Origin of the sequence: Celeribacter sp. (assembly GCF_048270365.1) — a bacterium.
Lineage (GTDB): Bacteria > Pseudomonadota > Alphaproteobacteria > Rhodobacterales > Rhodobacteraceae > Celeribacter.
Genome location: NZ_JBLWTA010000023.1, coordinates 1 through 42,646 on the forward strand (window position 1 = coordinate 1; position 42,646 = coordinate 42,646).

27 protein-coding genes and 1 pseudogene are annotated in these 42,646 nt (G+C 58.1%); 15 read left to right on the forward strand and 13 right to left on the reverse strand.

Annotated elements, in window-relative coordinates:
• Positions 1-460: 460 nt before the first annotated feature.
• Positions 461-1,036: a response regulator transcription factor gene (locus ACN0X0_RS19415; protein WP_417280533.1), complete on the reverse strand. Its 576-nt coding sequence runs from the start codon at positions 1,034-1,036 to the stop codon at positions 461-463.
• A 204-nt stretch (positions 1,037-1,240) separates the two neighbouring features.
• Between ACN0X0_RS19415 and ACN0X0_RS19420 the strand changes: the two genes are divergently transcribed.
• Complete coding sequence (locus tag ACN0X0_RS19420) at positions 1,241-2,848, forward strand: alpha/beta fold hydrolase (RefSeq protein WP_417280534.1); 1,608 nt, start codon at positions 1,241-1,243, stop codon at positions 2,846-2,848.
• Positions 2,849-2,852: 4 nt separating this feature from the next.
• On the opposite strand, the gene ACN0X0_RS19425 is transcribed toward ACN0X0_RS19420, so the two are convergent.
• The 8 genes from ACN0X0_RS19425 to ACN0X0_RS19460 form a co-directional block, all read right to left on the reverse strand.
• A complete protein-coding gene (locus ACN0X0_RS19425) occupies positions 2,853-4,112 on the reverse strand; it encodes a surface lipoprotein assembly modifier (RefSeq protein ID WP_417280535.1) in 1,260 nt (419 codons plus the stop codon).
• An 86-nt stretch (positions 4,113-4,198) separates the two neighbouring features.
• On the reverse strand, positions 4,199-4,768 hold the full coding sequence (locus tag ACN0X0_RS19430) for a hypothetical protein (RefSeq protein WP_417280536.1): 570 nt from the start codon (positions 4,766-4,768) through the stop codon (positions 4,199-4,201).
• A 228-nt stretch (positions 4,769-4,996) separates the two neighbouring features.
• Positions 4,997-5,647, reverse strand: coding sequence for an IS6 family transposase (locus ACN0X0_RS19435; RefSeq protein ID WP_417280537.1), 651 nt, complete (start codon positions 5,645-5,647; stop codon positions 4,997-4,999).
• A 219-nt stretch (positions 5,648-5,866) separates the two neighbouring features.
• The gene (locus tag ACN0X0_RS19440) at positions 5,867-6,979 is read right to left on the reverse strand and encodes a sensor histidine kinase (RefSeq protein WP_417280538.1); all 1,113 of its coding nucleotides are present in this window, start codon (positions 6,977-6,979) and stop codon (positions 5,867-5,869) included.
• 150 nt (positions 6,980-7,129) lie between these two features.
• Positions 7,130-9,997: an ATP-binding protein gene (locus tag ACN0X0_RS19445; protein WP_417280539.1), complete on the reverse strand. Its 2,868-nt coding sequence runs from the start codon at positions 9,995-9,997 to the stop codon at positions 7,130-7,132.
• Between the two features lie 155 nt (positions 9,998-10,152).
• A complete protein-coding gene (locus tag ACN0X0_RS19450; protein WP_417280540.1) occupies positions 10,153-16,047 on the reverse strand; it encodes a GEVED domain-containing protein in 5,895 nt (1,964 codons plus the stop codon).
• Positions 16,048-16,364: 317 nt separating this feature from the next.
• Positions 16,365-16,718, reverse strand: a complete 354-nt coding sequence (locus tag ACN0X0_RS19455) for an Hpt domain-containing protein (RefSeq protein ID WP_417264196.1) — start codon at positions 16,716-16,718, stop codon at positions 16,365-16,367.
• 56 nt (positions 16,719-16,774) lie between these two features.
• Positions 16,775-17,746 (reverse strand): response regulator, encoded by a 972-nt coding sequence (locus tag ACN0X0_RS19460; RefSeq protein WP_417264197.1) that lies wholly within the window; start codon positions 17,744-17,746, stop codon positions 16,775-16,777.
• 247 nt (positions 17,747-17,993) lie between these two features.
• Between ACN0X0_RS19460 and ACN0X0_RS19465 the strand changes: the two genes are divergently transcribed.
• A complete protein-coding gene (locus ACN0X0_RS19465) occupies positions 17,994-18,383 on the forward strand; it encodes a response regulator (protein ID WP_417280541.1) in 390 nt (129 codons plus the stop codon).
• A 179-nt stretch (positions 18,384-18,562) separates the two neighbouring features.
• Here the strand turns inward: ACN0X0_RS19465 and ACN0X0_RS19470 are convergent, their stop codons facing one another.
• Positions 18,563-21,154, reverse strand: a complete 2,592-nt coding sequence (locus tag ACN0X0_RS19470) for an ATP-binding protein (RefSeq protein WP_417280542.1) — start codon at positions 21,152-21,154, stop codon at positions 18,563-18,565.
• Between the two features lie 20 nt (positions 21,155-21,174).
• A complete protein-coding gene (locus ACN0X0_RS19475; RefSeq protein ID WP_417280543.1) occupies positions 21,175-21,642 on the reverse strand; it encodes a molybdopterin-dependent oxidoreductase in 468 nt (155 codons plus the stop codon).
• Between the two features lie 237 nt (positions 21,643-21,879).
• Here ACN0X0_RS19475 and ACN0X0_RS19480 point away from each other — a divergent pair, with 237 nt between their 5' ends.
• From ACN0X0_RS19480 to ACN0X0_RS19530, 11 genes and pseudogenes are all read left to right on the forward strand, one after another.
• Entirely contained in the window at positions 21,880-22,500 is a 621-nt protein-coding gene (locus tag ACN0X0_RS19480; protein ID WP_417280544.1) for a response regulator transcription factor, read from the forward strand.
• 279 nt (positions 22,501-22,779) lie between these two features.
• A complete protein-coding gene (locus ACN0X0_RS19485) occupies positions 22,780-23,286 on the forward strand; it encodes a hypothetical protein (RefSeq protein WP_417280545.1) in 507 nt (168 codons plus the stop codon).
• Between the two features lie 58 nt (positions 23,287-23,344).
• Entirely contained in the window at positions 23,345-25,951 is a 2,607-nt protein-coding gene (locus tag ACN0X0_RS19490; RefSeq protein ID WP_417280546.1) for a hypothetical protein, read from the forward strand.
• A gap of 183 nt (positions 25,952-26,134) precedes the next feature.
• On the forward strand, positions 26,135-31,750 hold the full coding sequence (locus tag ACN0X0_RS19495) for a hypothetical protein (protein ID WP_417280547.1): 5,616 nt from the start codon (positions 26,135-26,137) through the stop codon (positions 31,748-31,750).
• Positions 31,751-31,953: 203 nt separating this feature from the next.
• Positions 31,954-32,691, forward strand: coding sequence for a hypothetical protein (locus ACN0X0_RS19500; RefSeq protein WP_417280548.1), 738 nt, complete (start codon positions 31,954-31,956; stop codon positions 32,689-32,691).
• A 399-nt stretch (positions 32,692-33,090) separates the two neighbouring features.
• The gene (locus ACN0X0_RS19505; RefSeq protein ID WP_417280549.1) at positions 33,091-34,251 is read left to right on the forward strand and encodes a calcium-binding protein; all 1,161 of its coding nucleotides are present in this window, start codon (positions 33,091-33,093) and stop codon (positions 34,249-34,251) included.
• Positions 34,197-34,421 (forward strand): annotated as a pseudogene (locus ACN0X0_RS19510) (calcium-binding protein); the annotation flags it as partial. The gene ACN0X0_RS19505 and the pseudogene ACN0X0_RS19510, both read left to right, overlap by 55 nt.
• Positions 34,422-34,439: 18 nt before the next feature.
• Positions 34,440-34,874, forward strand: coding sequence for a hypothetical protein (locus ACN0X0_RS19515; RefSeq protein ID WP_417280550.1), 435 nt, complete (start codon positions 34,440-34,442; stop codon positions 34,872-34,874).
• 395 nt (positions 34,875-35,269) lie between these two features.
• A complete protein-coding gene (locus tag ACN0X0_RS19520) occupies positions 35,270-36,568 on the forward strand; it encodes a cytochrome c (RefSeq protein ID WP_417280551.1) in 1,299 nt (432 codons plus the stop codon).
• 19 nt (positions 36,569-36,587) lie between these two features.
• On the forward strand, positions 36,588-37,061 hold the full coding sequence (locus ACN0X0_RS19525) for a (2Fe-2S)-binding protein (protein WP_417280552.1): 474 nt from the start codon (positions 36,588-36,590) through the stop codon (positions 37,059-37,061).
• Positions 37,054-39,351: a molybdopterin cofactor-binding domain-containing protein gene (locus tag ACN0X0_RS19530; RefSeq protein ID WP_417280553.1), complete on the forward strand. Its 2,298-nt coding sequence runs from the start codon at positions 37,054-37,056 to the stop codon at positions 39,349-39,351. The genes ACN0X0_RS19525 and ACN0X0_RS19530 overlap by 8 nt, the downstream gene beginning before the upstream one ends.
• A gap of 53 nt (positions 39,352-39,404) precedes the next feature.
• Here ACN0X0_RS19530 and ACN0X0_RS19535 read toward each other — a convergent pair whose 3' ends face one another.
• Positions 39,405-39,977, reverse strand: coding sequence for a nucleotidyltransferase family protein (locus ACN0X0_RS19535; RefSeq protein WP_417280554.1), 573 nt, complete (start codon positions 39,975-39,977; stop codon positions 39,405-39,407).
• Positions 39,974-40,942 (reverse strand): XdhC family protein, encoded by a 969-nt coding sequence (locus ACN0X0_RS19540; RefSeq protein WP_417280555.1) that lies wholly within the window; start codon positions 40,940-40,942, stop codon positions 39,974-39,976. The genes ACN0X0_RS19535 and ACN0X0_RS19540 overlap by 4 nt, the downstream gene beginning before the upstream one ends.
• 33 nt (positions 40,943-40,975) lie before the next feature.
• On the opposite strand from ACN0X0_RS19540, the gene ACN0X0_RS19545 reads away from it, so the two are divergent.
• Entirely contained in the window at positions 40,976-41,104 is a 129-nt protein-coding gene (locus ACN0X0_RS19545; RefSeq protein ID WP_417280556.1) for a hypothetical protein, read from the forward strand.
• A gap of 3 nt (positions 41,105-41,107) precedes the next feature.
• Entirely contained in the window at positions 41,108-41,512 is a 405-nt protein-coding gene (locus ACN0X0_RS19550) for a DUF6915 family protein (protein WP_417280557.1), read from the forward strand.
• The last annotated feature ends 1,134 nt before the right edge of the window (positions 41,513-42,646 follow it).

Here is a 42,646-nt window from a genome sequence, read left to right on the forward strand (position 1 = left end):
CGTCGGCTACGCACTCTACATGCGCGATAACCGCCTTGAGATGCCCGATGTCAGCGATCTTCTGATTGAGTGACCCGACGAGCAATCAAGATGACGGTTGGGTCTCTTCCAGACATCCGTGCTACGCGCATCAGATGACCGGTTTCAGCCCCAAACCGGACATGGTCTCGGGCGCTTCGAGCGGGAATCTGGCATTTATAGCGAAACATGAATGCCCATCCGACGGGTGACGCCAGCAAGCTCTTTGACTGGCCGAAACCAGTTCCCCAAGTCACTCCAAAATTGGAAGGATATCTCATATACCGGACACCGGTTTCAAAAGGCAGTTAACCTGAAGACACCGTGAGAACTATCACACAACCCAAAATGAGACATGGAAGGCCAAAGCCGACCGCAGGAATGTCAACTTATTTGAAAGAACACGTATCTCCCGAACAAAGTTGGTGGGTAGTGCGTCTGGCTATAGCGACAGGATATTGCGACGTGTGGCCACGGCGACGGCCTCGGACATTGTAAGCGCCGAGAGCTTGCGCCGGAGATTGCGACAATGCAGATCGACCGTCGGCAGCGAGATATTAAGCTGATAGCCGATCCGGTCGCGTCGCAGCCCTGCGGCGGCCAGTTCCAGGACAGCGCGTTCACGTGCTGTCAGAGAGGGGAGCTGTTCGTCGACAAAGGCAGCATCGGGCGTATGCCAAAATATCACAATGCGCACCCGCTCAGGCTGAAATGGCAGGACATTGATCTGCACCGGCTCATTCGACGCAGGAGCTTCGGACATAAGGACTGTCGAATCGGGCGCTGCCTCGCGGCTTGCGACCCGGAGCGCCGCATCGAAGGCAACATCCGGGGCGATATGGAGCCGCTCCACCTCATCGCGATGGCGATAGCCCGGATGAAGTTCAAGAAACCGGTGCGCCATCGCATCACAAGAGAGAATCCTCGCCTCGAGATCGACATCGAGACACGCCATTGCGATCGTTTCAGGCGAAAAAGTTATCTCATCCGAGACAGGCAATGTTGAGGTTTGCGTCATGATATTGAATCCAAAGCAACAGGCAGAAAATAGGTCGGCAATTGATCCGACGTTAATCTGCCCACGCATTGGGCCGCTCCCCCCTCAAGGGGGGTAAGAGCACGAAAAACACAACAAACAATCACAGTTTTCCTTGTTTTTCCAAATGTTTTAGGAAAGCCTCGGCACGTCCTCACCCCGGGGTCGTCGCACAAGAAAATCAGGATGCGACAATCAAAAAAATATTATCCAGAGCTCATGGCACGTCCATCGCAATTCATTCAAATTCTCGCGACAGCGCTCAAGAAGGCTCCTATCGCGCTTCCTTCTGAAGACGCACTCCTGCTTAATCCAAAAAACGAGGCCCAGAGCGAGCGTTTTTTCTTTCGGCATTTTGCCCAATGCCGCCTCCCGATCAACCTCTATGATGCCTCTGGCACACGGCAGATCAACAGCTATGCCCCCGATAGCGAGATGGTCTTTCCCACCCAGCTGCGGATGGCCCGCCAGTCAGTTTCGGGCTGTGCCTTTGTTGTCATCGAAGGAAAACTCTTCTTTCTCTATGACCGTGTCGAACGCTGGCCCGATGTCCCCGATCATATCGCCTTTTTCGCAGTGCATCTCGATAGCCCCCGTCTCGCTGCCCTCTCGGTGGAATTCCCCACAATGGCGCTCACACCTTCGGAATATGTGCTTCTGGCACATCTTTTGAGCGGCAAGGATTTGCAAACAGCAGCCGAGGCGACGGGCGCCTCTTACGACACCAAACGCAAACAGATCCGTACAGTACTCGACAAATTCAGAGCCAAAACACAGACCGCTTTGCTAAGGGCCCTCTCGCTCGACATCACCGCCGCAGTGCTCGACGAAATTTTGCCGCTGCAGGACCGCCGCCCCGAGACCGCCCAGGTCAAACGTCAGTTTGGCCGCGCCGTGGTTGTGAATCACCTCTCAATCGGAGAGGGTGATGAAATTCCGATCTGGGAATTCGGCGCCCGGCGCGGTCAACTGGTGCTCTACTTCCACAGCATGCTCTCGCCCGTGCTTTTCGACGAAGACATGATCCGGGCTCTGAAGGCACAGAACCTGCGCATATTGCTCGTCCCACGGCATTTCCTGAGCTTCACCCGCGAGGCAGAACCAGAGGTCCGCATGGCCCGGTTTTCCCAGGCAATGGCCGAGATCGTTGACTATCTGACCGACGAGCCGATTTTGTGTCTCGCGGAAAGCGCCGGCGTGCCATGGGCTGCGCATTTCGTGCGCCATCATCCGGATCATGTCTCGAAGCTCATTCTTTGCGGCACGCCGCAGTTGTTCAAGGCCGTAAAAGATAGCGCCTCTCCGACCATCTTTGTCGATATGTCGCATCGGCTGCGCTCGGATACCCGCGTCCTCATTGGGCTCACACAGGTTTATAATACGCTGAGCCGCGTGCCCGCCTTTGCACAAAAAGGACTTGGTCACATGTTCCGGAAATCCGAGGCCGATATGGCCTGTCTGCGCACATTGTTCGAGCGCGCGCATCTCTCCGACTGGCTGCGCTTGATCGCCAATCACGCAACCCTCGCCTCGATTGACGAGATGATCAGCCTGCAACGTGACTGGCATGCCGATCTTCTGGCCACACGCTGTCCAATGGTTATGCTCCACGGGCGCGAAGATCCGATCAGCCCGATCGAGGATGCCGCAGCCATCGCCAAAAATCTTCCCAAAGCCTTGTTCGAACCTGTCGAAAACGCCGGACATCTCGTCTTCAGCGAGGCCATTGATCATGTACTTTCACACCTGATCTGCGATCCGCTCCAGACAGAAGCAGCCCCCCTGTCGCCATAGGCCCTCAGAACCGGTAGCTCCAACCAATCCGGCAGTCCGTCGTCTCCGAAGAATAAAGCGCGATATTGGACGTCTGGACCTTGTAGCCGCAGGACAGTTTCGGCGTGCTGCCCATAATCTTGATCCGGCTACTAGAGAGTGACACCCCGATGCGGTAAATTTCGTCGCGGCGCGCAAAATCGACCGAAGCGAAATCCGTATCATATTGGCGCAGCGTCGCACCGAAATCGACCCCCGCGCGCAAAGTCTCGGACAGATCAAAATTGTACCCCGCCTGCAGGCTCCCCCCCCAATAGCGATGATACGCGAGCGAAGGCGTGCTGCGCTCTAGCGTCCCGCCCAGGGTCAGAACCCCGGAGGAATTGATCCGTTTGCTCCAGCTGAGACCAAGCGACCCATAGCGCCCCGATAACGTGTCTTTGTCGAAATAGTCGCGATATTCGATCACCCCGCTTGCACTCAGTGTCTCGTTCTCCGACAGGCGGTGAGACCATGCCCCGTGCAGACCGGTCGAGACGCGATCCGGACTGGCCCCTTCTACGTCGGAGAAATAAGTTCGATCGGCATGCAGCCCTGCACGAAAACTGCGCGCCTGCCCCTCGGATTTAAGATCCGCCGAAAGACGCCCGCGCCAGTAGCGCAGCTCCGGCTCCCCATACCAGACGCGACGCAGAACCGATCCGAGCTCAAGGCTCAACCCGTTTCGCAACGGGCGTCGATAGAGCAGCTGCGCCCCCACTTCTACGCCAATGCCGGAGGCCTCTTCGCCACCATCCTCAATCGAAAATCGACCCAACAGCGTATCGAAATAAGACTCGGAGGAAGCATTCCTGATATTCGTGCTCGGCAAAAGCGCAAAAGAGCTAGAAAACTGGACCGGATAACGTCGCGCAAGCTCAGCCAATGCCGCAATATAGAGATCGGCATTCGCCCGTTGTGCGCTGTCTCTTAGGAGATGCCTGAGAAAGGCCTCGGCGCGTCGCAGCTGCCCATCCTGCGCCCACGCCTCGGCCATCGCGAGTTGGGCACGCGGATCGGTTGGAGCCAGCCGCCAGGCTTTGGAAAAATACGCGAGGGATTTTTCAGGATTGCCCTCAGCCAGAGACAAACGCCCCTTTTGCATCAGGACCCCATGCGCCTCGGGAAGGCCCAAGGTCGCTTCGGCGGAAACGCTCTGCGCAAAAGTGAAGAACATCAAAAGCAGGGCGGCGCCAAGCACCACCTGTCGGATCGTATGTCGCTGTCGGGACGCAAAACGTGTCATATTATCCAACCTGTGAAGGCCGTGCCGCAGAGCCCTGCGGCACGGTAATTTTAAACATTTTACTGGTTAAAACAGACGCAGAGGGCTCAGTCCTCGACGGCAGCAAAGCCACCTTCGTGATATTCACCGTCGATCGTCCCTGTGACATCACCGTAGAGCGCAAGCTCACCTTCGTAATCGTAGAAAGTGCCGATCATATCCAGATCAAGGTTATGAGCTTCGTCGTCTGTCAGCGTTCCGGTCGCATCGGCGGTCAAGGAAGTGCCTGTGATTCCACCGGAAATTGCGAGCGAGCCAGTCAGCTCATCTTCGATATCCTGCGTATCTTGGTCATAGAGAGCAAAGTTGTTGGCCGTTCCGGTCACCGTCCCGCCGGTGAAATCTGCGGTCAGGGTCATGTCGCCGATGGCTTCCAGGTTTTCATCTTCGCCGATGTCACCGATGGCCAAAGCGCCGGACATGGTGGCAGTGCTGCTCATCATGCTTTCTGATGCTTCTTCGAGCTGACCGCTTTCCGCCGCTGAGACGAGCCCTTCCAGGCTGTCATATTTTTCCGGAAGATCGACCTCGGACATATCCCCATCGACAGAGGACCCCCCACAAGCCGCCAAAGTGAGCGAGGCGGCCGAGAGGGCCGCCATTGCAAAAAACCGCATTAAATTTCTCCTAAGTCTGTGCGCGTCGTTTTACTCAGATCCCTCGAGATCCGATTGAAATTGATCCAAGATTTGAGGAGACGGACAACCTATGAGAAACTATAGGTTCATTGATTTCATTGAGGAATTCGGCAAAAATTCCTCAATATTCTTCAGAAAACGCGCAGTGTGCCAGGTTCTGTCGCAAACTTTAGCAGGGAGTGCAGAACAGCCTTTCAGCGGACACACTTATGCTGCGAGGGAGGCGAATTGCTGGAAGCCCGTTTTCCCATTCGCGGCGATTTGACCTTTACGGATCATGTGCGCGGTTTCGATCCCAGCCAGCGTTGGGCGCGTGATCCGCTTGATGAAACGATGGTCCTGTTCGACCATGTTGTTCAAATACTTGCTCTGCATGATCCGGATCAACCCTCCGCTGCCCGTAAATTTGCGGATCACGTTCACGGCCTGAAGCCCCGCCAGATTGGCGCCGCTCGTGTCGATAGCAACGCGATCAGGCGTGCCATTCGTTGAAATCGCACGTTTGAAGAAACGGCGTGCGGCAGCCTTGTCCCGCTTTGCAGAGAGCATGAAATCAAGGGTTCGGCCGTCCCGATCAACGGCACGATAAAGATAGGCCCACTGGCCTTTGACCTGGACATAGGTTTCATCCATCCGCCACGAGTTGGCTGTCTGACGCTTTCGCTTTTGTGCCTCGGCTGCGAGGTCTGTCGAAAATTTCACCACCCACCTGTTCAGTGTCGCATGGTCAACATCGACACCACGCTCTGCCATGATCTCCTCCAGATCCCGGTAAGAAACCGCGTATCTGACATAGAAGTACACCGCGTAAAGGATCACGCTCTCGGGGTAATGCACCCCTTTGAAACTCGTCGCCATTCTGCCCGCCTGTTTTTTTACGCAACGGCATATCGGCCATCACGCAGAAACCGATATACAAAGTTTGCGACAGAACCGTCTCCGGGTGTCAAGGAGCGGCAAGAGCAATTGTTACGACCACGCGGCCGTCGAAATGTTTTCAGCAAGATATGCAATTTGTCGCAATCCAGTTTAAAATGTGCCCTGACAGGTCCAGAACATCTGATACTTATCAAATGCTCAGCCGTGCACAGCGGGCAGCCTGACGCAGAAAGTTGTCCCCTCGCCACTTTGGGTGTCGAAGGAGATTGTCCCTTTCATCTGCTCGACGAGCGTACGCACAATGTTAAGACCCAAGCCGGAGCTGCTGGTGCGATGTCCATTTCTCCAGCTCCCCTTGGTGTAACGATCGAAGAGCGTGTTGCGTAATTCTTCGGGGATGCCATCCCCATGGTCACGGATGTAAATCGAAAGATGTGCGCCTGTTTTCTGGGCCCATATTTCAACGGATTGATTGCGTTTCGAGGCTTTTACCGCGTTTGAAAGCAGATTGGACAGGATTTTCATCAACTGGTCTTGCACAACATGAACCTGAAGAGCGGCATATGTCGGCAACATGCAGACATTGACACCGTGATATGAGCCATACCCCTGATGCGTGGTCACAAGTCCCTCAAGGAGACTTGCGACATTTATGTTTTCGCTCTTTGGTTTCGGCCCTGCCTGCGCGCTTTCGTTGAGATCGAGGATTTCCTGAATAAGCGACAGCATCCGGTCACTGTTTGCCCCGGCAATGTTCAAAAGCGATTCGGCTTTTTCCGACAGCGGACCGACCAACCCGGATTTCAGAAGGTCCAATGCGCCCTTGATGCTTGTCAGCGGGGTCCGCAATTCGTGGGTGATGACGGAATTCACTTCTCGGCGCAGGTATTCCGCGCTTTCCTGTTCCGTTTCGAGGTGGAACATAGCGATGAAATAACGATTTTCATGTTGATCTTTTGTTGACATAACCTGCCCGTTCAGGCGCTTGCCGTCAAAGGTTGGATGGGTGCGGAACCCAGCGCTTCCGTTGCGCTCAGCCTGATCCAACGGACCGTCTTCGGCCATGAGATCATGGAAAAACCCACCTTCTCTGAGATTTTCTGCGGCACAAACGGCAGAGCCCGCACCGAGTAAATCACGGGCCGCGAGGTTCATGTAATAAGCGCCCTTCATGGATCGCTCAAACACGAGTACGGCGTCAGCCATACCATCCCAGAGTGCTCTGTTCAGGCCGGATGCAGCCTCTGCAAAGCAGGCGACTTCTTCTCCGAATGCATATCCTGTTGTGCCGTCTTTGAACTTACTTGCCATACGCATACACCTGAACTGTTCAAAAACGTCGGCCCTGGCCTACCCATCACCTTTTGCTTTTGAGGTTTCTCCCCACGACTCGGAGAGTGCACGCCAAACATAGCTTAGGTGTGATTGATTTGTGTTGAAAATATGTTTTTACTGAACACCTTACACGCCTAGCGTGTAGGCCTCCTGATTTCCTTCCTCCCAGCGCGGTAGTGCAAAGATCATCGTGGACCCTACCCCGAGTTCACTTTCGGCTTTGATCCAGCCATCCTGTAGGGCAATAAGGTCCTTGCAGATGGCAAGACCCAAGCCGACGCCGGGATTTTTTCGGTTTGTGCCAGAGGCGGCTTGCGCGAAGCGATCAAAGATGATGTCGATGCGATCTTCCGCGATGCCGATGCCGCTGTCCTTGATTTCGAAAATCGCCATGTCGCCGCGGACGTAGCTGCGCAGCTGAATTGTACCGTTGTCAGTGAATTTGACAGCATTGCCGAGCAAATTTGTCAAAATTTGCCGGAAACGGATTTCGTCAGCGTGTATCGCAGCGTCGGTCAATTCAAGCTCGATTGAAAGACCTTTTTCTTCTGCCAGGCTTTGCATTTGTTCCACCACGGATTCGATGACCTCAGTGCTCTGCACTTTGTTGGGGCTGATCCGCAGGGTGTTGGACTCGATCCGGGCGATATCGAGCATATCATCAATCAAGGCTTTCAGTTGCGTGCCTGAGGCCTGAATGCGTGTGGTGAAACGACTAATATCGGCTTCGAAACTCTTCATGGCCTCTGTGATCTTGTTGTCTCCTCCGTCCTCAAGCGCGACACGAAGGGCGGCATAGCTCGGAAGTTTTTCGAAATTGGCGACAAAACTGTTAAAGCCCAGAACCGCAGTGAGTGGGGTCCTCAATTCATGGCTGATCACATTGAGAAATTGCGTTTTGGCCTCATCCGCCTGTTCCGCCTCACGTAGCGCGGCATAGAACTTCGTCACATCTTCGGCGATACCGATGTATCCGGTAAAGGCGCCCTCGGCGTCAAAAAGTGGCTTGCCGCTAATGCGAATCCAGCTGAGTTGATCCGGGTGGAAATGGTAGCTGTAAACAATATCCCGGAACGGTTCATGTGCCTGCATCTTATCATGCAACTTCCAAAGCGTCTCTGCATCACCATGCTCGCTTTCGGCAAAATAGCTTCTATGTTTGCCGATGTACTCTGCGGGATCGACGCCGATCGTCCGGGCAAAGCCTTCGGAGACATGGGTCAAACGCATCTCTGCGTCTTGTTCCCAAAACCATTCGGAGCTCAGATCGGACACATCCTGAAGTCGGGCCTCTGCCTCGTCGCGTTTGCACAGTGCTGCGCGCAATTCTCTGTTCGAGGCTTCAAGCTCCTGCTGATGGCGCCTTAGATCCGTGATTTCCACACGGAACATGACCAAGCCACCTTCCGATGTGCGGCGCGTGAAATATTTGAACCAGCGATCTCCACTATACCGCACTTCAAGCTCAGAGGTCTCCCCCGTCATGGCGTTGAGGATGAGAGTCTGATCGTGGACGGGGACACCGTTCAGGCGGACCTCATCAGAAATTTCAAACCGCCGCTGAATCAGATCGGTCAGAGCCCGCCCAATCATCAGATTGCGTCTCACACCGTCCAGCTTTTCGCCTGCGACGATGTTGAACATGATCAGCTTGTCATCGCTGTCAAACAACCAGAAGCCAACAGGAAGCGCATTGATTGCATCGTTGAGACGTTGCTCGGCGAGTTTTGCACGATTGCGGCTGCTCTGCACCTCGGTGATGTCATTCAAAATAGCGACACGTCCACCTTCGGGTGTCTCATGCTCCAGGAGTTGCATCCATGTATCGTTGTTGAGCGCCAGTGTGACGCCGGATTCTTTTTGTGCCGTTCGCATGAGTTGACGGGACAGCCATTCGTCCTCTTGTCCGATGGCGTCGGGGTAGAGACCAACTCTCAGACCCGCCCGCAAAATGTCTTCGAGAGAAGCCCCTGTGACGATGGCATTTGAGGCCGCACCATGCAGATCCCGATACCTTACGTTGCAAAGTTCCAGCTTGTCATCCTTGTCGAACATGACAAAACCTGAAGGCGCAACATTGAGGGCGGTGCGCAATTGTGTCGCTGTGCGCCAATTCTTGCGTCTAAGCACATGCAGGTATCTTGTGAAAATCAGAGCCAGAGCTGCGCCTGTCAAAATACTCAGTCGGATGAGAAAGAGGGTTTTCGGCGCGATCTGAGCCGCGTGTATCGGAGCGATGGAGAGCGTCCAGGAGCTGCCGGGAAACGGAAGCTCGTAATTGGTTTTGGCCAGTAAGGGTGATGTCTCATCTCCAAAAATGACCGGATCCTTGCCGAGGGTCGTCTTGACCCTGATCGCAATGTTATATCGACTGTCGAATTCGCTCAGGCCGATGTCTTGTAAGAACGGATCTACGGCAAAAACGATGGAGGCGACGCCAATCATCTCGCTCTCGCCCTGATCTCCGCCGCTGCGAATGAATACCGGCTCGCGGATAATGAACCCTTGATAGCCCTGAAAAAGACGTGTCGGTCCTTCCAGATATGTTTCACCCCTGCGCTCGACCAGCTGAAGAACCTTTTTCTGCTCTGGTAGATTGGCCAAATCTTTGCCGACGAGGGAATGATTTTCCTCATACGGGTGAACATGTGTGATGATGGTGCCTTGGACCAAGGCCATGTTCACGACCGAAGCATCCTCTGTCTTGATGAAAGAGCACAGATCCGTGAATTCCGCCTCCGTGATATCCGGTGACAGAGACAATGCACCTGCAAGACCGCGTGCAAAAAGCAGCTTTTTATTGATCGATTGCTGGATGCGTGTCGCGATCACCGATTGGTCACGATACATCCGATCGAACTGTTCCTCTCCGGCCACGATGGACGCGGTGCGCGTGGCGCCGAGATAGATCAGAAAACAAAGGCCAAGTATCGCAACGTAGGATGCGCTTTCTATCAGGCGATTCATGGATTGAACGCGGTTCTTATCGGGCATTTCCCGCCCTTTTGCATTTTGGATGCATTTTACTGCTCTTCTCGGGTCTTTTTTCTAGGTTTTAGGTGCTTGTTTCTCATTATTTTCTTATTATAGGAAGAGAAACTCGCGTATAACGTGCATTCCTGAGCGTAAACTACAGGAATGCACGTTTTTTATGGTGCGATTGTGACCTGAAAGACAACATGGCCCCGTGCACCCGGTCGGAAGATGCCGTTACAATCCCATCGCAGGTTGCCCGCATAGCCCGCTGTGTTGCCGAGAGGCTCTGCGATTGTGCAGGTCATATCGCCAAGTGTTACAGGTGAGGCAATTGGTGCGGCGAGCACGGTGTAGGGGGGCGTGCGGTCATAAATCTTGACCTCGCTGGCCGGAAGCGCGGTCGGGTTGTAAACCGAAATCCGGTATTCCAGAACGTCCCCCGGTGCGCCGCCATTGCGAATGCCTTCGGCCCCACCCTGTGTCACGTTGCGAACGGTTTTGGACAGGTCAAGCGCCCCTGTGCGGGCCTCTGTGGTCAGGCGATCCACATTGCTGTCGATTTCGCTGACACCTGTCGCACCATAGCTGGTCGTGGCATCGAGTTTCACCACATAGCTGGCGTTCGGCCCCAAGGACGAGGAGGCAGAGACCCGCAGCACAAGGCAGATCGTCGTATCCGCAGCGGTCGCAAGCGGCCCGGTGATCGTCACATCCGGCGTGCCGTCGCAGCCGATGTCCTCGAACAAGGCGGCGGAATACCCTCCGCTGGGTGTCTCGGAAATCGTCGTGAGCGCAAAGGAAACCAGCCCAGGCGCATCTGCCGTATATTCATGGCGCAGCGTCGCGATCTGGCCGGCAGAGATCGAGCCGGCCTGATCTTCGCGCAGGACCGCCTGACGCAGCACGCCCATGTCGATACCTGCGTAATCCGTATCAGCTGCGGGCGTAAAGGTGAGACTTCCGTCACGCAGATCGGCATTGACCAAGGACGGCAGTGCGGCAGGGGTTTCGGAGATCACGAGGTGACCCGCATCCGCCGTTCCCGTCACTGTGACCGCGCCCGAGTAACCCGTCGGCAAAGTCAGGGACCATGTGCCATCTGCGGCGACTTCGGGGCTGTCGATCAATGTGCCGGTGCCGTCATAAATCGCCACTGTCGCAGCGGCTGTTCCAATCTCCGTGCCGTTGATCAGACCGTCATAGGCCGTACCGCCTCCCGCGCCTGTATCACGAAACACAGTGCCAGAGAGTACAGAACCCGCCCCGGTGAGCGCGACGGTGGCCGTCGCTTCGTCATCGTCCGCGATCCCGTCCGAAAGGTCATCGGTCAACGGCCCCGTCGCCGGCTCGCTGTCCGGGTCGGCTTGGTCTGCGGCGACGATTTCGGCGGTATTTGTGTGCTCGCCCGTGGCATTCATCGTGACACGGATCGTCAGCGTTACGGTTTCGCCATTGGCCACAGCACCGATATCCCAGATGCCGGACGCGGGGTCATAGGTATCCCCCAAAGCCGCGGCATCATCCGAGACATAGCTATAGCCATCCGGGATCAGATCACGCAGTTTGACGCCTGTGGCCGCCGCAGGTCCGGCATTGCTCACGGACAGAACCATATCGAGCGCTGCGCCCTCGACCGCTTCTGTCACCGGCGTGCCTGCCGTGTCTCGCGCCTCTTTGGTCAGGGACAAGTCTGCGGCAAGAGCGCCTTCGACATAGCCAAAATCCTGCCCGGGGGTGTCCGCCCCCTGGGTCACGACGACACCAGTGATCGGATTGGAGGTTGCGATGACATAGCCCGCCGGGGTGTCGGCATCCGCGCCGTCCACCTCGATCCTGTAGGTCAGGGTCGCATCGACGGCGGCAAAGCCATAGCTGCCATCGGTCGTGCTTTCGGTTGTGGCGACAAACGTATCGTCAGCCGTATCGGCAGGGGTGCCATTGTCATTGTAGAGTGTGACAGAGATCGCGCCCACGCCCGTCTCGCCCGAGTCGAACGCGCTGTTGCCATTTGCGTCCTGATAAAGTGTGCCGGAGATAGAGCCCTCGGAAAAAAGCGTTGAAGCAAACGGACCCGGCGCACGGCAGGAGGCGCCGTCATTGCCCTGATAGGTGAGATCCGCGACCGTACCCTCCACTTCGATGAAGGAAAAACTAACCGGACGGTTACCCTCAACACCTACTTCCACGGCAAAGACCTGACGCGACTGGTTGTCGAAGAGGTAGAGAAAGCCAGAACCGTCGAACCATACGGAATCCGGGTCCATCGCGAAAATACCGTTCGGCAAAGGCACATTGCCCACCAACGTGATGGTCGTTGCCCCGGGGGTGCCACCGAGCGGATCGAACGCATAAATGTCGCGGTTCGAGTCAATGAAGTATAAGAGGCCATCGCGCGGGTTATAAGCGATATCACGGCCATAAAGGCTACTTTGCCCGGTGTCGAGCACACCAAGCGCCACAGGGTTTAGCGGGTCGGAGATGTCCAAAAGCTGATAGTGGCCAAAGTTGGTGCCTGACATATAGACCATGACGCCATTCGGTAGGATGTCAGAGGAGGTATCGGGGCTTTCAATCGTCAGCCCGGAGATATCGGCCACCTCCTGTACCGCGCCGGAGGACACGATCCGCATCAGTGTGCGCGGGCTTTGGCGCACGCCATAGATGTAGCCGTCAAGCTCGTTATAGCCCCAGCCGGTCACGAGATAGTTGCCGGTGTAGTCCGGCGACAAGAGCCTTTGGGACAGATTATAAATACCGCCCGCTTCGCTCACGCGCAGCTCACTGAGCGCGGGAAGGTTCTGTGCCGTTTCCGTGGCGACCATGTAGAACGTGTCCGAACAGGTGAACGGTCCGTTCGGGTTCGACAGTGTAACCAGATAATCTTCCACCTCGCCGTCAAAGTTCAGCCCGTCGAACGGATCTGATGCTAAGGCGCTTGAGGTCGACCAGCGCACCCGGGCAAAGCTTGTGCCGTTGCCGATATCGGAAGGCACAGGAACGTCGAATGTGATCTGGTTGTTGAACACACCGTCCGTGTCGCCAGTGCCGCCATCGCGGTAGTCTACGGCAAACTGTTCGTTGGCATCAAAAACGCCATTCTGATTGAAATCGACCCAGAATTGCAGATTGGTGATGCCCTCACTGACCGGTAGGCCGAGATCAAGCTGGAGGCTGAGCGTTTCATGCGTTTGCACCGTAATTTGCACCGTGTCCCCGGCTGTAAAGGTCGGCAAAACCGCAATTGAATCTTCATCATCGACCCCGGTGAGATCATCGCCGTCGGCAGTCGCTGTGTTTTGCGGCACGACCTCCGTATCCGGCAAACCAGCCCCAAGATAAATCTCAGGCACAACGATATGACGCGGATCGCCATAGGAGGCGGGCGCATCGCCCCGGTCGACCAGATCGGCGGCGGCAATGACCAAGGAATAATCCTCGACCTCGCCATCGACGGCAAAGGACTGTGGCGACAGGCCTTGCTCGGAACTGTAGCGGAACCGCGCAAATGTCGTGTTTGTTGTGGCATCTGTCGGAACGGACACATCGATCTGGATCACGCCATCGCCCGCCACATTGTCAAACACAGTGCCATCATCGCGCAGATCGGTGGCAATGCGTTCGCCAAGCGTTTCTTCGAAAAGTCCGTCGCCGTTAAAGTCGATCCAGGCCTGAAGGTAACCGTCGCCGGTGACATCGACATCAAGCGTGGAAATCATCCCTTGCGTGAGGACAGGAAAGATCACCCCATCTTCATCGTCAGTGTCCAACAGATCGTCGGCGGTGGCTGTTCCATCCGATTGGGCCAGCACTTCGGTGTCCGGCGCGATATCGCCCAAAAAGACGGTCGGAGAGGCACTCACACCATGTGAGGCTGTCAGGTAACTGAGCGGCGCATCGCCAAAATCTACACCATTACCGCTAAACACCGCCACGGTCACTTTGGCGCGGTCACAATCGCTCAGGTTAAGGGCGTCGCACATCTCATATTCGATCTCATACACCCCCGAAGGCACCCCGGCAGGCACCACGACGCGCCCTTCGTCGAGGCCAGAAGCTTCCAGAAACGGGACCGGATCACCGGTGTTTTGCGGCGTCGCCGGGGTCAGCACGCTCAACTCAGCGGTCGTCACATTCGCCGCGATGCCATTGATCGTGTCATTGGCATAGACTTCACCTGCCGTGCCCCCCAAGAGGTTGTTCACAGGGGTCGCCGTATAGTCGTCATCTTCGGCCACCACATTTACAGAGGTGTCCGCGATGGCGCACAACAAGATCGCGGAGCCCCGTGTCGCGGCATTCAGCGAGGTGCCCGTATAGCCGTGGATGAACTCCGCTTCGACGAAAGTGTCGAATTCAAAGGTCACATAGTTGTCGAACGCGGTTTCATTCGGCTCCTCGATCCAGTTCGTCGGATCACCCACCTTCGCCGGGTCCATCGCAATCGCTGTCCCGCCTGTCGGAAAGCTGGCAAGGGGGGCGGTGTTGAAGTGGATGATATTCGTCGGTGTGACCAAGCTGCCCACCACATCGGAACTGTCATCTGCCGTATCGCGGCTGTCGACATCCGTCTGTTGCACGATCAAGCCGTTATAGGCGCTCTGACCTACGGTCGTGCCCAACGGATTGGACGTGGTCGCTGACCCATCCTCGACCAGACGCAAGCGGTAGGTCAAAAAGCCATTGTCGGCAGGCACCATACGCGCCTGAATGCCCGTGCTGACGGAGGGGTTGATTGCATTGCTGATCTGGGTGAGCTGAAACACGATATCGATCGGATTGCCGCGGCTGTCGGTGGTCACATCATCGAACAGGAAAATGTCATCGAGACCCGGAGCGGCAGCCGAACCAGAACCCGCAAGTTGCGTGCGCGGCGACCCAAAGATCGACTGCGGAGTGCAGGTCAACGGCGCGGTTCCGCCCCCCAGTGCAAGCACTGTGACGCTTTCGCTTGTCGATTGCAGGCGGTTCACGAATGCCGTGCCTGTGCGTGCGATCCCGGCGGTGGCGGTGCTATCGACGCTGCCGGACACGACATCGGCGGCGGTGACCGGATAGTCTGTGCTACATGTCACGGTGCCGCCCGAGGCGATGGGAGCCGTGATGGCGGGGCAAGTCACGGTGCCCAGTTGAGAATCCTCAATGACAATATCCTGCCCGGTGTTGAAGGGCAGCGTGCCGGTGTTCGTCACCGTGTAGCTATACGTCAGCGTGGCGCCTTCCGTCGCCGATGCGGGCGTCACAGTGCGGTCCAGACTGATGCTCTGGCCTACGGTGAAATTTGCTTCCGCAAACATCCCTATGCCGCGGGCACCTGGGTTGTAATTTTGGAACGCGGGATAATTGCGTACGTTTTGAATGCTTTCGTCATACCAGAACGTGACGGAGGAGGTGCCATTGGGGAAGGTCGCGCGGACCGTACCGTTATTGTCATTGGGGGAGCTGGGCGAGCCCGCAGAGCCTTCATTATAGATACATTGTGCCTGATTTGGGGCTAGAACACCGGTGAAACCAGAGCCGGGACCGGGCCCTACAACAACTGAGGGGCTGACGCCTAGGGTCAAGAGTGTCGGATTTCCATTGTCCCCGAATGCGGTCAAGAAATCGCAGCGGTCCGAGGTGGCGTTGTTGTCGGTTGTGTCAATGTCCAGAACATCGATCCGCAGATTGTCCACCTGCACCGCGATGCCACCGGAACTGGCCGAAACCGTATTGACCACCCGGTTGTCGCCGATGGCGCCGGCGTTGAACGGTGCATCTGCCACCAAAATAAGGGATTCGATGTTGCCGCCGAAAATCGTGTCGTCGTCCGGTGTTTGAACGGTTTGGCCCGTGCCATTCACATAGCTGGCCAAAGCGCCGCTGACCTCCACCGTCACATCCACGGCGAACCCGTATTGATCGTAAAGCGTCCGATCAAGTGGTCCACCAAAGCCTGCGGGCCAATCAAACGCGCCCCAGTCAATGGTAAAATCCCCGGCCTTTGCGGAGGAAGGCACCAAACACGTGCCGCCCAGAGCGACGGAAAAAGAGACAGCTGACAGCAGCGACCGCGACACAGGTTTGAACACAGGAAAGTACCTTATCTGGCCCTGCTGTAGGTCCTCGGGGCCATGGGACCGGCAGGGAGGCGGAACCCATGCGCATCTCGCCCGAGGCTTGCGACATAGGGTTCATCTTGGCGTATTCAGAGAGGAATCTCTTGCGCGCCTTGGGCTACCTTCATGGGCATTTGATCTACCGCGCTATACGTTCGGATAGGGCGTCGGTGCGATCGAGATGTGGGAGGCGCGCAGGGTGTTTGGCGCAGCACTATGTGCCACACTGAATTGATATTGCTCCGTTTCTCAAAGATTGAGTGCCTCAAGTTTTTGAGAAACGCTTTAGATCATATCTCGTCGAGAATGGCGTCTTCCATCAGGTCGAGCAGATCGTCTATTTGGAATGACAGGCTTTCGGATTGGCTGGGTGTGAATTTTGTAATGTCATGATGGATTTTGCCAGCACACTCACCGATTTCAGGATAGCCTACGGTCGCGGAAATGCCGCTTAGGCGATGGGTCACAAATGCAAGATCACCCAAGGCGTCTTTGTCTACATCGCCGTTCTTGATCAGGGTTTGAATCGCCTCGATTGTTGTAATCTTTTCCGGCAATTCCAAGAGGAACCGCTGTCTTGTACGACCGATGGCATCCGCCAGTTTTGACGGCATGGAAGCGTCCGAAGGAAATTTGTTCACCATATACGCCTCCAAAAACAGAAATGCAGGATCAGTACTGATACCAATCCTGCGCAAAGTCACGCGATAAGGAAAGGGAGGTCGAACTTCTTCGATACGCTTTTGATTGTGGTGACCTGAGCAAGTGCACGCGAAATCATGCGTTGAGGCGAGGTGTCGAATATCGACATTTTCGTTGCTTTGCCGACTTTAACATTGACGTCTTTTGGCGTCGTGTCACCTTCCGTCAGGCCAAATTCCTGCAACTTCATGGCGAGCGACAACTCAAGATCCGTCTCGTCGACCTGCAAGGCGCGCGGGAGAAGGGCAACGTATTGGCCGTTCCCAAGATATGAAATAATCGCCTCATAGCCTCGCAAGGTTTCAAAGAGCGCCTCTGCAACATCGGTCAGAATACCATGAAACTCAAGCGGTGTCGTAAGTGAGAAAAGGGTCTCAGGTGTTTCGATCTGAAACGCGATAGCTCCGAACATGAAGCGTTTGATCCGGGACAAACGATGCAGATAGTTTTCCAACTGGAGATTGCCGATGACCCGAGGCACATCGTAGATGGCAATCGGGTCGGCCAACTCAAAGCGCATGTCGTGCTCTTGATGATTCAGCCCGAGGCGCAACTCCTGTTCGCGCCGGGTGGCGTCCGTGGATCGTTTCTGTTCCGTGAACAATATCTGAGCGACGCGCAGTCTCGCGGCCAACTCGGTGGTGTCGATCGGCTTGGTGAGATAATCGGTCGCGCCGCGTAGAAATGCCGCATCGATATGCTCTTTATCTTTCATCGAGGTGAGCATGAGGATCGGCGTGTCCCGATAGGCCGGGAATGCGCGGAGATGGCCACACAGTTCAATCCCATCCATGCCCGGCATCTGGATGTCGAGCAGGATTGTCGAGAATGTGCGCCCAGAAAGCTGAACGAGGCTCAGGGCTTCCCGGCCACTCTGTGCGCATACAAAATCTTCGTATCCGAGAGAGGGCAGGATAGCACGCATCAGCTCCAAAATATTGTGATCATCATCTACCACCAAGAGAGTCATGCGTGTCTCCAGCTCGTCTTATTCTGAGGTGTCGTCGCTTTTGTTTCTTAAATCGCAACGCAATTCGGTCTTCCATCAACCTTAAGAAGAGAATTGTCTTCAAATTGGGTTAAATTGTGTCCAAAATGTGAAATTAATTTTTCCATTTCTGTGACTGAAAGACGACGATGGAATTGCTGTGGATATGTGGCGGTCAAAGCGAGGAAGTCTCTTGTGAGATGTGCCCCGAAAGATATAGTTCTATCCTATGAGAGAATTAAATCGCATCATGCATGTCGAAGACGATCCGGATATTCGGGAGATTACCCGGATGTCCCTTGAGCTCGTGGGTGGTTTCGATGTGGTTCAGTTTAAATGTGGCAAAGATGCTATCGACAGCCTGCCCTCTGAAGTACCTGATTTGATTCTCTTGGACGTTATGATGCCCATCATGGATGGGATGGAAACACTCAAGCGGCTCCGTCAGGTCGAGGCCTATGTCGATGTGCCGATCATTTTTGTGACAGCCAAAACATCGCGCGCCGATTTCGGGCATCTCAGAGCGATTGGTGCTCAGGACATCATCCTGAAGCCCTTTGAGCCGATGGAATTGCCGGAGCAATTGCGTGAAATCTGGAAGAATTGTGGCACTGCATAAACTGCGGCACGCTTCCCCGTTAAAAGACCGGCCACTCCTCCGGGGGGATAGGAGGAGTGGCCGGGGTTCGGACGAAACTCAAAGTTGGGAAATCGTCGTCCGAAGTCTGACGAGGGTGATTTCACCATATAGGATCATCCAGCTTGGTGTAGAGTTGCAAAAGCACAATGGCGCTATTCTTAAGTATAATTGGATGGCCCGGTGCGAAAAAAATCGTCAAACGCCGGGGCAAGCTCTGCATGTGCGTCCGGCAAAGCATCGACAAGATGCCTCGCCCCCTCGTCGTCCAGCGCATCGCATGCGATCTGTAGGTTCCGACACAATCGACTCAGTTTTGCAGCCCCGATCATACCGCTTGAGCCGGCCAGAGCATGCGCAAGTGCGCGCAAATCGGCCAGATCTTCGGCCTTGGCCATGTCGTCGATTTGCTCTGAGGCTTGAACCAGAAATTTTTCAACTCGCTCTCTGGTCTTTTCCAACCCAAGGATGTCGCATATCTCACCGATCTGATCGGTGTCGAGGATGGCATCCGATTCCGACGCAGTGTCGTTGGATTGTAGTTCTGCGCCCTCGCTGGACGATATGTCCTGTCGCGGTGTCGCGTATTGAGCCAGAACGTCACTGAGTATCGCCCGACGGATGGGTTTCTCGACAAAGCCTTCCATGCCGGCCGCCTTAAACTCCGCACGCTCTGCTGGCATGGCGTGGGCCGTCGCGGCGATGATCGGAGTCTGTCGGTTGATGCCGCCACTCGCTCGGATCATCCGCGTGGCCTGAATGCCATTGATGCTGGGCATGGAAATGTCCATCAGGATGGCATCGAAAGCCTCCTCTTCCGACAACGCAACCGCCTCTTGCCCGTTCTGGCCAATCACAACGCTATGACCCATCTTCTCCAGCATCGCCTTGAGAAGATCGCGGTTGAGAACATTGTCGTCCACGACAAGCAAATGCAGAGGCACCTGGTGCATCTCAGCGGGCTGGGGTGTGAAATCGTCCGCGTAATCCGTCTTGGTCTGGTGCATGGGCAGGCTGACGTGAAACACCGTTCCCTGCCCCAATTCGGACTCACAGGTGATGTCGCCATGCAGTCGTTTGACCTGGCGTTTGACGATCCCAAGACCCAGACCCGTCCCGCCCGTGCGTCGTTCATAGCGGCTATCGAGAGACACGAAATCCTCGAAAATGCGGTTGATGTCGTCTTTGGCGATGCCCGTGCCGGTGTCGCTGACTTCCAGGATCAGTTGCATGTCCGGCTCATTTGCCGCCGCATCCACCTTTTCGTAATGCGCGCTCAAGGTCACATCGCCGCCCGGAGAAAATTTGATCGCATTGCTCAGAAGATTGGCCATGATCTGTTGCAACGCGCGCGGGTCGGTCAAAACGCTTCGGTCATCAAGCCCGCTTTGGTCGAGATGAAGGTGCACGTTTGCACTGTCGGCAAAGGGTTGCATGGCGCCGATCATGGTCGCCGTCATCGCCGCAAGATCGACCGGCTCGAGCGTGATCCCCTCTTCCGTTTCGGCCTTTTCAATGGCCAAGACGTCGTTGATGTGCCCCATCAGAATATCGCCAGACGCCATGGCTGCCTTGAGATACTTTTGCTGATCCGCGTTCAGATCGCCAGAATCCAAAAGCTCGAGCGCCGCGATAATGCCATTCAAAGGCGTGCGCATTTCATGACTCATCATGGCAAAGAAACGCGATTTCTCGCGGTAGGCCGACAGAGCCTCGTCGCGCATCTGGAGGATTTCGGCTTCCCTTTCTTTGCGCTCCGTGATGTCACGAATATATGCAACAAAGAGATTTCGATCACCGCCCTGAACAAGAGACGCCGCGATTTCGACTGGGAATTCACGTCCCGTGCCATCGACCATCTCATATTCCAGAACGCCTTTGTCGGCGATGCTGGTCACGCCGGTTTCGCGAAAGTTCTTAAGATAAAATCGAAACTGCTCTCTGAGACGATGCGACACAAGGATGTCGGGCAAGGATGCGCCAAGCAAACTCTGCCGAGGAATGCCGAAAACGGTTTCCGCGGAGCCGTTCAGATCGACGACTCGACCGTGGTCGTCCACCAATAGCACCGCGTCAATGGCAGAACGCAGCATGGTTTCCAGCCGCGCCTCGTTCTCCGTGGCTTTTTGCGTCGCGATCCGCAGAGATTTGGAGCGTTGCGAAAGCACGTAAATCGCGCTGATCAGGAAAAAAGCGACGAGCCCCAGCACGTAAATCAGGGTCTTGATATAAAAGCTGACCTGTTCGCGCTGCGCTTCCGAGCGTTCCGCATGTATCTTGATCGAGGCGATGGCCACCTCGCGCGGCACATTGCTCATGTCATGCAAGGTTTCCGACAGATCGCCCAATGCATTACGCAATTCTGCGTCGCTGCCGTCGATCGCGGGGATGAACCGGTCGAGCGTCGTGAGCAGTTCCGAGACGCCGTTGACATCATCTGCGGCATTGAGATGCATCGTATTGGCCAGTTTCACCCGGCTGTAGAATACATCAAAGCGCGCGCGCAGGGCGGCGTAATCCGCACTTTCGCCAAATTCGACCCGATGTAGTTCGGACATCAGCTTGAGATATTCTACCTCAAGTTGCGAATAGGCCCAGCCTCGCTGGTCCTGACGCGCGGTTTCGATCTCGTCCAGTTTGGACCAGATGGAGAAGGCGAGAAATCCGCCGATGGCCAGAGCCAGCACAAGGCATAGCAACCAGCCCCGGTAAATCCAGGTGTTTTTCATGGCATGATCGAAGCTCTGCTGCATGTCCCCCGCGTAGCGGAGAGTTACTCGAAAGTCACGCGGTCAAGTTGCCAGATCGCGCGGCTGTAGTAGGTTTCCGATTGGTATTCCGGGGTGTCGTCAAACGGGTAAATGACCCAAAGCGGTCCTTTGTCGCGGCGCGACATCTCCTCGCCGTTCATTTCATAGGCGATGATCGGGCCACCCTCGACCGCGTCGGACACTGGGATTTCGACCTTGTAATCATTGATCGCGATGGCGCCCATGGTGCCTTCGCTCACCTCGAAATGTGCAGTGAAATCGGCGAGAGACACACCGGTAAAGGTGACGGCGCCACCTTCGGTCCATTGAGTCACGGTCTCAAAGCTGGTCGCGGGCATCGCTTTGAGTTCTGCCATGGTCAGGGCGGTCTCCTGCCCGTCTTTGGTGACGGTCAGAACGGTGTCTTCGGCAAAGGCCCCCGAGGCGATCAGCGTGGCGGCGGTCAGAGCAGAGGCGAAAAGATGTTTCATGTGGGTCTCTCTCGTTAAACGGGTGTGAACTGTCTGAGAGGATACTGCCCGGTCCCTTTCTGTCTTTCCAGAAGGCAGAAGAACAGGCAGACTATGCTTTAGGATATAAGAAAAACGCATTCGCCTAATACGTGTAAATTAGCGTTGTCAGAAACTGGTCTTCATGGAAGGAAGACTTGACCGACTGGTAAGCATCGCACTGCGGATGTGTAGAGTTATGAATAAAGAGGGTAGGAGATGACTTTAAGGATATTGATTGCCGACGATCACGATCTGGTCCGGGAAACACTTGCGATGTTTCTCGATGCGGATGGATCGACCGCAACCATCGCCGCAAAGGATTTGCCCGAGGCGTTGGACAAAATGAAAAGCGAAGGGCCCTATGACCTTGTGCTTCTGGATTACTCCATGCCGGGGATGAAGGGGCTTGAGGGTCTCGAAAAAGCGCTTGCCGCCAATGAGGGCAAACCCGTCGGGCTGATTTCCGGCACGGCGACGCGGCTCATTGCCGAACAGGCGCTTGAGGCCGGGGCTGCGGGGTTTTTGCCGAAAACCCTGCCCGCGAAATCGCTGATCAACGCGGTGCGCTTTATGGCGGCGGGCGAGGTCTACGCTCCGGTGAGTTTCATGTCTGGCAAGGACGACCCCGAGGAAACCGATTTCGAACGCGATCTCTCGGAGCGCGAGAAACAGGTGCTGCGGGGCCTGATGGCGGCCAAGTCGAACAAGGAGATCGCCCGCGATCTCGACCTTCAGGAAGTGACGATCAAGCTGCATGTCAAAACGCTGTGTCGCAAGCTCGACGCGAAAAACCGTACGGATGCGGCCATGATTGCCCGCGACGCGGGATTCGTCTGACCGCCTCCTGACACATCCGAGATTTCTGAAAACGCACACGCCACACCGGCGGGTGCGTTTTCTTTGGGGTCAAGGGCTTATGAAACGGAATAGTCTCCCCTATCCGCCCTGACTGACCCGCCTATCCCTACGGATAGTCCCCTGCCCTCCCGACAGTTTTCTTAGCCCTGTGCGCCAATGCATGGGCTGCTGCCTCCCGCAATGATGGCTGCATCACCGTCCGCAGATCGCGGGCCGATGCGCAATCGCCGGGAGACCGGCCACAAGGGAATGTCGCTCATGACCCTCACATCCTATCTCAGCCCGCTTGTCGCGGGGCTCACCCTGAGCCTGTCGGCCGCGCCTCTGGCCGCCGACGCGGTCGAAAGTCACCTGTCCTTTCTCGTGGTCGAAACCGCCCAGGACGGCACGGAGGCGCTCACCGAGCGCGCCGAGGTCAAGCCGGGCGAAGTGATCCACTACGCCCTGTCGCACGAGAACACCACGGACACCGAAATGCAGGGGCTCATCATTGCCGCCCCTGTGCCCGAGGGTCTGACCCTCACAACCGACGGCGCAAGCACCTCCGTGCCCGCCGTCTTCGAGGTCCAGGCCGATCTCGATCCCGAACTGGAAGGGCTGGAATGGTCCACCCTCCCGGCGATGCGCAAAGTTGTCGATCCAGATGGCACCCTGCGCGAAGAAGAGCTCCCCTTTGAGGAGGTCCGCGCCGTGCGCTGGTCTCTGAGCGAGGGGCTCGAAGCGGGCGAAATCGCCCTCAATACCTATCGCGTTCGCGTCAACTGATCCGTCTTTTCGGGTCATTTCCACCACAACTGAAACCCCTCGAATAAGGTAACTCAACGTGTCCTATCACTCTAAATTCATGCGTACGGCCAGTGCCGCGGCGGTGGTCTCCGTCCTCGGAACCGCCGCCTTCGCCGCCGCTCCCGAAGCGGGCGCGGTCATCGGCAACCAAGCCGTGGCCACCTATCAAAACTCTGCCGGTGACACGATCACCGTGACCTCGAACACGGTCGAAACCGTGGTCCAGCAGGTCGCGGGTGTCACCCTGACCTCCGACAACTCGGAAACCATCGCGCCGGGTGGCAAAGCCTTCCTGCCGCATGTCATCACCAATGACGGCAACGGCACCGACAGCTTTACGCTCTCCGTCATCGAGACCGACAGCGGCACCCTCGACACCACCAACCTCGTGTTCTACCCGGACGCCGATATGGATGGTGTGGCCGACAGCTCGACCCCGATCACCTCCACCCCGGTTCTGGCCGGTGGCGAACAGTTCGGTGTCGTGATCGAGGCGAGCGTGGCCTCCACCGCCACGGGCTCCGACACGCTGACCGTGACCGCGACCTCCGCACTTGACGGCACTGTGACCTCGGTCAACACCGACACGCTCACCATCTCCACCGACGCCATCGTCGAGCTGGTCAAAAAGATGACCGTTGATCCGGGCATCAACGGCATCGTGGATGCGGGCGATGAAGTGACCATCACCCTCACTTACTCCTCCACCGGTCTGACGGCGGCGAACAACTACTCCGTTCAGGATATCCTCGATGGCGATCTGACCTTTGTGCCGGGCTCCGCTGTCTGGTCCGACGCCTCTGGTGCACTGGATGATAACAACACCCCGACCACCGTGGATGCGACCAACGGCGTAGGCGAGACCATCGCCTGGGATTACGACGACGCGCAAACCGTCGGCTTTACAATCTCGTCGGTCGGTTCGGGCCGTTCGGGCAGCGTGACGTTCAAGGCCACCGTGGCCGCGACCGCGCAGGCCGGGATCATCGCCAACACCGCCACGCAAGACGTGAACGGCACCGCCTTCCCGAACTCCAACACTGCGCAGATCACGGTTGACGAACAATATGCCGTCGCCGTGGCCGATACCGCGATCAACCCGGACCTCACCGCCAACACCGCGACCGTCTCCTCCACCGACGATGACGCAGCCAACAACGACGTGGTGACGGAAAGCGCCGATGTCTATCAGGGTGGCGTGATCAAGCATGAGTTCGTGCTGACCAACAACTCCAACGTCGCTGATAGCCTCACGGTCGATGTGTCCAACGTCGATTACCCGGCGGGCACCACCTTCCGCTTTGTCGGCTCTGACGGCGTGACGCCCATCGTCGGCCCGATCGGCCCGCTGGCTATTGGCGAAAGCACCACGGTGACCTTGATCGCTCAACTGCCTTCAGACGTAGCCCCGACCGCGACGACGGATTACACCGCCACCGTGACGACCACCTCCGAGGGCTCCGGCGTCTCCGACACCTCCACCGCCGAGTTCACCGGCGCGGTTCTGGCCGCCGCTGTCGATCTCGAAAACGCGGTTGTCGGCTCCGAGGGTGACGGCGCGGCGCCGACCAACGGCGGTCTGCCCTGGGTCACCACCGCGACCGATCCGGGCGCACCGGTCAGCTTTGAGATGCTGGTCGAAAACAATGGCCCTGTGTCCGACACCTACACGCTGTCTCTCGGCACGCCGTTGCCCGATGGCTGGACGGTTGAGTTCCAACTGGCGGATGGCACGGTCGTCTCCAACACCGGCACCATTCCGGCGGGCGGCTCCGAGACGATCTTTGTGATTGTCACCCCGCCTGAGGACGCGCTTCCGGGTGATACGCTGATCGACATCAACGTCGCCTCCGCGGTCTCCGGCCAGTCCGACAGCATCACCAACCAGGTGGCGGTGAATGAGATCTACAACGTCGAGATCATCGAAGATCAGACGGTTCAGGCCTCTCCGGGCGGTGTCGTCGACATCCTCCACACCGTGACCAACACCGGCAACGTCACCATCACCGATGGTGGGATCTCCGAGAGCGGTCTCTCCGGTTTCTCCGGCGCGATCTTCTATGACGCCAACGACAACGGTGTGCTCGATGCGACCGATCCGGTTGTCGACAACTTCAACGACATCGTGGGCGGTCTCGCCCCGGGTGACAGCCTCTCGCTGATCTACCGTGTTCAGACGCCGTCGACCGCAACGGTCGGTGTGTCCGAGATCGGCACGATCACGCTCGATGCGACGCTCAACGGCACTGAGACGGATGCGGACGCCACCGACAACGCGGCCTCCGACACGATCCAGATCATCTCCGGTGACGTGACGCTGACCAAGTATCAGTACATCGATGCGAATTGTGACGGCACGGTCGGCACCTTTACCAAGACCCGTCTCGACGTCGAACCGGGCCAGTGTATCCGCTACCTCGTCGAAGCCGAAAACACCGGCTCCTCGCCTGCGGACAATGTGCTGATCAACGATGCGGCGCCTGCCTACACCTCGATCACCAACTGTGGTGGTGCGTGTGGTGAGACGCTCGTCCCCGGCACTGCCACGGCGACGATCAGCCCGACGGGTGTGAGTTCCTCGCACGGGACCGTGCTTCCGGGCTCCATCGCCTCCATCGAGTTCACCGTTCAGGTGGATCAGTAACCCCAGCATGCGCCCCCGCTTGTCTCTCGCTCTCTCCTCGGCGGGGGCGCATTTTCCCTCACTCTCATTCGACGGACGGACCAGATGCGCGGTTTTTCTCAGACGTTGAATGTATGCGCTCCCCGGATTGCCGCTGTTGTCGCATGCGCTCTCTCTTTCTCCTCTCCTGCCGACGCAGGATCCGTGCCCGCCGGCACCATGATCCGCAATGTCGCGGAAGCCACATTCTTCAACCCCGCCCTCGGGATTGAGGAGACCATTTATTCCAACGCTGTTGAGGCTCTTGTCGCGGCCGTTCCGGCGCTTGAGATCTCCGGCACCTCCGAACTTGCCCTGTCACGGGGCGCGATCGGTCAGTATTATTTCGACGTGGAAAACACAGGCAATGTCGCGCTTGAGGCCACCGTGTCGATCTCTGACGTGTCCTACGCGGATATGACCCGCAACGGGCGTCTCTATCTCGACGTGAACGCCAATGGCGTGATCGACAGCGCCGATCTTCCGATCACGGCCCCTCTGGCTCTTGCTCCCGGCGAACAGGCCCAGTTGATCTATGAATTCAATGTTGCGACCGAGGCCCCGACCGGCACGGTCCTGACCTCTGAACTGTCGGCCACCGCGGTCAGCGATCAGGTCGCCGATGTGCCGGTGAGCGGATCGGGCAAAGGCATCACGCATCTGATGTCCGCCACGCTGGAACTTGAAAAGACCCAGGCCGTCGCGCCGGGCCCCGAGGCCGACCGCCTCACCTACACCCTGCATCTGCGCAACAATTCCGACGCGGATCTCGCACCCTATGGCGCGATCGACGGCGCGGCGCTCCGTATCGACGGGACAGAGGTCTCAGGCGTGCTTTTGCGCGATGAGATCCCGCTCAACACCCAATTCGCGGCCCCTGTCAGTGCGGGCGGCATGGTGGCGCTCTATCACCTGCGGGGGGCGGAGCTGCACGACTATGTCACCGCCCTTCCTGCCGATCTGAGCCAGATCGACGCGGTCGCCTTTTTCCACGACGGCAGTTACCCGGCGGGATACGCCAGCGATCCGTCCTTTTCCGTGTCCTCCGAAGTGGCGCTTGGCGCGATTTCCATCGAGAACACCGCCCATGTCGGCCTGACCGAGACGCTCGATCTGGCCTCGAACACCACCGTTTACGCCCGCGACGCGGAAGCACTCATGGGATTTGTCGATCCGGACACAGGCGCGGAGATGAGCTTTGGCGAGATGGGCACGGATACCTCGCTCACGCTTTGGGCCGGGGCCTGTAATGCCTCCACTGGGATCGACACGGTCGAGATCACCCTGACCTCCCTGCGCACGGGCGATGTGGAAACCGTCACCGCGCGGGAGACCGGCGCGAACACCGGCGTGTTCACCACCACGGATATTCCTCTGGTGCAGATGGACCTGCCGCAGCCACAGGATGGGGTCATGGCCACCAGCAATGGCGACCAGATCATCGCTCTGGCGGACTGTGGCACGGGACGGCTTGAGGATACGCTTTGGGTGAACCCCGGCAACTTCCTGTTCAACTCCGTCACCAATGCACCGATTGCCGGGGCGATGATCACGCTGATCGATGCCAACACGGGCATGATGATGGGCTCCTCTGTCACCGATGCTCAGGGCTTTTTCGCCTTCGATCCCGAGGCAGAGGGCATGATGGCCTATCGTCTCGTCGGCGCGGAGGCCTGGGTCTACCCCTCTGAGCGGGTCGATTTTCCGGGCTATGGCCGGATCGTGACGGAGGCGGGTTATGGCGAGGCGTTCGCTCACACCGGCGGCTATCCGATGGTCTCTGACATTCCGGTCGATCCCTATTACGGCACGCCTCTGGCGCTGGACAAATCCGTGAGCCGGACCGAGGTCGGCATCGGGGAATTCGTGACCTATACGCTCGATGTGACCAACAATATGTATCAGGCGCTCATGCACACCGTGCTGATCGACAGCCCGGCGCAGGGTCTGGTTCTGGTCAAAGGCTCTGTGCGCTTTGACGGCGCGCCGCTGGCTGATCCCGTGCGCGACGCGGCGGGGGATCTGAGCTTTGCTCTCGGCACGCTTGCGCCGCTTACCAGCTATGAGTTGAGCTACACGATGCAGGTCACGGCCGCGACAGGCGAGGGCGACAAGGTCAACAGCGCGCTCTATTCTGGCTATCAGGCGGGCACAGGCACGCCGCGCACCTCGCCTCTGGCGCGGGCCGTGCTGCGTGTCGACAATTCGGGCGGCGTGTTCTCGCGTGAGGGGACCGTGATTGGCTCCGTCTTTATGGATTGCGATGGCGACGGGCTGCGCGAAGGCGCGGATGAGCCGGGCATTCCGGGCGTGCGCATCGTCACCGATCAGGGCCTCACCGTGGTCACCGATGCCGATGGCAAATATTCGCTCTACGGCCTCTCCCCCGTGACCCATGCTTTCCTCGTGCAGCCCGAAACCCTGCCCGTGGGCACCTCTGTCGCGATCACGCGCACCAACGATCTGGGGCGTGGTGGCTCCCGCCTCATCCCGCTCAAAAAGGGTGAACTGCGGGCCGAACATTTCGCCGTAGAGGCCTGTACCCCCGAGGCGATGACAGAGATCGACGCCCGCCGCGCCTGGTTTGCCGAAAACGCCACCACCGAGGCACTCACCGCCGCCGATCTGCCGCTGGTCGGCAGCCGTCCGGCAACGCGCTCGGCCCGCACAGAGGCCGGGATTGCCACCAAAACCCAACTCTCGCCCGAGAAACTCGCGCGTCAGGCGGAGGCGCAAGAGGAGGCGGTTCTCACGCAGAAAGCCCAACGTGCGCAGGCCGCCGTGCCTTTGGCCGAGCTGATGAAAAGCCTCGATAACACGGCCGGGTTCATCGGGATTGAGGACGGCCAAGTGATGGATCGCCGCACTCTGTCCTTGCGCGTCAAAGCCAATATGGCGCTGAGCCTCACCCTGTCGGTGAACGGGCGCGAGATTGGCGCGGACCGGATCGGTGAACGCGGCACGCTCGAGTCCCGTGACCTTCAGGCGCTCGAATATGTCGCCGTGTCTTTGCGCGCGGGGCTGAACACCCTGACGCTGGTCGGGCGCGATCCCTTTCGCATTGAGCGCGAGCGCGTTGAGATAACCTTGATCGCCCCCGGCGACCCGGTGCGGATCGAGATCCTCGCACCCGACACCGCAGGAGCCGATCCGACGACCCCCTTCCCCGTGGTGCTGCGTCTGCTGGACGCGCGCGGCCAACTGGTCCCCGCCTCTGCTGTGGTCACTTTGGACGCCCGCCGCGCACTCTGGGATGTTGAGGACATTCGCCCCGACACCCCCGGCCTTCAGGCTTTCATCGACAATGGCGAGGCGACCTTTGACGTCATCCCGCCGCAGGTTTCCGGGCCGGACACGCTCACCGTACGCGCAGGTTTTGACAGCGACAGCGTGAGCGTGACCTTCACCCCCAATCTCGATGAGCGCATTCTCATCGGGGTGATCGAGGGCGCAGTCTCTCTGGGTGGCTCTGGCAAGGGTACGCTTCTACCCGCCGATAAGTTTTCAGACTTTGAGGACACCACCACCGGCCTGCGCGGCTCGCTCTATCTCAAGGGCGTGATCCGAGGCGATGCGCTTTTGACCCTGCGCTACAATTCCGACCGCGACACCGAAGCGCGCCTGTTCCGCGATGTCCGTGGCGATGAATATTACCCGGTCTATGGTGACAATTCCGAGCGCGGCTATGATGCGCAATCCTCCTCGAACCTCTATGTGAAGGTCGAGAAAGGCCGCTCTTATGTGCTCTATGGCGATATCGACATTTCGCCCGAGGCCGAGGCGTTCAAGCTTGGCAAAATGGGCCGCGTGGTCACGGGGGCCAAGGCGCATTGGAGCGACGAGCGCACCTCTGTCACGCTCTTTGCCGCACGTACCTCCGCCACGCAAAAGATCGTCGAGATCGCCGGGCGCGGTGTTTCCGGCCCCTACACGATCGACCTCGATGGCTATGTCGAAGGGTCTGAGCGGGTGGAGATTCTCGTGCGCGATGAGGACGGCGGCGACATCCTGTCGACCGAGACCCTGCGCCGCGGCACCGACTATTTGTTGGATTTCTTTGCCAACACCATCACCTTCGATGCGCCGTTGCGTCAATTCGATGCCGATGGCAATCCGGTCTCCATCCGCGTGACCTATGAGGTTGAGGCGGAGGATGGGGAGCGCTACTGGCTCTATGGCGGCGAAGTGAACCACGCGCTATCTGAGCGCACCATGGTGGGCGCGCGTGTGGTCCATGCCGATGCCGAAAAAGGCACCGAGGCGCGGAGCCGTCTGGCCTCTGCCTATCTCACCCATGAGGCCCCGAATGGCGGCGAATGGGAGGCGGAGATCGCCCGCTCAGAGGACGCTCGCGGCGACACTGGCATGGGCGCGCGCCTGTCCTATGCCCGCGTGACCGAGGACAGCCGCTTTAGCGCTGAGGCGATCTACACCGACAACGGGTTCTATGCGCCCTCTGCGCTGACCGGCGCAGGCAAAACCCAGCTGCGGTTCTCTTATAGCAAAACGCTCGACAGCCGCTCTGACATCACCGTCTCCGGCGAGTACGATCACGACCGGATCAACGACAGCAGGCTGATGCGTCTCAACGCGCTCTATGCCCATCAGCTCAAGCCGCATCTCGGGATAGAGATCGGCGCGGAGATCGAACGCCGCGAGAGCGCGGGGGAGAGCGAAACGGAAACCGCCCTGCTTCTGGGGGCGCATTGGGTGCCGCAGGACCGCGACCACACCACGGTGAATGCCCGGCTGCGCTATCCGGTGACCGGCTCCGGCGCGCCGAAACTGACGCTGGCGCTGGCTTCCGAGCCGGAAAAGGGCTGGCAGGTCTATAGCGAAACCGAGCTGAGCTTTGACAAAGGCGCTGCGATCACCCGGTTCGCGCTTGGCTTCGACTATCGTCTGAACGACTGGCTGACCGGCACGTTCGATCTGAGCCAGGGTGCAGGCGCCGAGGCAACCACCTATACGCAGGGCCTCAACGCCGTGTGGAACCGCGACGAGTTCACGACCTTTACTTTCGACATCGAGCATTCGCGCGATCTTGAGACATCAAAGGCGAAACTGACCTCTGTCGCGCTTGGGGCGAAATGGCAGGCGCCGGACGAGAGCTGGGTCGGGGATGCCGATCTGGAGGCCACGTTCGAGCCCACCGGCCAGACCTATTACGCCAGCCTCGGCGTGGCAGGAAAACTCAGCGACGATCTCACCTTGTTGGGGCGCTCGCGTATCGCGCTTGATCAGCGGAATGGCGAAGATCACACCCGGATGCGCACCCGCATCGGCATGGCCTATCGCCCGCTCACCGATCCACGGCTTGAGGTACTGGCCTGGTACGAACATCGCCTCGACAAGAAATACGACCGCACCGAAACCCATATGTGGTCCGTCGATGCGGCCTATGAGGTCAGTGCCGATCTGCGTCTCAACGGCAAATATGCCGGGCAATATCAGAGCTACGCGCTCGATGATGTCGCCGCATCCAAGGCGCTCACGCAACTGGCGCAGGCGGGGCTGAACTGGGAATTCGGCGGGGATCGGTTCCAGATCGGGCTGAACGCAAGCCATCTTTGGGATGATGCGGGCAACACCGCCACGGGGCTGGGCGCGGAGATCGGCTATGTGATCTCGAAGGGAATGCAGATCGCCCTTGGCTACAACCACACGCGCGGGCGGGTCGCAAACCAGTCCGATCTTTATCAGGACGGGATCTACCTGCGCTTCAACATGCTTCTGGACAATTCCCTTTGGGATCGTCTGGACGGATTTCTCGGCAATTGAGCGACACGATTACCGGGAAAAGGCCGCCCCCCTCTGCGCATCCGGGGGGCGGCCGTTTTTATGAGATTTCGCAGAGCGATCAATACGAAGGGGCGCGGTGTCCTATCCTTTCGGACCTTCTCCCTGCCCCGACGCGCGCCCCAGTCTGATCGTGGAATCAGCCACACTTGGTCCAGTTCTCAATGTCGCAATGGAGACCAAGGATGTCGCTTTTTAAAACCGCTTTTACGGCCACGATATGCTGTAGCCTGTTGGGCTCGGCACTCTCTGCCGAGCCTGTGATGAATTTTTCCTACGAGGCGCTTCGGCCCATGCCGATGCTGTCCTATGAGCCGAAGGAGGATCAGACGTTTTATCTGTCAAAAGCCAGTGCCTCAACGGATGATCTGTCAACCGTCCGCACCTTCGTGCCCAAATTCGAGGGCAGCGCGACGGACAATCTCAAAACCCTGATCGCCAGTGTCGAGGCCGCGGCGGGCGGCTATGATGCGGTTGTTCACAGCGCCTGGAAAAAGCCTGCGAAACCCGCAAGTCAAATGACCATCGCGGAGATCTATGACTGGATCGAAGCCACGCCGCACCAGAACCACGCCATCGGACGCTATCAGATTATTCCGAAGACGCTGAGGCGTCTGGTGAGAAAAAGTGGATTGTCATTAACCACACGTTATTCGAAAACGACGCAGGATTTTCTGGCTGACATATTGCTCGAAGAGGCCGGATATTCGAATTTTCTCCGTGGCGGTCTGAGCCAACGCGGGTTTATGAACAATCTGGCGCGCATTTGGGCCGGGCTTCCGATGCCGTCCGGGCGGTCCTATTATCACGGCGTTGCGGGCAATCGCGCGGGGATGTCCTGGACCAGCTACAACCGCGCGATGACAGAAATTTTCAACGGAGCACCCAAGGAAGTGGCGCTGGCGGAAATTTTCCCCTTCTAACTCGTTCCCTGATGATTGCTTCTGACAACGCGCCAATTTTGGCGCGTTTTCTTTTGGCGATTTGCGCCGGTTCGAACGGACCAATAGCCCCTCCCTATGGACGCCACAGCGCACTTTCGTCCGGTATCATATCCCGAAGGATAGCGGCATTAACCATAGGCTTTCAGGACAGGCTTCAGGTCATTTTTAATACTGATTTCAGATGGTCCAAGCCTATGGATTTGGTCTGAGAACACAGGTGAAGAACGCGCAGACGTGTCGTTGCGTAGCGTTCATAATCCATTGAGCATTCGGATCAGCCTGACGTGGACTTTATTGAAATCGCAGGTCGATCTCCCGCCAGGACTCCGTCTTTGGCGCAGGGACAGATTGGCCGTCCTACAAGTTGGAGATGCGCAAATGAACATGACAGGCGTGACGATACTCACCGGGGGACGCGGAGACGATGTCATCAATGGCGACAACATGGGCTCTGTCTGGCTTGGAGGCTATGCAGGCGATGATGTGCTCTCTGCTCTGAATTCCAGCGGCATGAGCGGGCTTTGGGGCAATCGCGGCGATGATATCCTCATTGGCTCCGTGCCAGGCGAGGGACAGATTCACATGGGCGGTGCAGAAGGTAACGACCGCCTGATCATGGATGTCACAAACGAAAGCGGCTTTCAGGGTCATCACGTCTACGGCGGCAAGGGGGCCGACAGTTTCGAGTTCGTCAATACGGGGGACGCCAATGCCCCGATCCTCGGCCGGATTGACGATTTTGACGCCTCGCAGGACAGCATCTGGATCGATGGCAACGAGATCGACCTCTACAACCTGCCCGAGGGCGTCGAACTTGTGATGTATCAGGATCAGTTCTGGCTCAAGATCGGAGACAATATTCTCTACGGTCTCGAAGGTGCGCGTGATGGCGGCGAAGAACGTCACTTTGCTGCCTTCCCGGAAGATCTCGATGCTTTGGAACGTGTAGAGTTTGTCGATCACGTCAACTATGTGCCTTTCGAGTTGTTCGCCGATGAAGTCGAGGAGCTCAACGCGCTTTATGCATCGCATGCGGGTGTTGCGCAGGGCACGGATGGAAATGACTGGATATACGATTCCAATCTGGATCGCTTCGATGCGGACGGAAATCAAACAGCGACGGCGGACGGTGTTCTCTCAGGGGGCGCAGGCGATGATGTCATTGAGGGGGGCAAAGGCGATGATCGGATTTCCGGTGGCATGGGCGATGATCTGATCGCTGGCGGGCAGGACAATGACCGCATTTATGCGGGAGACGGCCATGATCAGGTCTGGGGCGGTAGCGAAGACGATTTTGTAAATGGCGGCCTTGGCGACGACCTGATTCATGGCGGTTCGGGTGAGGACCATCTTGTTGGCGCGGCTGGCAACGACCAAATCTGGGGCGACGGTGGGAATGATCGCATCGCCGGTCACAGTGGAAATGATGTTCTGCATGGGGGGCTGGCAATGATCGAATTTATGGCGGCAGGGGCAGCGATGAGATTTGGGCCGGAGAGCACAGGGATCTTGTCAATGGCGGCTCTGGCGACGATTTGATCCATGGCGAGGCCGGACATGATCGGTTGTTGGGCGGCTCTGGCAACGACGAAATTTACGGTGACGCAGGCCATGATCGCCTCTTCGGCCAAGACGGAGATGATACGCTCTCCGGGGGCGGTGGGCGTGACCGGATTTTCGGAGGTTCAGGCAACGACGAAATCGATGGCGGCTCAGGCCATGACCGATTGTTCGGAAATGCCGGTCAGGATGTGCTTTCCGGTGGTTCCGGTGATGATCTGCTGAGAGGCGGCGCTGGAGATGATGTCTTATCCGGCGGCGCCGGGGCGGATGTTTTCATGGGCGGTGAAGGCGCGGACATTTTTGCTTTCGCGGCAGGGGATCTCGAAAGCTGGGATGATCTGATTGGAACGCCCATGGAGCGTATGGAGCAACTGGACCGTATCGAAGACTTCGAAATCGGCACAGATCGCCTCTCTTTCGAGCAATATGATGGAATTGAGAGTGTGGATGATCTTAAGGCTTGGAAGGTCGAGGAGGACGAGGACGAGAACGTGATGTTCATGCTCCAGATTCCAGGAACGGATGAACGCATGTTGGTCGATGTTGACGATGAAACCGAGTGGGGCGATCTGATGGATGACGACAATTTTGTTTTCTAGTGGTTGTTCATGTGTGAGATGTAGAGAGTTGATCGGTGAAAACTGTCAAATGAGCCCTCGCGGAAACGCTTGTGTTCCCACCTCGCGGAGGCTCTGTTCAGCAAGAGCCCATAACTTTCAAGCCAGCCGCGAATATCGGTAGGCGGACATCGGGAAACTGAAGGGCGCAAGCAGATTATATCCGCTCTCATATCCCTCTCTGGAATGTAAAACCGGCCTCGTTCTGTCTCAAATTCGAGACAGTTCAGGTTGCGACTTTCGTCTCGATTTTATGTGGGGTGTGGCAATTTGTTCCATGCGGGCTAAATGGAGCGCTTCGAAAGGCCAAGATGTTTCCAAGCTACCCTTGTCGTTACACAGCCACAACATCAGACCCCAAAAGGTTCTTCAGAACAATGATCAAACGCATACTCACCGGTGGTGTCGCCCTCGCGGCTTTGGGCATTGCCGGTTTCGCGATCTACGCATGGCATCCGGCAATCGACCCGATCGAAACGCCCACCGCAGACAGCTTTGACGCCGATCAGATCGAACAAGGTCGTATTCTGGCCGCCGCCGGATATTGCGCCACCTGCCACACCGCCTCCGATGGTGCGCCCTATGCGGGCAACTATCCGATGAAGACGGATTTCGGCACCATCTATTCCACCAACATCACGCCTGACCGGGACACCGGGATCGGCACCTGGTCGGAAGAGGCCTTTGAGCGCGCCATGCGTGAGGGCATCGACCAGAACGGCGCACATCTTTTCCCCGCCCTGCCCTTCGATCACTTCACCAAAATGTCCGACGAAGACATCGCGGCGCTCTACGCCTATATCATGTCTTCCGTGCCGCCCGTGGCGCAGGAGCATCGCGACAACGACCTGCCCTTCCCACTTGACCAACGGGTTTTGCAGGCGGGCTGGAAAATGCTGTTCTTCGATGAGGGCCGCTATGAGGCCGATCCCGAGAAATCCGATGACTGGAACCGTGGCGCTTATCTTGTCGAGGGCGTAACACACTGCGGTGCCTGCCATACGCCGCGCAACGCGCTTGGCGCCGAGGACATGGACGAGATCTACGCAGGCGCTGCGATCGACGACTGGATCGCGCCGCCGCTGACCGCCGCGAACCCGTCGGGTGTCGCGTGGACCACCTCCGCTTTCTTCGATTATCTCAAAACCGGCTCGTCGCGCTATCATGGCGGCGCCTCCGGCCCGATGGCCCCTGTGGTCCACGCCGGTCTGCGCGAGCTGCCGGACAGCGATCTGCACGCGATTGCGGTCTATCTCGGCGACATGGTCGGCGCGCCCGAGGAAGACCCGGCCACCAATCCGGCCGTGATCAAATCGCTTGCGGCCGGCGTCCCACAACAGGACTATCGCGCCGATCAGGGCGAGCGTCTCTATGCCACCGCCTGTGCCTCCTGCCACTACAACAGCGAACAGATTGCTGCAGGTCGCCCCGATCTGGGCATCAACTCCGCCATGCGCCTCGATGACCCGACCAACCTCATCCATGTGATGCTTGAAGGCGTCAAAGCCGATCAGGGCATGGAAGGCGTGGTCATGCCCGCCTTCTCCACCCTGTCGGATGAACAAATTGCCGCCATCGCGGCCTATCTGCGCGCGAGCCGCACGGACAAGGCGCCTTGGGACGGCCTGGAACAGCACGTCGCCGAAATCCGCGCCCTTGGCGCGACGGCGCATTGAACGGATCGGGAGAAAGAGAATGACTCGTTTTACGATCAACGGAAAAGCGATTGAGGTCGATGTCGAAGAGGATACGCCCCTTCTGTGGGTGATCCGCGACGAGATCGGCCTGACCGGCACCAAATTCGGCTGTGGCGTTGGCATGTGCGGCGCCTGCACTGTCCACGTCGGCGGGCGCGCGACGCGCTCCTGCGTCACCCCCGTCTCCGCCGTCGACGGCGCGGAGATCACCACCATCGAGGGGCTCTCCGCCGAGGGCAATCACCCGGTGCAGACCGCATGGCGTGAGTTGAAAGTGCCGCAATGCGGGTATTGTCAATCCGGTCAGATCATGCAGGCCGCAGCCTTGTTGCAAGACATCCCCGAGCCGTCCGATGACGACATCGACGCGGTGATGACCGGCAACCTGTGCCGCTGCATGACCTATTCGCGCATTCGCGACGCCGTGCGCGAGGCCGCAACCGCAATGAAAGAGGAGCGGTCCAATGGCTAAGCTCAAACTCCCGCCCCGTGGTGAAGCCACCGCAGAACTGACCCGCCGCGGCTTTCTGATCTCCATGAGTGCCGCCGGGGCCGCCTTTGGGTTCCCGCGTGCAGGTCTGGCCGCGCCCGATGGCGTGCCGCCTGCATTGGCTGGCAACATCTATGAACCCTCGCTGTGGTATTCCATCGACGCCGATGGCAAGGTCAACGTCAACATCATCCGCGCCGAAATGGGCCAACACGTCGGGACGGCGATTGCCCGTATTCTGGCTGATGAGCTTGAGGTTGCCTGGGAAGATGTGCGCATCACCCATGTCGACAGCGCCGAAAAATGGGGTTTCATGGTCACGGGCGGAAGCTGGTCCGTGTGGCAAAGCTGGCCGCTTTACCGTCAGGCGGGTGCCGCCGGGCGTACCGCATTGATCGAAGCCGCCGCCGCGAAATGGGGCGTCGAACCCGCCGGCTGCGTGGCCCGCGAGGGGAAAATCACCTCTGGCGACAACACGATCACCTATGCGGAGCTTGTGTCCGAAGGCATCACCCGCAGCTTCACCGAAGACGAACTCAAAGCCCTGCCGCTCAAGCCGGTTTCTGATCTGCGCCTCGTCGGTAAAGAGGTCACCGCTCTCGACATCGCCAACAAGACCACCGGCAAAACCATCTACGGCATCGACGCGAAAATCGACGGCATGGTCTATGCCGCGCCGCTTTTGCCGCCGACCCGTCTGGGATCGTCCGTCACGAACGTCGACGACAGCGCCGCGCAATCGGTCAAAGGCTATGTCCAGACCCTGACCCTCGACGATCCGTCGGGCACGGTGCCGGGCTGGGTCATGGTGATTGGCGAAACCTTCATGGCGGCGCAGCGCGCGGCTCAGAAGGTCAAGGTCACCTGGGCTGCCGGTCCGACCGCCGATGTGACAGAGGCGCAGATTCAGGACCACGGACGCGAATTGATCGCCAACCCCGATGGCGGGTCCATCCTCGACACCGGCAACACCGACACGGGGCCTGTGTTCGACAGCGCCGCAGACAGCATTGAGGCGGAATATACCACCTCGACCGTGCTGCACTTCCAGATGGAGCCGCTCAACGCCACCGTGTTCCAGAATGCCGATGGGGTCTGGGAAATCCACACCGGCAACCAATGGCAATCGCTGATCCTGCCGACGTTGCAGGCGGCTTTGGGCGTCGAGGCGGACAAGATCGTCATGCGCACCTATATGCTGGGCGGTGGCTTCGGGCGGCGTCTCAATGGCGATTATGCCGTGCCCGTGGCGCTGGCGTCGAAGGCACTTGGTGGCAAGCCGGTGAAAATGGTGATGATGCGTCCCGAAGACGTGTTGTTCGACAGCCCGCGGTCGGCCTCTGTGCAGCAGCTCAAAATGGCGTTTGACGCCGAGGGCGCTGTGATCGGCATGGAGCATCACGCCACCGCGGGCTGGCCGACCGAGGTCATGGTGCCGTCCTTCATGCCCAAAGGCATCAACGATGAGCCCTATGATCCCTTCGCCATTGCGGGCGCCGATCACTGGTATTCCGTCGGGGCGCAAAAGGTGCGGGCGATTTCCAACGATCTGGCCAATGCCACCTTCCGCCCCGGCTGGCTGCGGTCCGTGGGGCCGGGCTGGACCAACTGGGCCGTGGAAAGCTTCATGGATGAGGCGGCGCATAAATTCGGGCGCGATCCGCTTGAGTTCCGTCTGAGCCTGTTCACTGCCGAAGGCCGCAACGCGGGCTCTGCTCCGAACGCCGTCGGGGGTGCGAAACGTCAGGCCGCCGTGGTTAAACGCGCGGCCGAATTGGCCGGATGGGGTGAGGATCTTCCCGCTGACACCGGGATCGGCATCGCCACCAGCTTCGGCCAGGAACGCGACATGCCCACTTGGGTGGCCTGTGCCGCCCGTGTGAAAGTGGACCGCGAAACCGGCGAGGTGACGGTCGAGAAACTGCATCTTGTGACGGATGCGGGCATCGTGGTCGATCCCGATGGCGCGCTGGCGCAGACCCAAGGCGCTGCACTTTGGGGCCTGTCGATGGCACTCTACGAGGGGACCGAGATCAAAGCCGGGAACGTGAGCGACACCAACCTCGACACCTACACGCCCTTGCGGATGATCGACACGCCGGAGATGGAGATCGAATTCATCGACAGCACAGAGGTGCCCGTGGGCCTCGGTGAACCGGCGACAACAGTGGTCGCTCCGGCCATCGGCAACGCGATCTATAACGCGGTCGGTGTGCGTCTGCGCTCTCTGCCGATGACACCTGAAAAACTCCGAGCGGCCCTCGCAGGCTGAGCAGGGCTTTTCGCAAAATGAAACCGGGGTGGCGGTCTGCTGCTCCGGTTTTTTTATGTTTTGCCTGCAAGCCGGGTCAAATCCTCCGGCGTATCAACATCCATCGAGGCGTCAGGCGGCAGGGGCACACGCTGAGGCTCCGGCAGATCGCGGATCAGGGCCCCTGCCCCGCGATCTCCTGTGAGCGCGCGGAGCTGGGCAAAGTATCGTGCCGGAAAGACCGCCGGGGGCAATGTTTTCTCTCCGTCGAAACTGGCCGCAGGGCCCGTTTCTCTCCGTTGCAAAAGCGTCTCCAGATGCGCCGAAGGCACGTTCGGCATATCGGCCAGCGAGACCAGCAAAAACGCCGCGCCCGCACGTTCTGCGACCTCTGTTCCGGCCCGAAGACTGTCGCTTTGCACAGGGGCGCCGCCCAGCAGGACGATCTCGTCAAATCCCGCCTGTCGAAATATCTCCCCGACCGCCGGGTCAGACACCACCGCGATCCGAAGATCGCACGGCGCATGCAACATCGTCTGACAGGCATGGGCGCAGAGCGGCAGTCCCCGGACGGGTGCGAGCAATTTGTTCGCTGCCCCGAACCGCCGCGACTGCCCGGCGGCCAGGACCAGCCCCGCGCAGATCAAGAGGCCTGCCGCGTCGAAGCGACACTTTGTGTGACAGCCGCGCTTTCGAAAGACAGCACTTCCGCCAGCACCGACACCGCCAGCGTACGCGGATCGCGGGTCGAGGGAATGACCCCGATCGGGCCTTTGATCCGCGCAAGATCGGCCTCGCTTACCCCCATGGCGCGGAGCGCCGCGATGCGGGTCGTGGCCGTGCGCAAGCTGCCCTGAGCACCGATGTAAAACGCCTCTGATTCAAACAGTTGCCGCAGAATTTCCGGCTCCCAGTCGTGGCTGTGAAAAAACATCGTGACAGCTGTGTACCCGTCGATCCCGATGTCCTTAGGTACAGTCGCGTTTGTGATCTGTCGGATGTTCAGGCCGGGGGCCTGGCGCTGCGCCATGCCCAGCGTGTCGGCATCCGGGGACAAAAGCACGCTGTCATACCCCGCCGCCGCCGCCATTGTGGCAAAAGCTGCCGCCTCCGTCCCTGCGCCGAAGATCACGAAACGCGTGTCGGGCAGCACATGTAGCCAAAGATCACTCCGCGCGCGCCTGTCCAGCACAATCGCACCGCGGTCCATGTCGAGCCCAAGCCACACCGCCCGGCGTTCCGAGATTTCCTCCCTTAGCCCGTCAAGCGCCAGCACATCGACCACCGGCATCAGGAAAATATCCAGCGACCCGCCACAAGGCAGCTGAATGTCCATGAACGGCGAGCCCTGCCCATACCGCAATTTGCGCGGTGTCCTCTCGCGCAACACCTGCGCGGCATGATGAGCCACATCGCCGTCGATACACCCCGACGACAGCGCCCCGAAACAGGTGCCATCGGCCATGACGATCATGCTTGCGCCCAGGGGCCTGAAGGACGCCCCACCCGTGGCCGCAATCACCGCCAACACACAGGACGGATCGCCTCCTGTGCGACGAGCATGAGAGATGGCGGAGGTGATGGGGAAATCGAAAGCGCGCACGTTAATCATGCCGTTGTTTTAGTCTGTCTGGTGCCGCCGACAATGCCGTTTTGTGTCTTCGTCGCAGAAATCCATGCGCCCGGCGCCCGGGCGCTTGAGACCGACAAGATCGGTGTCAACCACTTGAACCGCTATATCGAGACAGACGCCACCGAACATGAAGGGCTTTAACACATGGCACATCCCCTTCACCACGCCGAAAGCTCGGTTCGAAAATTTGGCGGTGTTCCAGATGATTACCAGCATGTGCATGATTGGTTTGACACATCCGAAGAGCACCTCGCGATTTTCACCCATCGCGCGCATCAGTTCGATAGTCTCGAGGCGTTCCTACGCGATCTTGCCGATGTCTCGGATCAAAGTGATCTCTCGCTGGACCAGCTGCGCGAACGGGCGCACCGCAAGGGGGGCCTTCTGACCGTGTTTTTCTACAATCATTTCGGTTTCGCCATGAACACCATTGGATTCCACTGCCCATGGGATTCCGGCCAAGTTGGTTATGTCTATGTGACGCTTGAGGCGGTTCGGAAGGAGTTCGGCGCGAAACGCGTCACAAAGGCTCTGCGCGAGAAGGCTTAAGACATCCTGCGCAGCGAAATCGTTAGCTACGATGCCTATCTCGGCGGGCGGGTCTTTGGCTATGTCATCGAGGCGGACGGCGAGGAGATTGAAGCTTGCTAGGGGTTCTCTTCTCCCGAGCGATCGACGGCGTACCCGTTTCGGATACGCAGGCCGCAAACAGCCCAAAACTTCGGCGAACTGGTAATGCGTCAAGCTGACAAGGGCCTACGCGACAGCGCCCACAACCCCATCCCCAGATTCTGGGGATAAGTTTCCGCTGCAGGGCGGAGATCAGCACTCCCATGAAAGAGCGAGAGGCAGGGCGGGAGGGGTGACCCCTCCCGGGCGAGAGAGTGCGCGCGGGGCTTGGGGCCAACCCTCAACCCCGGAGATTGCCGATGAACGCTCACCCCCATTCCGCCCCGCTTGCGCCCGAGCCCGAGGCCCCTGCCCGCCCGGAAGCCTCGCGCTTCGCCCACAACCTGATTCAGGCTGCAAGAAACCTCGTCATTCATCACCGTCAGAATGTCTTTATGAGAAAAAACACCCCAGTAGCTTTTCTCGAAATTTTCGTTGTTGATCTTGTGAACCGGACCTTCCTCACGAAGTTTCCGAAATGCATCGTGATGTGCGCCCGTTGCATACCATACAGGGTTCGACAAATTGTTATCGATACTTGACCAATCCATAGGCTCTCCTCCCCAGACAATCTTCTTTTTTGTGCTTCTCAGCTCCCATAAGTTCGTAACAGCGCCATCGAACATTGTCCTATGAAATGATTTCATCGCCATATAAAGGATGGGCATGACGTATAATAAGAGTTTGTTTTAAATATATTTCTTCTGATTCTTCATCCAAATAGTCAGGTGTTCCGCGCATCAGGAGGATTGAAAACCGGCGTCATGAATTGTCCGGCCAACGCAGTGGCGCGGGCCTAAATCGCACGCGAATAGTCAATCACCTGTGCGAGAACCCCGGCGGCCATTTCCTGAGAAGATCTTGCCTTTGGTACGTATCCGATGTCTGACGTCAGCGCCAATGGGACAGATTAGGCTGAATTGATAAGAGAGGGTTTCTGGCTCATCGTAACCATCAAGGAGTGAAGATGAGACAGAAACCCGGAACCAAACAGAGCCATGGCGAGAAGGTCGT

What these genes read in the sequence shown, in the direction of transcription:
- ACN0X0_RS19415 (WP_417280533.1), bottom strand. Translation starts at nt 1,036, where the DNA reads ATGACGCAAACCTCAACATTGCCTGTCTCGGATGAGATAACTTTTTCG.
- ACN0X0_RS19420 (WP_417280534.1), top strand. Translation starts at nt 1,241, where the DNA reads ATGCGACAATCAAAAAAATATTATCCAGAGCTCATGGCACGTCCATCG.
- ACN0X0_RS19425 (WP_417280535.1), bottom strand. Translation starts at nt 4,112, where the DNA reads ATGACACGTTTTGCGTCCCGACAGCGACATACGATCCGACAGGTGGTG.
- ACN0X0_RS19430 (WP_417280536.1), bottom strand. Translation starts at nt 4,768, where the DNA reads ATGCGGTTTTTTGCAATGGCGGCCCTCTCGGCCGCCTCGCTCACTTTG.
- ACN0X0_RS19435 (WP_417280537.1), bottom strand. Translation starts at nt 5,647, where the DNA reads ATGGCGACGAGTTTCAAAGGGGTGCATTACCCCGAGAGCGTGATCCTT.
- ACN0X0_RS19440 (WP_417280538.1), bottom strand. Translation starts at nt 6,979, where the DNA reads ATGGCAAGTAAGTTCAAAGACGGCACAACAGGATATGCATTCGGAGAA.
- ACN0X0_RS19445 (WP_417280539.1), bottom strand. Translation starts at nt 9,997, where the DNA reads ATGCCCGATAAGAACCGCGTTCAATCCATGAATCGCCTGATAGAAAGC.
- ACN0X0_RS19455 (WP_417264196.1), bottom strand. Translation starts at nt 16,718, where the DNA reads ATGGTGAACAAATTTCCTTCGGACGCTTCCATGCCGTCAAAACTGGCG.
- ACN0X0_RS19460 (WP_417264197.1), bottom strand. Translation starts at nt 17,746, where the DNA reads ATGACTCTCTTGGTGGTAGATGATGATCACAATATTTTGGAGCTGATG.
- ACN0X0_RS19465 (WP_417280541.1), top strand. Translation starts at nt 17,994, where the DNA reads ATGAGAGAATTAAATCGCATCATGCATGTCGAAGACGATCCGGATATT.
- ACN0X0_RS19470 (WP_417280542.1), bottom strand. Translation starts at nt 21,154, where the DNA reads ATGCAGCAGAGCTTCGATCATGCCATGAAAAACACCTGGATTTACCGG.
- ACN0X0_RS19475 (WP_417280543.1), bottom strand. Translation starts at nt 21,642, where the DNA reads ATGAAACATCTTTTCGCCTCTGCTCTGACCGCCGCCACGCTGATCGCC.
- ACN0X0_RS19480 (WP_417280544.1), top strand. Translation starts at nt 21,880, where the DNA reads ATGACTTTAAGGATATTGATTGCCGACGATCACGATCTGGTCCGGGAA.
- ACN0X0_RS19485 (WP_417280545.1), top strand. Translation starts at nt 22,780, where the DNA reads ATGACCCTCACATCCTATCTCAGCCCGCTTGTCGCGGGGCTCACCCTG.
- ACN0X0_RS19500 (WP_417280548.1), top strand. Translation starts at nt 31,954, where the DNA reads ATGTCGCTTTTTAAAACCGCTTTTACGGCCACGATATGCTGTAGCCTG.
- ACN0X0_RS19505 (WP_417280549.1), top strand. Translation starts at nt 33,091, where the DNA reads ATGAACATGACAGGCGTGACGATACTCACCGGGGGACGCGGAGACGAT.
- ACN0X0_RS19520 (WP_417280551.1), top strand. Translation starts at nt 35,270, where the DNA reads ATGATCAAACGCATACTCACCGGTGGTGTCGCCCTCGCGGCTTTGGGC.
- ACN0X0_RS19525 (WP_417280552.1), top strand. Translation starts at nt 36,588, where the DNA reads ATGACTCGTTTTACGATCAACGGAAAAGCGATTGAGGTCGATGTCGAA.
- ACN0X0_RS19530 (WP_417280553.1), top strand. Translation starts at nt 37,054, where the DNA reads ATGGCTAAGCTCAAACTCCCGCCCCGTGGTGAAGCCACCGCAGAACTG.
- ACN0X0_RS19540 (WP_417280555.1), bottom strand. Translation starts at nt 40,942, where the DNA reads ATGATTAACGTGCGCGCTTTCGATTTCCCCATCACCTCCGCCATCTCT.
- ACN0X0_RS19545 (WP_417280556.1), top strand. Translation starts at nt 40,976, where the DNA reads ATGCCGTTTTGTGTCTTCGTCGCAGAAATCCATGCGCCCGGCGCCCGG.
- ACN0X0_RS19550 (WP_417280557.1), top strand. Translation starts at nt 41,108, where the DNA reads ATGGCACATCCCCTTCACCACGCCGAAAGCTCGGTTCGAAAATTTGGC.